Source organism: Streptomyces sp. AC555_RSS877, assembly GCF_019049245.1.
Taxonomy (GTDB): Bacteria; Actinomycetota; Actinomycetes; order Streptomycetales; family Streptomycetaceae; genus Streptomyces.
In genome coordinates, this window is record NZ_JAGMUK010000013.1 from 1 (window position 1) to 56881 (window position 56881).

Sequence of the window (56881 nt, forward strand, 5' to 3'; positions counted from 1 at the left end):
GGGTACCACATCGCTGCGCGATGTGCAAGCGAACACCCGCGCTGCGCGCGGGTGTTGCGCTCCCGCTCCGCGTGAGCGCTGGCGGGTGGCTGCGCCACCCGCACACCCTGCTTGCTGCGCAAGCAGGGTGACGACCCGTCCGCTGCGCTCCCGGGTCGGCGGGACTCCGTCCCGATACCAGGCCTCCGCTCCGCTCCAGCCTGGTCGGCGAGTCCGCTGCGCTCCCCCGCCTGACGGTCCTTCCGGCTACGCCTCCAGAACCGTTGGGCCCGCTAACGCGGGCCGGGCTGGCTACGAGGGGAGGGGGTTACTCGTTCGTGTCGGGTTTCAGTGTAGCGTGTGCATCAGGATGATGCAGAATGTAGCGTTGGAGGAAATACGGGACACCCACCAACCACTCGTATCAGGGCCGGTAACTTAGCGGCCTGCGGACTGGACGGGGAGAAAGGCGTTATGGTTTCCGATGCGCTGAAAGCTGTTGATGACGTGGAGCCGTGGACACCCGCGCATCAGGCCGTGGAGATAAGTGACTACGAGACACTCGCCGTGCTCTTGGACTCCGGGGCCGACCCGAACGAGATGTGCTTCGGGCACACGCTGCTGACTCACGCGATCGACCTTGAGGGGGACAGTCACCTGCAGTCGGGGCATCCACTGAACGCGGCCACCACGGCGATCCTGCTGGCGTACGGTGCCGATCCGCGTCTGCCAGCCGCCGATGGGGAGACTCCTCTACAGATCGCCGGGCACTACGACCACGAGCCGGCGCAGCGGCTGCTTCAGCGCTTCCTGGCGCCCACGGCTGTTGAGGCTCCAGGGAGTGCGCGTGGCGAATGATCGGGAACCTTCGGTGCCTTCCCTCCATAGTTCGGGCTGTTCTTACGTGGATGTCTCGATCTATGTGGATGCGGTGGACGGGGCTCGGGTCGTGGCCTGGCTTCAGGGCTCTCTCAACCTCAAGGACAACGGGCCATGCCTGGCCGTCGGGCCGCTATGTGTGTCCGGCGAGTACAACGGCTACGCCACGGGCCGGCGGGCCCACCCCTTCGCCTTCCTTGAATGGCCGACCGTGCTGGAGTGCGAGGCCTCCGCAGGAGCGCCGGCCGATGTGGTGCAGGCCGTCGCGGCCGTGCTCGAAGCACTGTGGCGTGGCGGCTTCAAAGCCGTGGCCGCCTGTGACTTCGAGGACGAGCTGCCCGCACGCGGCGGGGCGGACAGATACCCCTTCCCTCCTGCCTCTGGCAGGTCACCAGCTTCTACTTGCTCGTGGTGGAGGAACCTGATTTCTCCCGGGAAAAGAAGGAGTGGAATTCTGTGATCAGCCTCCGGGAGCATCAGGTAACACAAAAAGCACAAATTCGGGATTGGGTTAGATTCTTTGCAAGATCGTTTGTGCCTGCTCGGGGAGCGCGGGGCATGCTGGTGTCCGCGACCGGATCCGGGAAAACGATCACCGCTGCTGCGTGTGCGCTGGAGTGCTTCCCGGGCGGCCGGAGCCTCGTCACGGTCCCGACCCTGGATCTGCTCGTGCAGACCGCCCAGGCGTGGCGCCTGGTGGGCCACCGCTCCCCTATGGTCGCGGTGTGCTCACTGGAGAACGACCCCGTGCTGAACGAGCTGGGGGTGCGCACCACCACCAACCCGATCCAGCTCGCCCTGTGGGCCGGGCATGGTCCGGTCATCGTGTTCGCCACGTACGCCTCTCTCGTGGACCGCGAGGACTTCGATGACCCGATGGGTCAGGGGCGCGTTCGCGGGCCGCTGGAGGCCGCTCTGGCGGGTGGAGAGCGCCTGTACGGGCAGCGGATGGACGGTTTTTCGCTCGCCATCATCGATGAGGCCCACTCAACCGCAGGCGATCTTGGCAGGCCATGGGCGGCGATCCACGACAACGCCCGCATCCCCGCCGACTTTCGGCTCTATCTCACTGCCACCCCACGCATCCTGGCTTCCCCCCGGCCGCAGAAAGTCGCGGACAGCGAGGAACTCGAGATCGCGTCAATGGGCCAGGACTCGGAAACCTACGGGCCCTGGCTTGCCGAGCTCGGGCTCTCGGAGGCGATCGAGCGCGAGATCCTTGCCGGGTTCGAGATCGACGTCCTGGAGATCCGCGACCCCTCCCCCGTCCTCGGGGAGTCGGAGGAAGCACAGCGAGGCCGGCGCCTCGCTCTGCTGCAGACGGCGCTCCTGGAGCACGCCGCAAGGTGGAACCTGCGCACCGTCATGACGTTCCACCAGAAGGTGGGGGAGGCTGCCGCGTTCGCGGAGAAGCTGCCGAAGACGGCTGCGGAGCTGTACATCAACGACGCCTCCGACGACGACCTGGCGGCCGCGGACCGGCTCCCCGCATCGTCGATCGACGCGGAGTTCTACGAGCTGGAGGCCGGCCGCCACGTACCCCCGGACCGGGTGTGGTCGGCGTGGTTGTGCGGCGACCACCTCGTCAGCGAGCGGCGCGAGGTGCTGCGGCAGTTCGCCAACGGCATCGACGCGGACGGCCGCCGGATCCACCGCGCGTTCCTCGCCAGCGTTCGCGTCCTCGGGGAAGGCGTCGACATCACCGGCGAACGGGGAGTCGAGGCCATCTGCTTCGCCGACACCCGCGGCTCCCAGGTGGAGATCGTGCAGAACATCGGCCGGGCACTCAGATTGAACCGCGACGGCTCCACGAAGGTCGCGCGGATCATCGTGCCGGTCTTCCTGGAGCCCGGCGAGGACCCGACCGACATGGTCGCCTCCGCCAGTTTTCGCCCCCTTGTAGCGGTCCTCCAAGGCCTCCGCAGTCATGATGAACGACTCGTGGAACAGCTCGCCTCCCGTGCCCTCAGCAGCGGGAAGCGCAAGGTGCACATCCAGCGCGACGAGGACGGGCAGATCGTCGAGGTCGACGGCGAGGACCAGGAGAAGGACAACACCGACGCCGCTGCCGAAGCCGCCCTGCTCCACTTCTCCTCTCCCCGCGACGCCGCCACCATCGCGGCTTTCCTGCGCACCCGGGTCTACCGGCCCGAGTCCCTGGTGTGGCTCGAGGGCTACCAGGCCCTGCTGCGCTGGCGGAAGGAGAACGACATCATCGGCCTGTACGCCGTCCCGTACGACACCGAGACGACGGTGGGCGTCACCAAGGACTTCCCGCTGGGCAGGTGGGTTCACCAGCAGCGCAAGGCGCTGCGGGCCGGGAAACTGGAGGAACGGCGCAAGACCCTGCTCGACTTGCCGGAGGCCGGGATGGTGTGGGAGCCGGGTGAAGAGGCTTGGGAGAACAAGCTCGCCGCGCTCAGGTCCTACCGGCGCGCCATGGGGCACCTCGCGCCGCGTCAGGACGCGGTGTGGGGCGAGGGCGAGGGCGAGGCGATGGTGCCCATCGGGCAGCACATGGCCAACCTCCGGCGGAAGAGCGGTCTCGGGAAGGACCCGAAGCGGGCGGAGGCGCGCGCGCAGCAGCTGGCCGCGATCGATGAGGACTGGAACTGCCCCTGGCCACTTGACTGGCAACGCCACTACCGGGTGCTCGCCGACCTGGTCGACGCCGACGGCGTCCTGCCAGCCATCGAACCCGGAGTGCTGATGGACGGCGACGACCTCGGAAAATGGCTCCAGCAGCAGAAACAGCCCGGCACCTGGACACGACTCCTGCCCGAACAGCAGGAACGGCTCACCACACTGGGCATCGCACCGCTCGTGGCACCGACTGCCGCCCCCGCAGCAGCGGCCGGCCGTACGGCGGCGAAGGGCCCGAGCAAGGCGCAACAGGCGTTCCAGCGCGGCCTGACAGCCCTCGCGCAGTGGGTGGAACGGGAAGGCGTCCACCGGCCCGTACCAAGGAGCCACAGCGAACAGATCACACTCGACGGCGAGGCGGAGCCGGTGACCGTGAAGCTGGGCGTATGGGTCTCCAACATCAAGACCCGGCGGGACAAGCTCACGGCGGAGCAGCTGGACGCGCTGCGAGAGCTGGGCATCCAGTGGGCGTGAGCGCGCCTGCCGACTGGTGAGGCGCGGGATCGGGCAGGACGCCGCGCGGATCGAGGAGCTGGCCGGCTGCGGCCTTGCGGGGTTGGCCTACGAGGTGTTCGAGATCGAGCTGATCCGGGAGGCCGAGCCGCGCCTGCTCGGCATGCTCCGCGAGGGCACTCTCGCCCGGCTCGCCGTGAAGCAGTGCAAGAACCGGGGCTGGCAGTTCTTCGTCACGAGGATGAGCGCCTCCCCCGCCCACCGGATCGAGGTCATCGAGACCGGCTTCGATGCGCAGTTCACCGCGCTGAAGACGGCCGTCGACACCAGGGAGGACGACGCCGACGTCACCGACGCCATCGCCGCGCTCCTTGCCAGGGTGGACACCGGCCTCGCCGCCCGCGACGACCTCGGCGTGACGGAGGCGTTCTCCGCGATGGAGGCCGACCTTGACGTCAAGAAGAACGACGTACGGGCCGCCCGGGGGCGCGTACGCCAAGTCGCCCGCCTGCGCCGCGCCCACCGCCGCCGCCAGCTGCGGGAGAAGGACTCCCGGGTCGCGCCGCGCATCGCCTTCTACATCTTCACCGTCATCGGCACGATCGTCTTCGGCATCGCCATCGTGCTGATCCTGATCGGCAACCTCGCCGCGGCCCTCCCGCTGTTCCCCGCCGCCGGCGCCGCCTGGGGCCTGGCCGGCGTCATGACCTGGGCTCTGCGCCGATAACCCTCCTGGGCGACGGGCGTCTGGATCAAGGGAGGTACGTCATCTGTCGAAGGGCGCTCCCGGACCCGCGCGTGTGCTGGGTCCCTGGGCCGATAGAGGGGCGCGGAAGGGGTGAACGCCGGAGGGCTCCCGCCGCTGGGTGCGGTGGGAGCCCTCCGGCGTGCGAGGTGGTCGGGGTCAGTCCTCTCGTCGTACGACGGTGCGCATGGGGCGCGGCCGGATGACGCGCCGGGTGGCGGAGTGCTGCAGGGACTTGGCGGTGATCTTCTCGCGCCGGCGGCCGGCGTCCAGGACGCGGCGGGCCTCGAGCCACTCGTCGTACTCGGGGTCCCTGGGGTTCATGAGGAGGCCGGCGAGGATGCCCTCGACCGCGTCCTCGGTGGGCAGGATCTTGCCGCTGAGGGCGTCCGAGATCGTGCTCTGGGAGATGGGGACGCCTGCCTCGCGTGCGCGGGAGACCATCAACTTGTAGGGGGGGTTGCCCTCCCACAGGCGCAAGTCGCCCAGCGCGATGGCGTATTCGGCCTGGTTCACGACGTGGGTGGGTCGCAGGCGCTGGTAGCGGGCGCGCTGGGTGCGGTCGGCAGGGACACCGGCGACCTGGCGCTGCCGCTCGTTGGCGTACATCTCCCACATGGGGCGCCACTGGTTGGGGTCCTCGCCGAAGGCGGTGAGGTACTCCACCATGGTCTGCCAGGACGGGCAGCGGTTGGGGTCGGTGGCCCGGGACAGGGTCGCCGTCGACAGGCCGGTGAGCTTGCTGGCCTCCTTGAGGGTGAGGTCTTCGGGGCGCAGGGCGGCGAGTTCTTTGGCGAGCCGGGCGAACTTGCCGGTGATCTTGGTGTGGTCGCGCCTGGGACGTGCCATGGTCGTTCCTCCCTTGAACCGGGAGTGCGGGAGGCAGACGCACCGTAGGGTGCGCCTGCCTCCCGCACGTCTCAGTTCGCCCCTGCGGGCTGGTCGCCGGCCGGGGCCTGGGTGGAAGGGGGGACGCGCTCGTCCGGCGTGAGGACCGGGTGCTGGGCCTCGTGGCGGCGCCGGCGGCGGGCGCGGCGGTCGGCGATCGCGTAGGCGGCGACGGTGGCCGCGGCGCTGGTCTTGCCCGCTGCGACGGTGACGGCCGTGGCCGTGCTCGTGTCGACGCCGGCGTGGATCAGGCCGAGCGCGGAGGCGCCGGCGAGGGCGAAGGAGCCGGCCGCGATGCCGATCTTGGTGATGATGCCGGGGATGCGGTTACCGGTGAATCCGAAACCGGTGTGCGCGGGTGCGTCTATAACGCAGCCCCCGGCGGGGGAAAGGGGGCGGAGCCCGCTCCAGTTGATGATCATTTTCGGTGCCTCCCTTAGGCGCCTTACTCTCTGGTGACCCGGACGCTTCCCGTCCGTTTTCTTGCTGCACGCCGGATTGCCCTCCGGCGCAATAAAAGAATCGCACGGCCGTATACAGGACGACAAGTTCCTCTTGCAGCAGTCCGGAATAATGCGGCGAGTGATCATCGCCAGCGGTATTGATCTTGGTCGGATTCATGGCCAATGCTTTTTTTCTTGACGTCCGTTCAAAACCTGGATCCGGAGATCCTGGTTGACCAGGACTCGAAAGTATGCGCAGGTCAGAGGGTAAGCGGAGTAGTAAAATCCGATTAATCCGCTGCTTCTGAAAGCTGGGTAAAGTTCAGTTCGAGTGGATCGAAATGTGGGAAGTAGGCGACGCATAAAGCCGGGGCGCCGAATCTCCCACACTCGGATCCTGTCAACTCCTGCACCCCTCGCCGGGAAGGCGCCACACTCATTCGGGCGCGGCATTGAGGCCGAACTAATTCCCCTCACCAGCAGAGATTTATTTTCTTGTTTTTCCATGAAAAATGAGCCATGGAAAATCCGAGTTTTCGCAGGTCAAGCCGATTCCCGGAATCAGTTTTTTCACGGCGTTCGAGTTTGTCCGAAATTGAGGTCTCACCTTGCAACGAATCCTTGACTGGCCCAGCCTTGAGACCACGAACTGCCAGGAGCGCCCGCTCCCGAAGGTTCGCCCTCAGGCGCCTTACTCGACCCGGACAGGCGCCCGTCCACCTGGCCATTGCCCTGGCCACGGCCGCGGTGCGCAGCCTCGCTGTGTGCCGCTCCGACTTGAGAACCGTTCAGCAGCAATCCGCCCCGCACAGAGCGCCAGCCGGCGCACCGCGACAGCCGAAGGAGGACAGCGGCATGGAGACACCAACCGCCCTGATCACAGTGGTCGTACTGGCAGCCACCGCTCACAGCGTCCTTCTGCCCGCCGCGCACCCCTCACCGGGCACCCGGCTGTCCCGCGCAGGCGCCACCCGGCGGCCCTTGCCCTCCCCCGGCTGGTCCGGGCCAGGACGAGGACGACGCCGGTGGCCTGAGCAGCTCCACCCCGGGAGCGGCCCCCGCCAACGGCCCAGCCAGCCATAGCGCGCCAGTCCGCGAAGGCCGCTTCCTGCCGCCGGCGGACACTCTGCTGAACCACCCCCGGCTGCCCCCACCACGGACAGCCACCCGCCCGGCCACCACAGCGCCACGCTGCCAGGCCCCGGCCAAGGCCCGTGAAAAGACAGCCGGGCCAGCCCCCGGCTGCGCCGCACGGGCCGCACCACCTGCCTTGCGGGGCAGATTTCCTGGGCGCACCAACACCGGCCGCAATGCCCCCCGCAGGCCACGCCCCCGGCGTCTGCCCGCGCCCGAGCCTCAGGACGCACCTGCGCCAAGGCACCAGCCCACGTCTCCTGCCGCGGCCCTGGCGCGCCGCCCCACCCCCGGCAGCACTCCCGCCGGTTACAAGGGCTCCTGGCGGCCACTGAGGGCCTCTCAGGCCAGTTTCCGGAGCCTTCCTCCGAAGAGAAGCCTCTGCAGGCATCCGCTTCCCCGGCGAGCTCCCTCGCATGCAGCGCCTGGCGCTCAGCCGCCCTCCCCCGGCCGCCGCTTCCTGCCCGGCCGGTTTGCTGCTCAGCACCAAAAAACGGGACCCACCGGGCCTGTTATGACAACGCCCTGGTCCAGCCCCGCTCCCCGCACGCCCTCACACAGCCCAGAAACGGGCTCAGAGCTCACGTCAGCCCGCACCGGCCAAGGCTGCACAAGACGCCTCGCCCACCGTCCCCGCAGCTACCTTCCCACGGGCCGCTGAGCCAGCAGCGCCTCCAGCTGGCGTCCTGCCTGCCCCGCCACCCAGGCCCCGTTCCCGTCACGTGACGCCGCCGGTGTGCCCTCTGCCGCCACCCCGCAGCCCTCTCACATCAGCCTAGAAGCGACTACACGCCTTCAGAGACAGCCCGCATGCTGTCAACGGCCGCCTCGCACACACCCGTTGCCCCGGGCCGGCAATCGTCTCCAACTGGCTACTCGCTTCCTCAGCGACCCATTTCCCTTTCCCCGTCATCCGCTTTCCCGGCCGGGCACCGGACCGCTGCACCGCTCAGTTCTTCCACAACGTTCGGACACCTTCACCCGAAACCGGCAACGCTCTCCCGCCTCCCCTCGACGCCTTCTGCCCGGCAGCCGGCTCTCGCCGAGCCGGCTCGGTACACGGCAGCGGCAGGTACGTCCGGGCGTGGCACGGCCAACGGCCGCTAGAGGCAGGCAAGGGGAAGCCGGAAGTCGATCTCTGCGTGCCGCCCCTTCACTGCGCCGGCTGCGTTTACGAGATCACGTTGCCCTGGGGCGCGGAATCCACGCCGGTCGTCCGGGGACGGCTGGCAGCCTCGTGTTGTCCAGCGGGTCAAGGGCCCGTCCCGCCCGGCCCTCACAGCGGCGCAGCGCTGCCTGGGTGATCGAGGTCGACAGGGTGATCAGCGCCAGATGCGTCCAGGTGGCTTCCCGCTCGGGGTGCTCAGTGAAGTGCTCACGCAGCCGGGCGGCGATGGCCGGGCCCGTGCGGTGGACGCTGCCGACGTACAGGACGGTGCGTGCGGCGGTGCAGGGCAGGTAAATGCCGGTGCGGACGTTCGACCAGTGGCCGTGACGGGTCACCTCAGTGGTCGGCACGATGAGCGGGTTGGCAACGCCGCGCACGATGCCGCCGGTGGCGGACTCGATGCACATCAGCGCATCCAGGTGGTCGGCGATGTCGGATGTGAGTTCGACGGGTCGGCGGGCGATCAGGCTGCTCACAGGTCAGCCCCGGTGGTGTCGGCGTCGCTGTAGGCGAGGTCAGGGCTGGAGCTCTGCCCGAGGATCTCGTGGCGCATCTCCCAGTTGCGCAGAAGCTTGACCGCGTTCTCCAGGTCTTCGGCGATCGTGCTGTGCGGGTCCTTCCAGCCGCGCTGCTGGATGACGGTGGCCGTCGCGCCGTCGTCGCGGCGCTGCTCCATGGTTTCCAGGCGGGTGGTGACGGCGGCCACCTCGCGGCGCAGCTCGTCGCCATCCTCGGTGAGCATCGCGGACGCGGACGGGTCCTCGATCGGGTCGTCCGGGGTGAGCGCGAGCGCCCGAAGGCCCAGGGCGGTCATCGTCTCGGCGGTCGGCGGGGGCGTGGACTGGTCGGTGGCGCTCTGGGTCTTTTCCAGGCGCCGCACTGGGTGGCTGCGGCGCCCGTCGAAGATGGCCTGAGCGAGCTGTTCCAGGCCCTGGCGGGTGGCGGCGAGGGAGGCCAGCAGCTGGCCGGGCTCTTGGCCCTCGCCCTTTCCGGCGCCAAGGGCGCTGCGCTCCAGCAGGACGGTGTCGCCGGTGCCGCAGGTTAGGTAGAACGCGCCGCGCAGCGCAATCTGCTGGGTAGCGGGCCCCATCGGGGGGATCGCCGTGTTGCCCCTCGCGCGGTGGAGCCTGGCGTCGGCGAGCTCGGAGCGGGCGTCCACGAGGATCTCGTCGATGGGCCTGGTGTCGACTCCCATGTCGCGCAGGCCCTTGGCGTTCAGGGCGCGCTCTAGGGCGGACTGACGGCCAGCGTGGCCGGGGACGGCGCGGGCGATGACAGCGGCGGCGAGGAAGCTGCGGGCCCGGGTGCGGTCGCGGCCGAACACGCCACGTGTGCGCAGCGCGGCGGTGATGTGTCGGTCGCCGGTGGTGTCCGGGTCCAAGAGGAGGGTGGCGGCGCCGAGGGCAGCGATGTCGTCGCGGTGCGCAATGTGGGTGGGGATCTCGGTGGGGTTGTCGAGCCAGCGGCGGGTCTCGGCGGCGTCGATGCCGGGGTGGGTCTTCAGGTAGCCCTTGGCCTGGAGGCTGTCGAGGACAGCCTCGGCCCGAATTTGCCAGGCGGTGTCGGAGCTGAAGGGGGTGGGCTGTTCGATGTGATGCTGCGCGACGATGCGACGCCTGGCCTCGACGAGGGAGACGTCCTTGACCTTGAGAACGATCTTGGTGGCGGGCATGACCGCGCGCACGAGCATGAGGCGTTCGCGCTCGTTGATCGGCGAGGGCTTGGGGGCGGTGATCTTCCCGGCAATGGTGAGGAGGCTGGCGCGGTGCTTCTGGAGGGGGTGCTCGCGCAGCTCGGTGGCGTTGGTGGGGACCTTCTCCAGGGCGGAGAGGACCTTGGAGGCGGTCATGCCCTCCTTCTCCTGGACGAAGTAGGTGCGGCCGTAGCAATCGCCTGTCTCCAGGCCGCCGATCGGCACGCGGCCGGGGAAGCGCAGCAGGGCGGGGAACAGCGTGCCACCGATGCGGATGCCGTGCGCGCAGATGTCCGCGCCGTACTTGTTCTTCAGCTCGATCTCCGCGTCGATCAGCTTGATCTGGTCGAAGAAGAAGGCCGCGGCCTTCTCCTTGTCCAGGCCCAGCTGGGGATCGGCCAGGTCGAGCATGCACGCGGCGGTGCCGTTCTCGGTGTACGTGGTGTAGCGGGGCATCTTGAATCCGCCGGCCCAGCGCTGCTCGTCCATGCGCAGGTTCTCCGGGGCGCGCACGAGGCCGGCCACCAGGACGTCGATGTGGATCGACTCGGCGATGACGCCGGGGGCAAGCAGCTCGGGGCGGCGTCGCTTGAGCTGCTCCAGCATGTGCTGGGGGTTCGCGGCCAGCAGCGGGGTGGTTGAGGCCACCTCCGGGGGGAAGCCGGCACTGATCAGGGCCTCGCGCAGGGCCTTGTGCTGTGCCCACGACAGGGGTGTGATCTGCGCGGCGCGAAGGTGGAGTTCGGCGTCGTCGGAGATGGTGTCGTTGACCGTGAGGTCGGGCGTGTGGGTTTGGTTCACCGGTGTCTTCCCGGGGTGGGGGCGTGCAGGTCGAGCACGCCGATGAAGGCGTGCGATCAACGCACGGGCAACGGTGCCCCGGACGTTCCCAACCTCGCGGTCCCGGGGATCGGGCCGGTCGGTCGGAGCGCGCTCAGGCCCGGCCCCAGGGTTCGGCAGCCACGGCAGGACCGTGCTGTTCTCGTCGCTGCGTAAACAGGATTCACGCGGCGGCGCCCTAGGTGTTCCCGACGAACTATCGCCATCTGATAGGACGGTAACAGATCGTCAGTTTCGGTACACACGGTCAACGCAGCAGGCCGGAATCAGCTCTTGGGGACCGTCCACGCCCACCTCAGCGCTGGGGACGGTCCCGACGGGGGCGATGGAATCCTTACTGTGCAGACGAAATGCTTTCTGCTGTCCGGCAGACCAAACCGTGTGGATGGGCGAACCCATGGAGAATCCCACGGGTCGCAGCGCTCACCGTTCCAGTCCGCTGGCTGCACCCCATGGACACGCCCGTCTCCGGCGGTCACCACGGCGCCTCGCCGATTTCGGTGAGGCGATCACCCACCCGCATTATCGTCACAGTGACGAAATTATGGAGTAGAGTGAACTGCGGTACGCGGGCAGTGCTTCCGCCGCTTGGGGGCGGTGTGCCCGCTGAAAGGAGGGGTGACGTGGTGACGAAGCAGGCCGCAGGGCAGAGCAACGCGCCGGTGCCGGGCACCGGCGGTGTTCTCGATCCTCGAATGTCCCTGGCCCTGAACGTCCACACCTGCCCTGGGGTGTACACGGTGCTGCTGGGCGCCGGCATCTCCATGGCGTCCGGCATCAAGACCGGCTGGGGCATCGTCCAGGACCTGGTCAGCAAGGTCGCGGTCCTGCACGCCCCGGACACACCCAATGCCGGCGACGAAGCCGCGGCAGATCCGGAAGGCTGGTGGCAGGAGCAGTTCGGCGAGCAGCTGGGCTACTCGCGACTGCTCGCCGAGACGGCCCCCACTGCTGCGGCACGACAGGCGCTGCTGGCCGGCTATTTCGAACCCGAGGACGGCGAGGACACCGTCAAGCAGCCCACCGCGGCGCACCGGGCGATCGCCCGACTGGTGAAGAAGGGGAACATCAGGGTCATCCTGACGACCAACTTCGACCGCCTCATGGAGCGCGCCTTGGAGGAGGTCGGCATCTCCCCCCAGGTGGTCCGCGACCACCAGATCGACAGCATGAAACCCCTCGTGCACAGCCAGGTCACGGTCATCAAGCTGCACGGCGACTACGCCGACCTGGAACAGCGCAACACCGTGGACGAACTGGAGGAATACCCCAGTGCACAGCAGGGTCTGCTGGAGCGTGTGCTGGACGAGTACGGACTGATCGTGTGCGGCTGGTCAGCAGACTGGGACAGGGCCCTCGTCAGGGCCGTGGAAGGGACCCGGTCCCGGCGTTATCCGATGTACTGGGGACAGTTCGGCCGGATGAGCGAGCCCGCCCGGCGGCTGGTCGCGCAGCACTCTGCCGCCGTCATCGGCGGCGTGACCGCGGACGACCTCTTCACCGACCTCGAGCGCAGGGTGGAGGCGCTGGACCGGATGACCGCCGCTCCGGTAACCCGGGACACGGCCGTCGCCCAACTCAAGCGTTTCCTCCCCGACCCTGTCCGACGTATCGAGATCCACGACCTGATCGAGCAGAGCGTCTCCCTCGTCGCCAACAACGCTGGCCAGGACCGGTATCCGCTGACCGGCAATGTCTTCGCGCAGAGCATCCGCCGCTACCGCGCCGACTGCGACACTCTGCTGCACCTGCTGGCCAACGGCGTTTTCCACGACGACGGCACCTACAACGGCCTGTGGCAGCGCGTTGTCGAGCGACTGAACCGGCTGCGCGACCGCAATATCAACGGCCACACCGAGGATCTCGAGAAGCTACGGCAGTACCCGGCCCTGCTCGCCACCTTCACCATGGGCATCGCTGCGGTCCTCAGCCATCGCGAGGGACTCCTCGCTCGCATCCTCAGTCAGCCACTGTGGACGCCCCCCTTCTCCAGCAACCAACGCCAGGCCCCGGCCGTTTATCTCAACCCGCTGCGCGTCATCTACGGATCGATCACTGAGGTCTGCAGCCCCGAGGGCGGCGGCAGGTACTACTACCCGCAGAGTCACTGGCTCGGCGACGAGTTGCGTGAGCCGTTCCTCCTCGTGGAACCGGACGACGAGGCCTATCAGGCGGCGTTCCACCGCTTCGAGTTCCTCGCCTCCCTGATCGCCATGGACACCGAGCCCGAGTTCTATGCGAACCCGTGGTCCGGCGAGTTCCTTCTGGACTCGTCCTGGGGGCACGAAGACGTCGGCCTGGCCTCGGACATTGCACGGGAGATCAACGAATCCTGGCCGCTCCTCCAGGCCGGCGCCTTCGACGGAGAGGTCGAACGGGCAGAGAAGGCGTTCAAGGCACTCGTGGAGTTCCGCTCCAAGAACCCTCGTTGGTGACTTCGTGCCCGGGTGGGCGTCGCCGTCCCCCGAGGACGTCTGGCAATTTCGAGTCCGAAACCTGTGCGACTGCCGACTCGCTACACGTTGGGGGTCCGGCCGGGGAGTCCCCGGCCGGACCCCCACACTGCGTTCCTGGTGCTTGCGCCCGCCCCGGTCGGCTGCCGGCTCTCGGTAGACATCCGGGAATATGGAGGAAGGCAGTCTTCCGTGTCAGCGGTGTCTATGCCCAGGTGCCGTGGTGTGGGTCCCAGGTTCCTTGGGCTGTGTTGTTGAGCATGGGGTTGATGAATGCGGTGGCGGCCTGTTCCGCTTCGGCGAAGGTGCCGCAGCCCTGGAGGCCGACGACCAGGGCGGCCTGCTTGGGGTAACCGGCGTGCCAGTCGGGGCCCGGTGCCTCGAAGACGGCAGGAAGCACCACGGGGGTGCCGTTCTGTCGTCGGCGTTCGGCTTCACGGTGCAAAGCCTGGGCGACGGCCTGTCCGGGGATGGCCTCCTGCTGGCTGATCAGGAGGAGGTCGGCCAGGTCGCGGTACCGGTTGGAGCCGTGCTGGGCGTTCTCGCCGTGGCGCTCGTACATGGCGCAGATCTTGTCGGCGACATGGTCGATGACGGGATACAGGCGGACATCGGGCCAGTCCACAGGCCATTCGATGTCGACGGCGGACTTCAGGGTGCGTGTCTCCGGGGTGCCGGAGAGGGTGCGGCCCACGACGAGGTCGACCTTGATGTCGGCTACTTCGGCTGTCCCGCAGAAGACCTTGAAGTGCTGTGCGCAGCCGCGGCCTTCGTCACTATGATTTTCGAACTTGGTCGGGGTGTAGCGGAGGTAGTCCCCCAGATCCAGCGAGGCGGCCTCGATCACCAGTTGCCGGGCTTCGTCGGCGCTGCGCTCGGGGTGAGCGCTTTGCAGGTCGATGTCCTGGCTGAGGCGGGCGGCGCCGCGGTAGCGGACCAGCAGGGCCTGGCCGCCTTTGATGAGCCAGCCGTCGGGTTCTTTGGTGAAGACGCGGGCCGCGAGCCGGTTGAAGTAGAAGATCTTCATGAGGTCGGAGACGCTCATGCCGGTCTTTTTGGACATGGTCAGTGCGGCTTGTTTCAAGGCCGCTCGGAACGCTGTCGGGCTCGTGTAGGTCTTGCCCATGGATCGCCCCCTGGCGTGCTGCTTCAAGTCTGCCGACTTTACGCCCGGGTTGATCATCCTTCAGGTCTTTGGGCGGGTCAGTCCGTCTCTTCTGCCTCGGGCCGGCCCTCGGCTGACTCACTGTCCGGCGTGCTCTGCGGAGTGGGGGACGATGCCGACTGCTGGGATGCAGCGACGGAACGGGACGCGCTTTCTAGAGCCTTGTGAATCGAAGGTGGCAGGGCTCCGGCCTGCCGGAGGTCGAGCTGGTTCAGCGCACGCAGTGCCTCGGCCAGGGCCGGGTTTTGCATGTTCAGCTTCGACCGCCGGTCGAAGTCCTGGAGGGGCTTAAGCAGCATGCCGATTCCTGCGAGTGTCTCGGCCAGGGCCGGGTTTTGCATGTTCAGCTTCAGTCGCCGGTCGATGTCCTGGAGGGTCTTACGCAGCCCGGCAAATCCTGTGACGTTGGGATAGGCGTGCGGGAGACCGCTCAGGTCGGCCACGTCGATGTTGCGGAGGAGCGCGGCGGTTTCGTTGTGCAGGTCCTTGACCGGGCGGGAGCGGCTCGGGGTGTGCTGAGCCAGGTAGGTCGCAAGGTCGGGGTGTTCGGCCAAGAGGTGGACGGCCGCATCGAAGCCTTCCCGGCTGGCCCGGTCGACTTCCTGGCGGCGCAGGCTTTCACCCGCCTGTTCCACAAGGTGCTCGATGAGCTCGCGTCCGGTGGCGGTGGCTTTGAGGCCGAACTTGCGGGCGTAGGGCTGCACGCGTTCGGCGAGGTCGTCGAGGGCGACCAGGTCGCGGCGTTCTGCTTCGGCGATGACCCCGCCGATGTGGCCGCCGTCGGCTTTGGCTTGGAGCAGGTCGGTGATGGTGCGGGTGACGGTGGTGACGGGCAGGCCGTCGACCACCGTGACCTCCGAAGACTCCAGCGGCGCGGTGCGCAGACGGACGAACGGCTCGTTCGTGACCCGCCTGCGCGGCACGGTGATCTCCACGTCCGGGGCGGGGATGTCGCCCAGTTCATGGAGCTGACAGGCCGAGGAGTGGGAGACGACGCCGGAGTCCGGGTGGCCTATGGGGCGGTCCCAGGCGAAGGCCTTGGGCTGCAGGCGCAGCCATGCGGCCTTGGTCTCCACGTGGCGGGGCGTGCCGCCGGCAGTCAGTAGGTAGACACCGCGGCTGACGTTCTCCAGCAGGCCAGCTTCGGTCAGCCGCAGCAACTGCACGGCGTTCAGGCCGATCTCTTTGGCCTGGGCGGTGGTGACCAGACCCCATTGGTCCGCCGCGGCCCCGGAGAGCGCAGCAAGCTGTTCAGCACGGTCCATACAAAGACAGTTACACAGTTTGACAGAGATAGTTACTCCTAAGCGTAACTATCTCTGCGCAGACTGCGGGAGAGGGTGTAATTTTCTCTGCTTTTCAGGGAAACGAGTCCAGTGGCAGGGCCGAGACCGCCGCTGGCGGCGGCCGCGGCATCGCGAGGCGGAAGGCATGGCCGGGTTCCGGGGAAGCTGTCATGGGCCCTGTACGGTCCGGCTGCCCCCTGGCGTGCTCACCGTATGGTGCTGTGGGTGCGTGAGGCGTACTCCCTGGGCCCAGCTGCGGGCGTAGGTCACAACGTGGAATCCGCCAGCGTGGTAACCGCTGCTGCGGATCACCACCTCGGTGTCCGTGACCTCCACGGTGAGCCTGCGCCGTGCTCCCCAGATGCCCACCAGGTAGTAGTTGCCCGCGATGGTCACATACCCATCGTCGTCGGGCATCGCCCGACCCTGGGCACGCAGCCCCAGCAGCTCTGACGCCTCGGCGGGTGCCCGCATCGCGAAGCGTTCCCTGGCCCAGCTCTCTGGGGTGGAGGCGGCCGAGGCGTTCGCATCGTCCACCCAGGACTTGAGCTCTGCGGCGAAGGCATACGGGGAGGGCGCGGACGGCCGGACCGGGAACTCGGCCTTGAGGCGTTGGCGGGCGGCATGGAGCGCAGGCATCGCAAAGCTGGTCTGGACAGTGAGGTCCGCCAGCTGGGCTCGTGCCAGGTAGGTGTCCCAGGAGAGGTCCCATCCTTGTGCGGCGAAGAACCAGGGCACCAGGGGCTGAATGTCTTCGGTATCCCAGCACAGGGTGTGCGGGACGGCGTCCCATTCCTGCAGCAGGTGTCGGTGGGCGATCCATGCGTCGCGGAAGGCGGTGCTGGGCAGGAGGCAGGCTGCCAGGTGCCGGGAGGCGCCGGCGACCATGACCAGCACGGGGCAGGTGCTGCACTGCCCGTGACCGACGTCGAACTCTTGCGCAGGCAGCCACAGACCGATTTCCGCCCAGCCCGGGCGGAAATCGTGCAGTACCGGGCCGGGGGACAGCCGCCCTGCCCCCGTCGGCAGTGCCGTCTGCGGTGGGGGCAAGGTTTTACGCAGTCGGGCCACGTGCGAGCGCAGCAGGCTCGCGGAGGCCGGCCATTTGACCCGTCGCGCAATATCGGCGGCTGTCAGGGCAGGGTCGTCCCGGAGCAGCCGCAGGATCACCTGCTCGAACGGGGCGGCCACTGAAGCCCGTTCGGGCCGCTGGTACCGGGGCGGCTGCGGGCTGCGGAGCAGGCGGCGCACGGTGTTGGGGGCGATCTGCTGGCTGCGGGCGATCTGCTTGATCGGCATGCCCTCGGCATGCAGACGGCGTACCTCCTGCCACTGTTCACGGGAGAGCACGCGGCCCCTCCTCCCGTTCGGCGTCGCCCTCCTGGATCCGGCGGGTCTGCTGCCAGGCCGTACGGACCTTGCCCAGCGCGTGAATGACCGGCACCAGAGCAAGCAGCAAGGTCTCCGCCTCCTTGAGCGCTCTGCGAATGACGTAGAACAAGATCGCGATCACTGCGGCCGCGGCCGACGCGAGGGTCACCACCGTCTCGACACTCATGCGGCACCGCCTTGGACGGTGCGCCAGCGATCACGTGTGTGTGCGGGTCCCACTTCTTCTACTCTCCCAACCTCGTTCGCCCTGCGGGACCCTCACGACGAAGGCCCGCTCCCTGCCAGCGCACATGGGTGTCCATTTGCGCTGACAAGAGGCGGGCCACTCGTCTTCAACTACTGTCTCGGCGGGCACTGACAAACGCGCCTCCCCCTGCCAACTGAATCTTGAACCCCGATGCACCCAACGATCCATGTTCCTGCAGGTCAGACTCCCATCGGCGCACCGCACACGTCTCGCGGGCTTTCACCAGCCATGGACACCTTCCTGCCCCACACCTCCCCTGCAGGCACCTTGAAACCGCAGGTCAAAGCCTTCCCGGCGGATTCCTCCTTCCAGAACATGACGGCATGCTCCTCGACGTCGACGATGACGTACTCCGCCTTCCTGACGGCAACGGCAGGCGGCATGACGGTGAGGTGCTCAGGCGAGGCGGCTGAAGGCCCAGCGCAGCCGCTCCTGGTCCGCACAGGGCGGCCGGTGTGGGTGTGGGCGGTCAGCCGGGCCCAGACCGCATCACCTCGGTGATGCAACAACGTCAACATTCCTCCGAGGCTGCGTACGGCTCGCCTTGGATGGCGCACCGGTGCGGGAACGGTGTAGCGGACGGGTGCCGGACCGGACGGCAGTTTGCATCGGTTTGTCGCCCCCACGGTGGTGCTGCTTGGAGGCGCTGGCCGACACACAGAGTTCCGACACGACGAAGCCGGCGCCCGAGTATCGGATGTCAGGGCAGGGGCCGCAGGTGATCGGTCATCGGAGGCCGGGGTGCTCGAGGCTGCCGGTGTAGCGCTGGGCGGCGGCAGATGCTCTAGCCAAACAACTCAGGACATTCAAGGGACCGGGGGCTTCCGGTAGCCGAAGCGCGGAAGTCTGCGGATACCCGAAGCTCTCGAACTCTTGAATGCTGCCTGCCTGTTGGCCAGAGTCAACTCCGCACTGCTGCTTGGACGTACCTCACACGTAATCGTGTGACGAGGAACAAGCCAGCGCTGAAGGTGCAGGTCAAAGCAGGGTTGCGGGGCTAACCCCGGCATCAATGACTCTGGCGCCTGCTGTCGGAGCGTCCTGCCCGAGACACAAGGGCTGAGGAGTCTCCACGCTCCGCACTCCCACCGCACACGGATCCGCCGCGTGCCCACACCTGAGGGGGAACCTCGTGTCCACGCTTGCTCTGCTCGTCGTACTGCTCTGGGTTGTCGTCGGCCTGGCGGTCGTGGTCGGCCTCGGCTATCTCGTCTTCCGCCGCCCGCGGCTAATGGGGCCGATCATGGTCTCCCTGACCGCCGCCACCGTCCTGGTCGCTTTCCTGGCCTGGGCCACTCAGGCCGGCGCGCAGTCTGGTGGAGCCTGGCCCGGCGGCCCGGCGGCCCCGACCGTCCGGACAGGGCGTTAACTGCCGTGTTCAAGGCCAGCGTCCTGCGCGTGGCGGCAGCGGCGAAAGCAGCGGCCTTCATCGCGGGTGGCCTCCTGCGTGGGGCTGGGGTGGGCGGTGCCGTTGGCGGGCATCTTGAACACGCGCGGCAAATGGACGTGGTGGTGCTCGACTTCGACCTCGCGGCCGGGAAGCGTTGCCGCCGGAGGAGAGCAGCTCCTTGGAGGAGAGGATGCGGGAGAGGCTCAGGCCGGCGCCGCAGCCGACTCGGGGATGACTGCGGCACCCGCCCCGCGCAGCCCGTAGCGCAGCAGGAAGAACACGCTCCGGGGCCCACCGTGCCAGTGCCCCGCCCTACGGCCGCCACGCTGCGCCGATCGAGTGGCGCTTGGACCAGGGCGACGCGCGCGGCCCCGCCGTCGCGCGCGCGAGGGCAGAGGCGCACCCCGATCCCCTCGCCCGCTGCCCACGCTCCCGCCCCACCTCCCTTTCCCTTTCTCCTGGTGTTCGAGGCGGGCGCGGGTGGCGTAGAGGGGATGTCGGGCTCGCGACCACGGCCGGAATGGCGTGGTGACCTGCCTGTATGCAGACCGGGCCCGAGAACGGACGGGCCGCTGTCGGAAGGGTTGCCAGCGGGGTTGTCGGCCCGGTCGGGGGCGGTGTTGTCGCACCGTGACCATGGTCGGGCCTTCATGGTCGGTCCCCCGGTCGGGGCCGGCTGCTGCGCTTCGTCGTACGCGCGGCGCCGACCAAACGGCGCCGCACCGTACGAAGCGGGAGCAGACACGATGCCCGACGTGGACGTGGGCAGCGGGGACCGGCTGGCGCTGGCGGTGCTGGTGCAGTACCGGATGGCCACCACGGAACAGATGCACCTGGTGATCGCGCCGGGGGTGCGGATCGAGCAGACGAGGCGGCGGCTGGCCAAGCTGCGCAGTGAGGGGCTGGTCGACCGGATCACCCTGCCGCGGGCCGGACGGACCCGGGTGTGGTTTCCCACCCAGTACGGGGTGCAGGTCGCCGGTGAGTGGCCGGAGCTGCGGGGGCGGCGGCCGCCGAAGACGGTGGCCGATCCGACCGCCGTGCGGCTGCGGGTCGGTCATGGGCTGACGGTGACCGAGACCGCGCTCGCCTTCCTCCAGGACGCCCGCCGCCAAGGTGACCTGTGCCGGCCGCTGGACTGGCTCCCCGAGGTCTACCACCCCCGCGGCAGCGGCGAGGCCGTCATCCCCGACGCACTGCTGTACTACCGGCGCGGCAGCGGTGACGACTGGTCGATGCTGCGGGCGTTCGTGGAAGTCGACCGGGCCACCATGGGCCCCGAACGCCTGGCCGCCAAGGTCACCGCCTACTCCCGCCTCTACCACTACACGCCCGCGCCCGCCTCGCGGCGCCGGCCGGCCTTTGGCCAGGAGCCGCCGCAGGAGGAGTGGCGGCGGCACTACCCGCTCTTCCCCCGGGTGTTGTTCGTCCTGGACGGCACCGGTCCGGCCGGGATCGACACCCGCATCAGGGCCCTGCACGCGGCAGCCCGGGATCTGGCGCCGTCCGGCTTCCTGCGCGACGTCGTCGTCCTCGTGGCGCCGCTGATCGACCTGCTCCGCAGCGCCCGTGTGGCGGCCCGTCGACAACCCCGACCCGAGAGTCAGCTGGAGCGGCCCGCGGCATCCGTAGACACTCAACCCGGCCTGCGCAATGGGCATTGCACAGGCCCGACCATGGCTGGGTGCCAAGGAAGCCCCTGCGGCGATGCGTGCAGTGCCACGGACCTCGCGGCTGACTGCCCCTGGGCCACCGACACGAAACCGAGAGATCGCACGTCACTGCTTGATGTTGAGTTCGAACCAGATCACCTTGCCGGTGCTTAGGCGGGTCGCGCCCCACCGCCGAGACAGCTGGTTGACTACAAAGAGCCCGCGCCCGGACTCCCCAGTAGTGCGCGCATGCCTGACCCGTGGCAGCTGAGGTACATCGTCCCCGACCTCGCAGCGCAGTACGTCCGTGCGCAGCAGCCGTAGCGTGATGGGCCGGGATGCGTACCGCACAGCGTTGGTTACGACTTCGCTGACCAGAAGCTCGACGGAGTCACTTAACTCTGCCAGGTCCCAGCGCTCCAGCGCCTGCCGGGCGAGACGCCGGGCTCGGCGTGGGGCCGTGTCCTCCGGCTCCAGGAACCAGTACGCCGCGTCGCTCGGCGCGATCCCGTCGAAGCGGGCGGCGAGCAGCGCTATGTCGTCGTCCCGGTCACCCGGGCCGAGCATGTCCAGCACCTCGTCGCACAGGAGTTCGAGGGGCGGCGGATGATCGGGGCCCGTCAGCTGCGCCGTCGCGGCGAGCTTCTCCCGCAGCTGCTCTATGCCGGTCCACACGTCCCGTAGACGCGACTCCACGAGCCCGTCGGTGTATAGGAGCAGGGTCGCTCCGGCGGGCGCGTCCAGCTCCACGGCCTCGAAGTCGACACCGCCGACCCCGATCGGCGCCCCCGGCGGCACCCGCAGCACCTCGGCCCGGCCGCCCAGATGCAGCAGAAGCGGCGGGGGATGGCCCGCGTTGGCGAGGGTGATCCGCTGCGAGACCGGGTCGTACACGGCGTACAGGCAGGTCGCCATGCGGTCGGTGCCCAGGCGCTGCGCCTGCTCGTCGAGATGGTGCAACACCTCCTGCGGCGGCAGATCGAGCCCGGCGAGGGTCTGCGTGGTAGTTCGCAGTTGGCCCATGAGTGCCGCCGACGTCATGGAGTGGCCCATGACGTCACCGACGACCAGGGCGACCCGGCTGCCGGGCAGCGGGATCGCGTCGTACCAGTCGCCGCCCACCCGCGTGGTCTCGGCAGCGGGCAGATAGCGGGAGGCCAGCCGTACGCCCGTTGTGCGGGGGAGTGTCTCTGGCAGCATGGTGCGCTGCAACTCGTCGGCGAGGTATGCCTCACGGCCGTACAGCAGCGTCCTGTCTACGCCGAGCGCGCTGTGCGTGGCGAGCTGGGCCGCCACAAGCAGGTCGTCGTCCTGGAAGGCAATGCGCTCCGGGCCGCGCAGGAAGAGCGCGGCACCGATCACCCGGCGCTGCCCGCGCAGCGGTGCGAGGATCCCGCGCTGCCCGGCGGGGAGGCCGAAGACACCACTGCCACCAAGGAGTTCGGGCAGGGCGGCGCGGGCCGCAGGGGCGTCCGCGAAGACGGGCCGTACCCCGCGCAGCACCTCAGCGAGGGCGCTGCCTGGGTGCACCTCGCACAGCTCCGCAGCGAGCACCGGTGGTTCGGCCGGCTCGACACGGCGCAGCCGCAGCACCAACGGACCGGTGGGCCGCTCGTCGCCGACCGGCAGCGGCTCACGGAGATAAACGAGGATGGTATCTGCGAACGTCGGCACGGTGGCCCGGCACAACCCCAGCACGACCTCGTCAAGGCCCATGGCTCGGGCGATCCGCCGGGTCGCCGCACCTATGTAACGCAAGCGATCAGCAGACAAACGCGGTGCTTCGGTGACAGGAGAAAGGGCCGTAGAGCTGGTCAGCCCATTTTCCGGGGTTGTCCGGGACAATCCCGAGGTTACCTCCGATGCCCGAGGAAGAGACTGTGATTCGGGTATGCGCTGCACCTGCCCAGGCACGATCTTCGTCGCAAGAGCCTCATCGGAAGCAGAGGCCGGCGGTGTCCTGTAGCCCATGTCGTGGGCGGCCTGCTGAACGGCATCGTGCTCCTCATCAAGCACGGCACGTGTCTTTTGCAGGGCGAGGTCTACGTCGTCGAGAGCCGCGTCATCGTCAGGGATCGCCTGCAATCCGGGCTGAGGAATTTGCAGGGTCAGATCCGGCGAGAGGTCGTAACCCTCATCTCCCATCCCTTCATGCAGCGCAGCGAGTTCGGCTTCGAGGCCATGAATGCGGCGGGCCGCATGGTCGGCGACCTGCTGGGCGGTGTCCCGTTCCTGCTCGGCGCGAGCCAGTTGCCGGCTCAGGTCGGTCTGCTGCCGCTGCGCGCGGGATAGGCGCAGCTCCAAGGTTGTGTGCACCTCAAGATCTTCGGGTGGCAGTGTCTGCAGCTCATCGACCCGGCGCTTTAGTTCCACCACCTTTGCCTGGGCCTGGCCGAGCATGGCGAACAGAAGCGTAGCGATTTGCAGTGCCTGGTTCCTGCTGCGCTCGCTGGCCTCGTATGCATGCCGAACGACCTGCAGTTCCTGGTAGACCTCGATGGTCCGGTCCTTGGCCGCCAGCAATTCGTGGGTGAGTGCCAGCTCCTGTGTACCTCCCACAAGCGGTGTCGGGCTGGCCTGCGCTCGGTCCCATAACTCTCGTGCCGTCTGCAGACGCTGCTCAGCACAGTCAACTGGTTCATCAGGGAAGCAGACGTCAGCCACAGCTTCGACCAGGTCCCACGCCAGCGCCTCACCGGTCAACAGGTCACGTAGTCGGCGCAGCTCGGGCACGGCCCCGGCCACGAAGTGGTCCGACGTGAGTAGCTGGTGGAGCTGCCTCACCGATATTGCGGCCTCAACCAGCCAGGAACGCACGAGCTCAACCAACTGATTGATCTCAGCACACGATCCTCGCGGTGGTGCCCATGGCCGACCCGGTCGCTTCCCCTTGGCGCCCACGCGCCCCCCGCTCAGTTGTTCGCCGGACAACCCCCTGTTGTCACCGGAGAACATTCAACCGGCTCACCAGCGGGTTTTACTCGGGTTCGTCGTAATCCCTCCTAGGCACAACATCATCAAGGCGGCGCACTCGTGAACTACGGCTCCACAGCGTTCCTGCTTCTCGTCCTGGCGGTGGCGGTCCTGTTCGCCATCGTTGCTGCGGTGATCGCCTTCGGCCTAGCGCGCTGGGAGGGAGTTGGCATTCCGGCGGCCCTCTCCCGCAGTGGGGTCGCCTTCGCTGCAGCCCTCACCTTGTGCCTTGCCGTCTTGGCAGCAGTAGGCCGGTAAGCCCTGGCTGACGAGGAAGTCGTCCTCGCCGTCAAAGCGCACCGAGCGGTCCTCGAGCGCTTGGGCCTTGAGCCGCCGCAGCTGCCGTTCCGTCATCACAGCGGCTTCTACGACTACTGGCGCAAGAACGACATGTCCGGGGGCGGCGGCTGGCAGGCGCGCCGCGAGTGCATAGAAGAGCTGCTGGAGCCGACCAGGCAGGCCCTGGAGGACCTGCAGGAGGCCGAGTACGAGCAGCGGTTCAAGAACGGCCCCCCGTGGCACCTTCAAGAACCTCATCTTCGCGGCCGTCGGCCCGAAGCCGCAGATCCTGCTGCGGGACGCGGTGAGCAACGAGGTGGAGATCGTCCGGAACGCCGAGGACTGCCTCGTGTATAAGGACCCTCTGCTGGCGCAGGGCCTGACCTGGCGACAGATGGTCACCTGGTGGCAGGCGCACCACATGCCGGGCGCCGAAGAGCCGGAGGCCGCCGATGCCCTGTACCGGCGGCTGTACCACTCACTGGATTCCCTGCCGGAGCAGACGGTCCTGCGTCACAACCCCGGCTCACTCGGAACGGAGCCGATGGACCCTGCCCCGCCCGAGGCCACCCCCGAACACCCCGTCGTCGTCGACAGCGGCTGGAGCGGCGGCTTCCTCAACGAGGAGGCGTACCAGTGGGTGCGCGACGTCAGCCTGCTGACGGATGAGGAGTGCACGCTGCCGTACGCGGTCGGCCTGGACCTGAACACCGCCTTCCTCGCCGCCGCGGCCCGCCTCATCGTCGGGCTCTCGGAGCCCGACCACTTCCACGCCCCGACGTTCAACCCGAAGATTCCCGGCTCCTGGCTGGTGGATCTGTCCCACGTCGAGGTGGACCCGCGCCTGCCCTCGCCGTTCACCCCGGACGGCACCCGGCCCACGGGTCCGGCCTGGTACCAGACGCACACCGTCGCCTACGCCCAGGAACTCGGCTACAACGTCGCTCCGCTGGAGGCGTACCTGCGCCGCGAGACCGGCGCCTACCTGGACCCGTGGCACGACCGATTGAAGAACGCCTACGCCGACACCCTCGCCGACCTCGGCGTCACCAAGGACCTCGACGACCGTGCCTTCCTCGCGGCGATGGAGCGGCACAAGGACGTCGACCCCGCCATGGCGGCCGTCCTCGCCGCCATCAAGGCCACCGTCAAGGGCGGCATCGGCAAGCTGCGCGAGCGCCCGCAGGGCAGGAAGTACCAGGAGGGCGAGCGGTGGCCGGCCCTCCAGCGGCCGACCTGGCGCCCCGACATCCGCGCCGCCGTCATCTCCAAAGCGCGGATCAACATGCACCGCAAACTGCGCAACATGGCGGCCATGACGGGCCTGTACCCGCTCGCCGTGCTCTCCGACTGCGTCGTCTACCCCTCACCGGGGGAGAGCCCGCTGGACTTCCTTCCGTACGCGGCGTCCGGCAAGCCCCAGCCCGGTGGCTTCCGCCTCGGCCCCACCCCGGGCCTGGCGAAGCTGGAGGGCGTCCAGTCGATGCTGTGGGCGGTCGACCTCATGGAACAGGGCTACAACCCCGCCCGCCACATCAAGGGCGGCGACGCCGTCCTCGACGAAGGAGAGTAGGCGCTGTGGGAGAGATCGAGGACGCCATCGAGCGCGCCGATCGGGAAGCCTTCACCCGCCAGCCGCCCAAGACCCTCCAGGCCCGCATCAACTTCCTGATCAAGCAGCTCAAGACGACCAAGGCCGTCGCGGCGGAACTCGGGGTCAGCCAACGGTCGGTGGAGCGATACCGCAAAGGCGAGCGCAAGCACCCCCCGAAGAACATCACCGCGAAGATCGACGACGCCGTACGGCAGCGCTGGCAGCCGCAGGTGCGCAAGCGCCGACGCAAGCAGGCCGCCACCGCGACCGGGATCACCGTGGAAACCAGGGCCCGATTCGGGTACACCGCACCGATCGGCACCACCGACGACGGACGCTTCCGCCGCCTCACCGTCCACCTCCCCCCGGCCTACGCACAACGCCTGTTCGACGCCCGCAACACAGGCGCCAGCGACCAGCAGATGCGAGGGATCATCGCCGAGGGATTCAGAGAGATCTACTTCCAAGACGGCGGCAGCCGCGCTTTGGGACTCTCCGACGTCACCCTCAACGACATCGACTACCTCGACCTCGACTACTGACGCCGCTCCCCCGTCGCTGGTTCGGCGTTCGAGGTCGCTGAGGCGGTCACAGCGTGGTGGTGGGCGCAGAAGTGGCCGGAAGAAGTCCCCGCACACCAGGAGCACGACGATCACGCCCCACCCACACCGAAAGCCAGCCGTACGTCCGCGGTGGCAGGCCTCTTCCACGGAGCCGCCACCACCATCGGCAATATGGCCATCATCGCCTGGCTCACCGACCACCTGTAACCCGCACCACACCACCGGCCCGGGGATCTCCACCGGGACCACGGGCCGGCTTCCAGGGGAGTGCGCAGCCGCTGAGCGCCAAGCAATGCCCACCCTTGCTGGGATCAACGGATGAGCGATCGCAGTACCGGGATGCTGAGACCGGCAGCGCCCAGCCCCGCCAGGACCGCCCCGGGGGCGGAGAAGTCGGAGAGGAAGGTCAGCCCGCCGAAGATCAGCCCGATGATTGCTGCGGTCACCAGGACGACAGCCGTGTGCATGCTGATGAAGGGGGGCTCAGGCGGCGAACTCACGTGCGCTCCAGCGGTTGTTGGCGGTGATGACGTCGCTCATATGTCGTGGTCGGCCTGGCATCCCACGGTTGAATTCTGTGCAGCAGCACTAGGAAAAAGATCTTGGAAAAGTCCGTGGGGTGTCCTCCGGCGGGCGACTTACAAGGGGTCGTCTCCGTGCTGTTCGGGGGCGGTGACGATGACCGGAGGGGGAGGCGATGAGGGGCGACGCCGAGGAGGCGGGCCGGGGGGCCGCCGCCGCGCGCGCCCGGCACCTACAACCTGTCGTAGGCAAGCAGGGGCAGTTCCTCGGAGCGCCCGTGCCTCTCGAAGCCCAGCGTGAGATGAAGGCGGTCGACGCCCGTCAGGCCAAGAAGCTGCAGGAGAACCTGGACCGGCGGATGGCGGATCAGCAGATGGTCCGGCTGCTGTCCGAGAGCGGTTTCGCGGGTGGTCACTACGTCCGCTTCCAAGACGTGCTCGCCCGGTACGGGATCTCGGTGCTGCGGGGCTGGCTGTACTCCGGTTACGTGTTCAAGCTCGTCGCCCTGCGCGGCTTCGACCTGAAGCCGCACGAGTTGGAGCTCGAGGAGCTGGTCCGAGACAGCGATCTGAGGGAGGAGCTGGCGATGATGACCGTCGCCCGGGCCCTCCCGGTGTTCCGGCAGCGGGCTCTGGTCGAGGCCGGATGGCGGTCCGATGGCGGTGCCAGTATCGCGACGTACTTCATGGGGGCGTGCGCCTACGAGTTTCCCAACGAGTACCGGCGCCACCGTGTGCAGCAGAAGCGGTGGCACCGCGGCCAGGCCACGGAAGAGATCACCACCGAGGGCAGGTTCGCGATGCGGGGCGTGGCCGAGGATGTCCTGGGCAACCTGCGGGTGCTCCAGGATCTCCGGGACATCGAGGACCCGCGGACCCGGGCCGCCGTCGCCCTGACGATCGATGGCTACACCCAGGAAGAGATCCAGCAGCTTGTGGACGCCACGTCGATCCGCGCGATCGAAGGTCTGTTGTACCGGTGGCGGACAAAGGCACGGCAGCGCGAAGAAGGAGGTTTCCATGGCTGATCTGGACGACGACTTCGAGGCGCTGTTGGAGGGAACATCTCTGGGAAGCCGGGGGGCCCGCCAGCTCCGCGCACGCACACCGGCCTTCCGAGCCCGCGCCGTACGCGAGACGGCCGGCTGGTGGCACCGCTACTCGGACGTGCTGCCCAGCTGGTTCCCGACGTATGTCGCTCTGGAGAGCGCGGCCTTGCGGATCCGCACGTATGAGGTGCACTACGTGCCCGGTTTGCTTCAGACCGAGGCGTACGCCCGCGCGCTCATCCAGCACGGCCTGACGGGTGCGGTTAAGACCGACGTCGACCGGCACGTCGCCGTGCGCATGGAGCGGCAGAAGCGCTTCGTTCGCGAGGAAAGCCCGGAACTTCATGTCGTCTTGGACGAGGCCGCAGTCCGCCGCCCGCGGGGTGATCGCGAGGTGATGCGGAGCCAGATCCAGCATTTGATCGAGGTGTCCGAGTGGGAGCATGTGCGGCTGCAGATCGTTCCGCTTGGCTACGGCGGGCACTCCGGCGAGAGCGGCGCCTTCAGCATCCTCAGCTTTCCAGAGCCCGACCTGTCCGATGTGGTCTACGTGGAGCAGCTCACCAGCGCCCTCTTCCTGGACAAGCGATGGGACGTGGCCCAGTACGACAAGGCGATGAACTCGTTGCGGCAAGACAGCCTCGGTACCGACGAGAGCCGCGACCTGCTGAGAGGGCTGCTGCAGCGGTTCTAGCTGTGCCGGCCCTGGGCTGGCCAACGGCCCCGGAAGGTGATCGTGTGCGTGGAGTGTTGCGGGTGGTGCCGGTGGCCGGTGAGACGACGTGGTCGTTCCTGCACCGGGTCGCGGCCGCCTACGGGCTGCAGGCCAGCGACCTGACGGCGTGGTGGCGGTGGCTGAATCCCGTGCATCGAGGGCGCGGTGTGCGCCCGGACGGCGAGGTACTTCTCGATGAGGTGGCGCAGGAGCAGCTGGCCGGCTGGTGCCGGGTGCCGGGCGGGCATCTGGCGTGGGCGTTGCCGTCGTGGTCGGCCGGGCCTGCAGCGCTGGCCGGCCGGGGAGGTCTGGGGCAGGGGTGGGCGCGGTGGCGGGTGGGGTCAGCGGAATGGGGGCCGGTGGTGTCCGGCTGCCGGCTGTGTGCGGCTAGGCGCGACCCGGGTGCTGGGCGGGTGTGGGTGTACCGGGCGCGGTGGCAGCGGTTGTGTGTGCGCCATGGGCGGTGGCTGCTGGATGTGGGTGAGGGGCATCCGTGGGAGTTCGCCGATGTCGACTTCCTGGTGCGGGAGTTGGACGGTGCGCAGCGGTGTTTTGGCCGGCTGGTGCGGGCTCGGGCGGGCGTGGGTGTGGTGGGCGGGGAGGTGTTCGCGCTGGCGCGGGCGGTGGTGTGCGGGTGGTGGGAGCGGGAGGAGTTCTGGGCGCGGGAGCGGGTGTGGGGGCCGCGTCTGGAGCAGGTGGTGGCGGCCACCTGCCGGCGGTATCCGGGGCCGCCGGGCTGGGGGGAGCGGCAGTGGCGGCTGCTGGTGCGGGACGCGGTGGTCTTTCCCGAGGTGGTGACGGTGGCGGCGGCGTTGAGCGATCCGGTGTTGCGGCGGCTGGCCGCCGGGAGCGCGGCGCCGGCTCTGGTGCGCAGGCCCGGTGGTGAGGGGTTCATCGCGGCGTTGGGTGCCCGACTGGGACGCCACTGGCTGAGGGAGGTCGAACAGCCTGATCAGGCAGGGCCGTTGTCGATGTGGGTGCAGGCGGTGGCCCGCGAGCAGCGCCGGCCCGCGGGGGTGCTGCCGCCGCCCGAGCGCGGGATGTGGTGGGTACGCAGCGCGCACCGGCCCATGGAGGTGGGCCCAGGCCTGCGTCTGCTGGCACCCGCCCTCGATACCGGCGCGGGTCCAGGCGGGGCAGCCGCGGGGGCGGGGGCGGGAGGGTGGCGGGCGGAGCCGGCTGTGCCGCGGCGTACCGGGCACGGTCAGGGCCTTGCCCGGCGGAACGAGGAGCTGTTCGCCGAGGGGCTCGAGCACGCGCGGGCCCACGCGGCACGCGTGGGACACCTGGCGCTCCCCCACACCGGTGGCCGGGCCGGTGCCGGTTTCGATCTGGGCCGGTGGCTGGCCAACCGGCGTGCCGACGCAGGATCGCTGACCCGCCGGCAGGCGGAGCAGCTCGGCGCGCTGGATGCCTGGTGGAATCCGCCGTGGCCGGTCGACTGGCAGCGTGCCTGGCACCGCGCCCGCACCCACGTGACAGAGTGCGGGCCGGTGCACGGCGGGGACAACCTGCAGGGGCTGCCGCGCTGGCTCGAGCGGTGGCTGCGCCACCAGATCACCCACTACCCGCAGCTGCACGACGGCCAGCAGCAGCTGCTCGCCGAGCTCGGGCTGACCGCGGCCGAGGCCGAGCGGTTTAACGCCTGGCCCGGCCGGCGCCGCCCCGCCGCCGACGGCCTGGCCCGGGCCCGCGCGTATGCGGTCCGCCACGGCCACCTCGCCGTCTCCAAGCCCACCCGCACCGACGACGGGTTCGCCCTGGGAACCTGGCTCAACCAGGTACGCCAGCGTCAGCATCCCCACGGTCGGCCAACTCGCCTGGGCCGGCACCTGACCGCCCTGGACGCGTGGTGGAACCCTCCGTGGCCGGTTGCCTGGCAGCGAATGTGGTGGGCCTGCCGCTACCACCTGGCCGGCCTCCCCGACGGCCTCGCCTGGTGGCCGGGCGCACCGGATGCCGAGCAGGCCACCGCCTGGCTGGGCGAGCAGCAGGCCCGGCGGCCACTGCTGCACCCACAACAGCAGGACCTGGTCGGCCAGCTGGGGGCACTGGCCGGCACGGTGCCGGTGTGGCAGCCGCGGATCAGCGACACCGCCTGGCACACCCTGTCCGCCCTGCTGCCCCCGCCCTCGCGCACCGGCGGCCGCTGCCGCAGCGAACGGCAGATCCTGGAAGCCATCGTCCACATCGCCTGCACCCGGCAGGCCTGGCGACGCCTCCCCCAGGCTCTGGGCCCCTTCCGGGCCTGCCGGCTCCGCTATCTGCACTGGCTGGCCGACGGCACCCTCACGCGTATCACCACCACCCCCCTACCGGCCACCGACCAGGCATGGCAGCAAACCCTTGCCCACCGGCTGCGGGAAGCAGCAAGGCCGAGGCAGAACCGTCCGCCGGCCCCGGATTGGGGCGGCACCTCGACAAACCACATCAGGCGAGGGCAACAGTGAGGGTGCGCCGGTCGAGGTCGAGTTGGACGGTGCCGCCGTTCTACTCGCGGAGCTGGCGCCAGACGGTGTAGCCGGTGAGGATGGCGTGTTCCCAGTCCGCGGCGCGGCAGACGCTGACCTCGAGGTGGGCGGTCATGTGGCCGATGGTGGTGAGCAGTTCGTTGTCGTATCGGCGAAGTAGCGGTGGCGTGCGGCGTAGGAGAAGACGAGGGCGGAGATGCCTTACCAGAACACTTCGTGAACAAGGTGCTCTGCTGCACAGCCCAGCTGGCCTGTGGCCCCGGGCTGGGCAGTAGAAACCTCAGGTTGGGCTCCATCCTGGACAACCCGGAGGAGAGCCCACGTAGTCGGCCACCGTCGGGCCCGGGGCGGTTCTGACAGCCGTCCCGGTCTCGGGGCGGCCACCACTTCAACGAAGCCCTAAACGTCGTCGAAGCTTGGCTGGCTCCATGGCTGGTCGGGAGGCGGGCCTTGGGCTCCGAGGAGCTGCGTGATCTTCTCGGCTTCATCGCTCGAGAGATCAGAGAGCAGGCGCGTCGTCGTGCCGAGGAGGGCGTCCAGCGGTACCTGGGTACGTGCGCCGCGGGCGCTGGCGATTCCGGTGCCGAACAGGCACTGGAGAGTCTCGCCGGAGGGGATGCGGGCATCGGCCTCGATGACTCCCTCGGCCTGTCCCAGCGCGTCGCTGATGCCATCGAGTTGGACGTCGTGGGAGATGTCGTCGCCGGGGCCGCCGTATCCGACGTGGCGGTCCGTTACGACCATGCGAAGAGAGGTCAACGGAATGCCGAAGCGGTCGGCCCTGTTCCTCACCTCGTCCAGGCGGGGCAGGTCGTGCTCCTGCCCGAGCGCGAGCTGGCGCCGGGACTGGGCAACCAGCACATGGAAACGCGGGGTCTGCAGGATCAGCTGTCCGGCCTTCACCGCCCAGCGCCACGGGCTGAGGTCCGCATCGGCCGTACCGGGCACGATCATGCAGACGCGGCTGGTCCAGAGCCGGATCGCCTCACTCATCAGGTGCTGAAGGTTGCCGGTGCCGGCGGCCGGGGTGCGCAGCAGGACGGGGAGGCTGATCATGCGGACGACCCGGTTCCAGAACGCGGCGTCGGCGATGTCCTCAGATTCCAGCAGGTACATCAGGGCCGTCTCGTCGAGATGGGCGACGCCTCGCTGGGGTGCGGGAAAGCTAGCGAGTGTGGAGCCGCCGCCTTGCCAGAGCGCGGCGAGGAAGGCTGACATCCGGTCGGCGACGTCGGTGGTCATCCGCGCGGTGAGGGCGTTGACGGCGTCGCGGGTGGGAACGCGTTCTCCCGCACGGGCGGCCTCGGCTCCCTGAACGACCGTGTTCAGGAACTCCTCGGTCGCCGCTTTGTCGAGGGTGCCGCGGCCGCCTTCGAGGACGGAGCGGGACACCAGATGGGGGATGCCGGGAGAGTCATCGGCCGGCTGGAGTGTGCCGAGCGCGGAAGCGTCGAGGAGGAGCGCGGTGCTGCTTCCGGGAAGCGGGGGGAGATCTCCCTGTTGCCGGGCGGAGGGCAGCTGGCCGAGAGCCACCAGCACCGGCCGGTCCGCACGGGGAAGGCGCTGCAGGTCGTCCTCGAGCTCACGCTGGTCCGATGTGGTGCGCAGATAGATGAACCGGCGTGGTGTGCGGGGCCTGTCGGGCCATTCGAGGACCATGTCGGGGACATGGGTGTGGTTGAAGAACTCGGTCTTGGTGACGATGGCTCGGGGGTCCATGCGGCGCAGGTGCCGGGCGACGATGTCTTTGACCTGGGTGAACATCATCCGGTCGTCGGGCTCGTCCATGGCCTGGGAGATCGACTGTTCGACGATGTTCACCACGAGCCCTCTCTGCGGGTGAGTTCGGCGGCGACGATGGCTGCCCAGTCCTTGAGCGGCAGGAGGGTTTCCTGCTTGTCCGAGAGCACGATCAGCCACAGGCGTGCGGCGACCGACCGGGCGAGTTCGCTGTCCAGGAGTTTTCGGGCTTCCTCGGTGTCGCTGGTGCCGAAAACACGGCTGCTGTGCTGAAGGACTGCGGTCTCCACCTGGTCAGGTGAGTTGAGGGTGGACCAGGAGTTCGCCCGGAACGGTGCCCAGGTGATCCACATGAAGTGGTCGCTGAGATGGTGCTGGATCTGGGCTGCCACGTAGCACTTGGCGAGGAACTCGTCGAACTGGGTTCCCTGATCGCTGGGTTGCGCGTAGTTCTTGACCTCCGCGCAGAACATGTCGTTCTGGTAGGGGTCACCGCGCATGGCACCCCCCAGATCAAAGGAGAACGTCCGGCCCCCGTACGGCCAGGCCAGAGTCAGCCGGCGGCCGCAGGACTCCGAGTCCGTGTTCGCGTACGCGCCGAAGATGCGCATCGTGCCCTCGAGCCACTGCTTGGCTCTGCGGGCCCCCGAGAAGCCCTTCACCTGAGCATCTTCGCCAACCACCACAGGCGTAGCTTAGTGCGATCGGATCATCACGATGCGCTCGAACGGGCCAATCCCTTGCCACACCGACGCCTGCCGGCTCCGGGTAAGGGAGACCACGGCCTGGGGAAGTAATCAGACGACAGGCCGAGGACCGGACGGCTGCTGCGAAAACGCCCGCCCGGATCGGCGAACACGAGACCGTGGTGGAGTGACCCATCATCCCGGCCTTTTGCGGACAGCTCCCCTGCAGGGGGAGACGACCTCGTCGCTGATCTGCCGCATCGCAGGCAGCTACGGGATGGAAGCGAAAGCGTTGCGGTCGTACTGGCAGTGGCGCAACTACCCGCCTGGGCACGAGGGCGGAGGCGCGCGGGCCGACGCCGAGGTGCTGCTGAACGCAGCCGGACGGCAGCTCCTGGCAGGCCTGTGCGGCGTCGAGGAAGACGTGCTGGCGCGGGCGTTGCCGTCCTGGGGACAGGAGGACTCCAAGCTGTCGGCCGGAAAGCACGGGGTGCCGGCGGCGGCGTGGCGGATCGGGGGCGCGGTCGCCGGTCCGGTCGCCTTCGGCTGCCGCCTCTGCGCGGCCCGGCGTACGGGGACGGCCGTGCGGGTGGTGCGGTACGCGCCGCGATGGGAGCGGGTGTGTGTCCTGCACGGGCGGTGGCTCCTGGACGCGGACGCCGACCAGTCTCTTGAGTATCTGGACGTGCGGTGTGTGCCGGAAGTGACCGCGGCGCAGCAGCGGTGGGCCAGGGTGGGGCGGCGGGCGGTGCGGGCCGGAGCGGAGCTGGAGAGGGTGTTCGCTCTGGCGCACGCGGTGGTGGCCCGGTGGTGGGAGCAGGCCCTGCACTGGGAGCGCGAGGCGGTCTGGCCGCGGCGGCTGCACCAGGTCGCGGGCGGCAACGCCGGGACGGAGCTGGAGCGGTGGCGGATCGTGGGGCGGGACGCGGTCGTCTTCCCCGAGGTGGTGGCTGTCGCCGACGCGCTGCTGGACCCTGCCATGGCCGAGCTGGCCTGGCGCGACAGCGGTGCCGGGCGGCCACGGCCGCTGCCCGCCGACGGGGCGTTCTGCCGCCGGCTCGGCGAACGGGTCGGGCGCGGGTGGCTGGGGCCGCTGGCTGCCACCGACTACGGCGGACCGCTGACCTCGTGGATGGGCGCTGTCATCCGCCTGCGCCGCGAGGTCGGCGGGCCGCCCGGTTACGACAACGATCCGTGGTGGCTGCGCCAGGAGCACCAGCCGGCGACGATGGCCGGGCAGCTGCGGGTGCTGGGCAAGGAGAAGAAGGCGCCCGGCTCGGGCAGGATGTGGCGGGCCGTGGTGCCGCCCGAGCAGCGGGCACTGATCACCAGTGCCGTGCAGAGCGCCGAGGAACAGCTGCAACAGCTGCGCAGGGTGCAGACCGGGCCGGCCGCCGACGTCGCCCGCCGACTCCTGCGCAGCCTGCGTCACAGCGCCGACCTGATCGACAATGCCTGGAAGCGGACCGCCTTGGCCGCGGTGAACGCCGGGATGTCCCTGGAAGAGATCGCCCAGTGGGCGGAAATGTCTCCTGACGCCTTGATGACCATGCTCGCGGCCGGCCAGGAAGACGGCGGCTGAGAATCGTGTTCGTAGCGGGCGCGTTGACTGTTGGCCGATAACAGCACTCGTCGGTGGCAGAAATACTGAAAACGCGGGCGCGCGCGGCCGGGCAGGAGTTGGCTGGCGCAAGTGATCAACGCAGCAGAAACCCGGCCCGGGGGCCGGCCAGGGCGGGCCGCACCGTGTGGGAGCGGCTTCGAGGCGGTCTTCCTCGACCCTCTCGGGCAGATGGTCCAGCAGCGATGGGCGGACGCTGCTTTGGCAGTGGCCTTCGAGGGCCTACCGCCCGTCTCCGCGTTCCCGGCGATCCCGGGGCGGCGGTGGGGGCCGGGCCTGTGGTGGTCGGCCACGACCGGACGGCACGTGGCGGCCGGGTCGAACGCGATGCGCCTCCAGCTGATGGTCCTGGACCGCGCCCCGGAGGTGACCGGGCTGGCGGGCCGGCCGGTGCGACTGCTGTGGCGCAACCACCGCGGACAGGTCCGCTCCTGGGTTCCGCAGCTGTTCGCCCGCTATACCGATGGCACCGCCCTGCTCGCCGACTGCCCCAGCCACCCCGACGCCGGCGGCGAACGCGCCCTGAACGCCGCGGAGGCTGTAGCGGAAGCCTGCGCGCACCTCGGCTGGACCTACCGGCGCCTCGCCCCGCTCGACGACATCCTCGCCGCCAATCTGAAATGGCTGGCCGGGTACCGTCACCCTCGCAACGCTGGCCGCCCCGGCCTCATGCCCGCCGTCCTCGACGCATTCGCCCAGCCCCGGCCCCTGTTCCAAGGCGCGGAAGCGGCCGGCGACCCGATCGAGGTTCTCCCTGCTCTCTTCCATGCTTTGTGGCACAGACAACTGACAACCGACCTGGACGTCCCCCTCCACGAGCAGGTCCTGGTCGGCCCGGCCCAGAGCCGAAACGGCCTGGACAGGACGGGAGGCCGCAGGTGAGCGCCCGGCGCAACGCCCGACCGGCGCTCAGGGTCGGGGCTCACGTCCGCTTCCGCGGCGTGAAGTGGCAGGTGGTCGCCCTGGCCGGGCAGGACATCCACCTCATCGGCCCGGACGGCGGCGGTGAGGCCGTACTCGCCGGGCACCTGTTCGCCGACCCCAGCTTCACCGTCATCGGGGCCGAAGTGCCCCAGCCGGCCCCGCAGTGGGGGCTGTTCGAGACCGCCCCCGCCGCCGCGCGCGAGAAGGCGCTGGCCTGGCAGCGGCACGTGAGAGAGGTTGAATGCGGCCTTGCCGGCGGGCCCGGCAGTGACGGGGCGGTGCGGCCGCAGTACGACCCCGAGCAGCACACGCTGGCCCAGCGCGAGCAGGCCAAGGCCCAGGAGCTGACCGCGCTCGGTTTCGGCCGGGTCTCGCGCACCACGGTGCAGCGCATGCGGCTCGCCTACCGCAAACAAGGCCTGTGGGGGCTCCTCGACCACCGCAGCACGCGCGCCCCCAGCCCCACCGGGCGGGCCGACGAACGGGTCGTCGCCGCCGTCCGCGAGGCGCTGCGCCGCCGGCGCGGCCGCTCCAAGGGCACCATCAACGGCCTCTTCCCCCTGATCAACCACATCCTGGAAGACCGGCACGGCCCCGGCACGGTGCCCTCACCGTCCCAGGCCACGCTGTACCGGCTCGTCACCACCCTCGCCCGCCCCGGCGAACTACCCAGTGGCCCCGTCCGGCAGACCCCCGCGAGCTTCGACGGGCGCGCCTTTACACCCACCACGGCACTGCGGCCCGGCGAGCAGGTCCAGGTCGACACCACCCGCTTGGACGTCCTCGCCCTCTTCGACGACGGCCGCCTCGCCCGCCCCGAACTCACCATCGCCATCGACGTCGCCACCCGCGCCATCCTCGCCGCCGTCCTGTGCCCCAGCGCGACCAAGGCCGTCGACGCGGCCCTGCTCCTGGCGGAGATGGCCGTCCCGCACCCCGCCCGCCCCACCTGGCCCGACATCCTGCGCATGGACCACGCTCCGGCACTCCCCCACCAGCGGCTGACCACACTTGACGCACGCCTGGCCGGCGCTGCGGCCAGGCCGGTCGTCCTGCCCGAGACGATCGTCGTCGACCGGGGCAAGGTCTTCGTCTCCCGGGCGTTCACCGCCGCCTGCGAAACCCTCGGCATCAGCGTCCAGCCCGCCCCGCCGTTCGCTCCCACCGCCAAAGGCATCGTCGAGCGCGCCTTCGGCACCATCAACCACCTGTTCTGCCAGCACCTGCCCGGCTACACCGGATCCGACGTCACCCGCCGCGGCCCCGACGCCGAACAAGAAGCCTGCTACAGCGTCCCCCACCTGCAAGACCTCCTCGACGAATGGCTGGTGCACTACCACCACCGCCCCCACGAAGGCCTGCGCCACCCGATGATGCCCCGCAAGGCCCTCACACCGAACCAGATGTGGGCCGCGCTGATCGCCGTCGCCGGACACGTGCCCGTCCCGTTGACCGGCCACGACTACCTCGAACTGCTGCCCGTGCGCTGGCAGGCCATCACCGCCTCCGGCATCCGCATCCACCACCGCACCTACGACCACGACCTCCTCGCCCCCTACCGCGGCCAGCCCTCCCCCCACACCGGCCGAGGCGGGAAATGGGAGATCCACTACAACCCCCACGACGTCCGCCTGATCTGGATCCGCCTGCCCGACGGTCTACTGACCGAGATCCCGTGGATCCACCGCGACCACGTCCACCAGCCGTTCAACGACCGCACCTGGCAGCACATCAGAACACTCGCCCTGCACGGCAACCACCACGACGCCGAACAGCACGAAGCCGACCTCGCCGACGCTCTCGACCAGCTCATGCGCCGCGTCCACAGCGGCCACGCCACCAAAACTGAACAGACCCTCCTGGCCCGCACCGCCGCCATCCCGCTCCCCGCAGCCCGCCATCCGCAAGACGACACCGGCCCAAGCGCCGACAGGCCGGCACAGCAGGACGAGGACGACAGCATCGACGACCTCCCCGACGACGACACCCACCCCGCCACGGCCACCGGATTCGGGCTCTACGACGCATACGAGGAAGCCGACAAGTGGTAAGCCCACACCCACAGAGCCCGAGCAGCACAGCAGCCACCGCCGGCGGCGCGGCCGAACCGTCCTGGCCCCTGACCACCTGGCAGGGCTGGCACCGCTTCGCCACCGCCGACGCCGTCACCCCGCCCCAGCCCGACGACCCGCCCCGCAGCATAGAAGAACGCCTCGCCTACCACTCCAGCTTCGTCACCATCCGCACCCCCGCCATCAGCACCCTCGCCACCCAGGTCCGCACCCTGATGATCCTCGGCCGCCACCAACAGGCCACCGCACGGCCCTCACTGATCGTCACCGGACCCGCCGCCGCCGGCAAAACCACCGCTCTCCTCCACGTCGGCCGCGCCTGCCACCTCGCCCACACCCGCAAAAACCCCACCACGCCCGGGACTGCCCACGCCGCGGTACCCGTCGCGTACGTCCTGGTCCCGCCCGGCGCCACCGCGAAAACCCTCATCACCGAATTCGCCCGCTACCTCGGCATCCCCACCACCACCCGCATGACCCAGACCCAGATCACCGACGCCGTCTGCCACACCTACACCCAGGCCGGCATCCAACTCGTCCTCATCGACGAAATCCACCGCCTCAACCCCCGCACCACCACCGGCGCCCAAACCGCCGACCTGATCAAAGACCTCACCGAACGCCTCCCCGCCACGTTCGTCTACGCCGGCATCAACGTCACCGACACCCCCCTGTTCACCGGCACCCGTGGCGCCCAACTCGCCGGACGCGCCACCCTCATCGACTGCGGCCCCCTCCCCGCCCGCCACGGATCACGTGAACCATTCCGCGACGTCATCACCGACATCGAAAACAACCTCGACCTCCAACAGCACAAACCCGGCACCCTCCCCCGCCACGCCCCATACCTCCACCAACGCACCGCAGGCCGCATCGGATCCCTCACCCGACTCATCCGCCAAGCCGCCATCACCGCCATCAGCGACGGCACCGAACGCATCACCAAGCAATCACTCGACGCCATCCGCCTCGACCACCTCGCCGAGCAACACAACCGCCCCACACGAACCCGTTAACCCCACCCGCCGAGCACGCAGAACAGCCCTCACCAGCACAAACACACGCCGAGCCTTTTCACGCTAGAACTACCTCCAACGAACCCAGCCACACTCAGCACACAAGACACAACCCCAGCTCACACACCCCGGCCTCCCCACCAAAGCCGCCCACCTCACCTCTCAGCGAACCAGCAACACACCAGACCAGCCGCCACCCCGCACACCAACAAGCCCCCCTCCGAGCGTCACGATGTGCGTTCTCATGCGAAAGGGACTCTGAGCCCGCGTCCAGCGGCGCTTGCGCAACGGGGGCAGCCAGGTGGTCGTCGCTCAGCGGCCTGTCCCAGGCGCCGTTGAGTACCCGGCGGGTCGGTGCGGGTGCTGTCGAAACTGGTGAACGTTCGATTCGCACCCACCGCCGTCTGCTGCCCGAAGCGGTGAACAAATGCTGTCCGCTGGTGAAGAAGGACCCGAGCGCGATGGAGAAGTGGGCCACCGGCAGCAGCAGCTGACCCTTTGCAGCGGCGCCGTGCAGCAGACCGACGACAGGTCGCTGCGCGGCGCCGTCGTGTTGCAGCACGCGACCTGCTGCACAAGCAGCACCCGTGTGCCGCCTGGGCGCCGGCCTCGCAGTCCACCACCGTGCAGCGCCGCCCACCGCCCTCGCGCTGCACCATGCAGCAGGATGCAGCAGCGCCCCGGACCACCTGGCGGTCCGGGGCGCTGCACGGGTGCTCGGGAGGCTTCTACGCCTCAACGTACGCAACGATGGTGATCTGCCGAAGGGCCGTGACGTAGTAGATGACGCGGACCCCGTCGACGTCGTCGACGTAGTCGCGCAGCAGGGTGTCGGGCACCGGGGTGCCCAGCTCGGGGTTGACGCTGATCGCGACGATCGCGCGGTCCAGGCGGTGCGTCTCGCTCGCCGTGAGCTTCGCCAGCTGGCTCAGCGCGGGCTCCACCAGGACGACCTGGGACCGGCGCGGTGCGTGCTCAGGCGACACGGGGCTGCTCACCGGCAAGGCGCTCCAGGTGGGCGTCGCGGGCGTCCTCCCACAGCACGCCCGTCTCCGGGGACGGGTAGCCGTTCTCCGCGATGTCCTCCAGCACTGAGGCGAGGACGTCGACCTTTGCGCGCTGGTCGGCCGCGTACGCGCGGACGGACGCGGCGGCGTGCTCATCGAGGGGCTGACGGTCGGGCACGGGCGCGGGGGCCGGCTGCTCGCTCATCCGGGGCTCCTGGGCTGTCATCTGGCGTGTGTCACCACGGTATCGCCGGGCCGGGGCGCTCCGGGACGGTACGGGAGAAACCCACCCGATGACACAGATGAACAGTGACACAGATGGTCACGACGACCTGGGGAAACTGGTGGTCGATGACACAGGTCGGACTGTTCACGGCTGGCTGTTCAGGCGCCGGGACCATGGCCGGGAGCACGCTGGAGGCATGCGCACCAAGGACGTCCGGGTGGGGCAGACGTACCGCTGCGAGGTGCCGTTCGCGCTGCCGTACCGGCGGTACCGGCCGGAGACGATGAGCGACTCCTGGTGGGCGCTGAGCTGGCTGCGCGGGACGTACCTTCCCACTGTCCGTCACGGACGTCGACACCGAGGCCCGTACCGCCCAGGGCCTGCGGATGGTCTCCACGACCCACGTCACGGTGGAGCTCACCGAGGACCAGGTGGAGGCCGTCGGCCTGCCGCCCGGTCACGGCTACCAGATCACCGGCATGCTGCCCGATACCGAGGGCGAGCCCGTGGAGCTCCCCCGGGTCGGCACGCTCACCGTTCCGCTCCGCTGGCTGCACCCGATGGACACGCCCGTCTCCGGCGGCCACCACGACGCCTCGCTCCGGGGCTTCTGACCTGCCGGAGCAATGGTCGGACTTCGGTGAGACGACTACTGTCCCGTCTCAAAGATCAGGTCTACGAGCGGAGCTGTGACCGGTGGCGATTTTCACCGGTCCCGTTGACAGCACCACCACCATCCCGGTGTTCGGCGCCGGGGACCCGCGTGCGCTGCCCTCGGAATTCGCCATGTATTGCTTCAGTGGTGCCACCAGCGGCGAATCCTGCAATCACTCTGTGGTCTCCACTGGTGAGGCACAGAACTGCCATGCGACATGCCAGGAGGGCCTCACCACCCTCGTGGGCCCTCGCGGGTCACGCAAGGGAGACTCGGGCGCCCCGCTGTACGTCAAGGGCAACGGCGGCGCCTTCATCCGCGGTCACATCATCGCCAGCAGCGCCGCACCCATTAGCGTCCCCGTCATTGGTGAAATCCCAGTTGTGAGCGTCGCCGTGCCGTGGAGCAAGGTGTCCGACGAGTACGGCGTCGACATCGTGACCGGATTCGAGGGCGTCGACATGGTGCCCGACCCCGCCGGCGCGACCGGATGAGTCGTCGGCCCTCTCACAGCGACGAAGTCAGCTGACCCTTCCAGTTCGGCGGGTTCGGTGAACCCGGGCCCGCCCACATACGGTTACGGCTGGGCCAGCCGTCGGTTCGGCTTCGAAGCCCCTTCGGAAAACACGAACCCATGGCCCTCGGCCATCGCTCGCAGGCAGTCGACTACCGCATGGCAGTTCCCGAGCGCCCGGTGGCCGCAGTGGGCTCGCGCCAGCGCTTGTTGCCCGCCCGAATAGCACACCTTCGGAATACTGCCTCTCCACCAGTTAAACGCGAGGTGACGGTTTAAAAGTCTGATCAGCCCTGTGAACTCATCCTTATTGGATGAGGTCCAGGTCCAGTCCAACACATCCGCTGAGTAGCAGATTCGCCGGAGTAATCAGCACCTGCTTCACCGGAGGAAGAGCAACCGCTCGGTTAGTTCGTCTGCAAGCCCCTCAGGCAGGTTGGCGTAGACCTCGAGTTCCTCGACGAAAGTAAAACCACGGTGCTCGTCGCGAACCCGGGCCACCCGGTCAGCCAATTCCGGCGTAAAGCCGGGCAGTGTGGCGAGAATCGGGGCCGGTACGTGATTGACGTCGACGAGACCTCCGTCATCGAACTTGCGTGGAAGATCCGGTCGGCCGATCCGCAGCTCCCGTGCAAGGGCGGGATCGCGTTCCAGGATCCGTCGTGCTTCAGCCCGTCGCTGCCGACGTTCGAGGGCTTCATCGATCGCCGGGTCCACACCGCCTCGGCGTGGTACTGCCCGGCCGGGGGATGGCCACGCAGTGTCAGCCTTGGCTTCGGTGCGGTCTCCGTAGCCTGGCTTAATAAACTGCCGCCGAACCGTGAACGTCGTTGTAAGACCGCCGCCGATCAGCAGGATGATCAATACACCACTCGCTGGGCTGTCCTTGTCATCCGACGCGCCGATCAAGGTGAAGGCGAGGACAGTCATGATCAACGCAATGACGGCGGAAAAGCATAGCGCGCGTGATCGAAGCCGGTAGGCCGCCCACGCAAGGACAAAAATCGTTCCCAGCCCGAGCGTGAAGAGAGGGATTAGAGCCCACATGACACTTCCCGCGGGACTCATCCTCCCGACCGGGATGTCAGCGCCGCCCATCCGTGCCACAGCCTCAGGTTAACTCCGAGTGCGCTCGGAATTCCGACCTCGAACATCGGGAGGCGCTTCCTCCCTGACGAGTAGGGCTGGGCAAGGAGTCCCCAAGGCCCATCGGAAGGCGGCCGGGCAGGGCCGGTGCTGTACTGGTAAGCAGCATTCGCCACCTCTGGAGGGCGCCATGTGCCCTTCTCCGCCGCCTGACGCGAACGCCTGGCGCGACCAGCCCTGGCGACGTCGTCCCCGAAGCCCGCGTGGCCCCAGAGGGCCCAAGCGCCTCAAGCATCCCTGGATTACCGCAGTCCTCGTGATTTTCGTTCTTCTTGTGGGCCTGGGCGGCCTCGGGGCGCTGCTTGATGGGGGCCAAAAGGGCACCTCCGGCACGACTGCGCCGACGGAGACCTCCGCGACTCAGCCGTCCGAGAACCCTCATCCCGACTCGCCCGCAGGTACGACGAAGCCGCCTGCCGAGCCCTCCGACGACCCCGCGGCGACGCCGACCACGAAGCCCAAGCCACCCTCGACAGCTCCGCCGGGCGTGGTGGTGCTCCGCGTTATCGACGGTGACACCCTCGAGGTGCGCGGCGACGGCGGGGTCCTGCCGAGGGACACCGTGGCCCGGGTCCGGCTTCTGGAGATCGATACCCCGGAGCGGGGTGCCTGTTTCGCTGACGAGGCCACCGCCCGCACCGCCACTCTCCTGCCGCCGGGCAGCCATATCCGCGCCGAACGGGACGTCGAACTCACAGACCGCTATGACCGGTACCTGCTGTACGTGTGGAACGCGCAGGGCACCTTCGTCAACGAGTCCCTCGTCCGCAGCGGTCACGCCGAGGCGGTCCTCTACCCGCCCAACGACAAGTACTGGACCAGGATCTCTGACGCCGAAAACGCCGCCCAGCAGGCCGGAGCCGGCCTGTGGACCGCCTGCCCCGAGCAGCCGGAGACCTCCACGTCTCCCCCGGACTCACCTGATTCCGCCCCGGACACCCCGGGACGCCCAGACCTCCCGGACGGGCCTCCCGCCGGTGCGCCCGATGTGGACTGCTCGGACCTGCCAGGCCCCGTCTGGGTCGGCCCCGACGACCCGCACCGCCTTGACCGAGACGGTGACGGCATCGGCTGCGAGGCCGACTGATCCGCTGACAGACCCGCGGTGCCAATAGCGCATGCTGCGAATACTGCCCATCCACCAGTTGGAGGGCGGCGTGGAGCCAGCCGAGTACCGCGTGTGGGTGCGCGCACCCGAGCACGTACGCCCCGTTGGCGGCGTCTCGTACGACGCCGTGCCCACCGAGCCCCTGGAGCAGCCCTCACCGGTACGTGAGGCCCTGGGACCGCGCCGACCCTCCGGGTGGGTCCTGCAGAAGCTGAGCGGCGGCCACGGGCCCGGCCAGGCTGTTCTGCACGCTCGGGACTGTGACGAGGCGCCAGAAGGCGCGCCGGTGCTGGAGCTGGAGCGCGCCCTGGACGCTGCCGAGAAGGCCGGCGTCCGGCTGTGTGCGCTGTGCGGCGCGGCGGCCGAACTGGACCCCGTGCTGCGGGGCTTCGACCACATCGGCGACGACAGCTGACCTGACGTTCACTCTCCGGGATGACCTGGGGCAACAGCCGCGTACGGGTTGTGCGTCAGATACGCAACGAGCCGCACGCGGGGGCAGGTGCACGATCAGCCTGCGGGGATGGACAAGTTGATCGAGTTGGCGAGCACGCTCGTTTCGGGGGCGTTCATCGCCGTCCTCGCGACGTGGCTGACCAACCGCTCCCGCAACCGCCAGGAGCAGCAGGCCGAGATCGGCGCCCTGCGGGTGCAGGCCGACGCGATGACGGTGGCGGTGGCGGAACTGCAGGGCGCGGCCGCCGCCAACCGACTGCTGTGGGAAGGCCCGGCTGAACGGGCACGGTCGTTCCTGCTGGCCGTCCTCGCCTTCGCCGGGGGCGCCGCCCGGGCCCGGATCGCCGGCGGCACAGACAATTTGAGCGGCCTGGTGGGTCTCGGGCAGGCGGCGGAACTGCTGAGCTGGGACCGACGGGCGACCAAGCAGACCGTGGCCGCCGTGCGGGAGCCGCTCGCCCGGGCTGCCGCCGCGGCGGCCCCGCTGATGCGCTACCCCGATCCGGCCGTCGCCGCCACCACCGAGCAGCTGCTGGGCGCTTGCGGGGACGTGGAGAACACGGCGCAACTGGAGGCGGCACTGGAAGCGTTCGGGCAGGCCGTCCGCGCGGCCACCGCACCGCGCCCGTCCTGGTGGGCCCGGCGGCGCGGCGTCCCGGCGGAATGACGGCCGACCCCTGGCTGCCCACGGTGCCGGGCTGCGGACCCGCAGGTGAGTGCGGGCCCGCAGCGAGATCAGCGGCGGGTCTCCCACCACAGGATCAGCAGCGTCACCGCGCCGCTGCCCAGCTTGTAGGCGACACCCTGCAGGAATTCGCGCGGGATGTTCTGTCCCTGTTGACTGATCCATTTCCGCAGGCGGCGCACGATGCCGGTGCGTCGCCTGACCCAGCGGAACGGGTGCTTGGGCTGGTCTTTCGCGTTACTCTCGTCCATACGGAGTTCCTCTCGTTACAGGCGTGCTGGAACACCGCGCAAGGAGCCCTCCCAACTCAGAGGCCTAGGAAACCTGTTGGGACGTAGGGGCTCCTTTTGCGCGTTCAGGAAGTCTATCGACGGCCGCCTGAATCGAATGTCGACTTGGCGTCATGGTTCGGCTGGAACCGTACGAATGCTCAGCGGCGGGTGAAGTCATGCAGTAGGTCGGCGAGGCGCTGGTCGGGGCGCTGGACGATGATGCAGGAGTCGTCCTTCGCGGTGGCCAGGCGGTCCACCTCCATCTCGAGTCCCCCGGTGGGGGCGTTGGCGAGGCTGGTGCCGGTCCTGCGTACGTACATCGCGACGGCCTCCAGCGTGTCGAGGAAGGTGCCGTCGGGGGCCTCGGAGTCGAGGACGTCGTCGGTGACCACGTGCAGCCAGTGCCGCGCCTCGCGGGACTCGCCCAGGGCGAGGTGGTGCAGGTGCAGGCAGTACGCGGCGGCGCGGTGGCCGGCCCCGGCGGCGAGCTGCCACCAGAACTGGGCGCTCTCTCGGTGGTCGGTCAGGTGGAGCAGGCACGCGAAGACGAGGGCTCCGTCGACGTCCAACTGGTCCACGGTCACCGCGTCGGGTTCCTGGGCGAGGCGGTCCACGTGGTCGGCGGCGTCGGGCTTGTTGAGGATCCAGCGGCACACCACGGACAGCCGCTGTCCTGCCTGGGTGGCGCGGACGGTGTCCGGGTGCGGCTTGGCCGCGACGGCGGCCGCGTCGGCGGCGAGGCGGCGCAGAGCAGCGCCGACATCGAAGCCGTCACGCGGTGCGGTGGGGATGCGGGCGTCGGCCAGAAGTTCGTCGATGGCGGTCACTGTCCTGTCCCCTTTTTGTTCTTGGCGGGAGCCGCCGGCAGGTCAAGGCGGATGCGCAGGCGTTCCTTGCCCTTGCGGCCGTGGTAGTCGACGGTGCGGGTGTCCAGGCCCATGTAGCGGGCGATCCGCTTGGTGGGGTAGCCGAGCAGGTGGCGCAGGACGATTACGGTGAACTGGCGGGTGGGCAGCTCCAGGATCGCCTCGTACAGGCCGCCGGCACTGCTGTTGAGCTCCAGCTGGCTGCGGACCGCCTCGAGGTTCTGCGCTATCGGGCCGTTGATGAGGAACGCCGGCGGGCGTCCGTCCTCTTCGAGGCGGCGGGTGACGCCGCGGTGCAGTACAGCGAGCGTCTGCTGTTCGAGGTCGCCCTGCTGCAGCAGCTCGTTCCAGCCTCCGAGGATCTCCAGGAACACCTGGTGGACCACGTGTTCGGCGGTGCGACGGCTGCCGAGGTGGATCTCCGCGAAGTCGTGGAAGAACTCCTGGTGCCCCAGGTAGAAGCCCTCGAAGTCGAGGGGCAGATCGGGCGGGGCCTGGACGGGCTGGCCGTGGCCGCCGTCCTGAGGCGATGCGTCAGTGGTGACGTCGCCGTTGCCCATGCAGTCCTCCAGGCGGTGAACACCGGTCCTCTTCGTTGAGGCCGGCGGGATCGGACGCGGGCCAACTCACCCGCGTGAGCGCCCCGTTGGATCGGGCTCTCACGCTCCACCCTGGCGTTTTTCGGGTCCTGAAACTCATACGACCCTCGGAAATCGTGACTCTGCGATCTTCTCCATAAACGGAACGTGATTACGATGTTAGCTCATGGGTTCGAGAACGGGCCTTGAGCTGCGACGACAGCTCGGGCGCGGAAGTTCGCATTTCAAGCACCGTCGGACTCGTGGCACAGCTCACACTGCGCTCGGTACTGCGTGGACATCCCGTGAAGCGCAAGCCGTCACAGACGGCCGTGTGCGCACAGAACCGATCTGCCGTCACCCGATCGAGGGGGGCGTCGCTGCTGACCCCCGGTGCCTGCGAGCCTCGCCGAAAGGCCCCTGGCGACGGGTGACTTACCGCCAGGCGGGTGAGCCAACGGCCAAATCCCGCACGGGAGGAGACCGTGCCCGGTACGAAGATCGCGGATCTGTTGGTTCTCTTCGAGAGGAACCCTGCCTGTGCGTCTCCCCCACGCCGTTGGCGCCGCGGTCGCCGTCGTTTCCACGCTCGCCGTTCTGCTCACCCCGGGTGCCGCGCACGCCGCGCCCGGCGACACGATCGCTCTGCCCGTCCGCGACGCCCTCACCGCACTCGCCGTCCAAGCCGAGGACCGCACCGGCTACGAGCGCACCAAGTTCCGCCACTGGATCGACGCCGACCGCGACGGCTGCAGCACACGCTTGGAGGTCCTGATCGAGGAGGCCATCACCGCCCCCGAACAGGGCGCGAACTGCGCACTGACCGGCGGTTCCTGGTATTCGCCGTACGACGACACTTACTTCGCCCAGGCCCGCGCTCTCGACATCGACCACCTGGTCCCGCTTGCCGAAGCATGGGACTCCGGCGCCTCTGCCTGGACCAGCGTCGAACGCCAGGCGTACGCCAACGACCTCTACGACGCCCGCGCGCTGATCGCAGTGTCCGCGGCCAGCAACCGCTCCAAGGCCGACCAGGACCCCACCGCCTGGCAGCCCCCGGCCACCGGCTACCGCTGCTCCTACGCGACCGACTGGGTCGCAATCAAGACCAGGTGGAGCCTCGCCGTCGACCCCGCCGAACAGACAGCGATCTCCGACATCCTCGACACCTGCCCCAACGCGCCCATCAAGGTCACCCTCGCCCGCTGACCTGCGCATAGGCCTGTGAAGGGTCCCCGAAAACCATGGTTCGTGGACCCATTTGGCGTCTGACGGCTCCGGCACGGCCGGCCGGATATGCGGCCCATGAGACGGCTGGTCGGCCTGTAGACAGCAGGTGGGCGCTCTTTCGCTGTTGCCTTGCTGGGACTGATCCTGGTGTCGGGCACATAGAGGGGGAGCTATGGAGGCCGAACGCATCCGGGTCATGGTGACGGTGAAGGCGTACCCGACTCTGTCGCGGCAGTACAACGAGACGGTCTGCGTCGCCGGGGTCCGGATGGACACCGAGCGGCCGGAGCATGTGCGGCTGTTCCCGGTCCCGTTCCGGGACATGGAGCAATCCAAGCAGTTCAAGAAGTACGACATCATCGAGATCGACGTCACCGGTCACTCCCGGGATGACCGGCCTGAGAGCCGGCGACCGGTGCTGGATTCGCTGGAGGTCGTCGGCCACGTATCCAGCGACAGGTCCTGGGAACGGCGGGCCGAGTGGGTACGTCCGCTCGTCGCGGCCTCGCTGTGCCAGATCAAGCGGGAGCAGGAGGCGAACGGCACATCCTTAGGGGTGTTCCGGCCCGCTGAGATCAAGAGCTTTCGGCTGGTCAAGGCCGATGACCGATCCGCCTGGCAGGACATGATGGCCTCGCAGATGAACATCTTCGACCAGGAGCGCAAGGCGTTGGAGGCATTGCCTTACCGGTTCGTCTACAGCTTCCGCTGTGATGACGAACGCTGCAGAGGACACGATATCGGGCTGCTGGACTGGGAGGCGGGGGCGGCGTACTTGAAGTGGCGTCGCCTGTATGCACCGGGGGTGCTGGAGGACAAAATTCGGCAGCGGTGGTTCACCGAGATCGCCGGGCCGCAGCGGGACCTGCACTTCTTCGTCGGCAACCTGCACAAACGACCCCACCAGTTCATGCTGCTGGGAGCGTTCTACCCGCCGCACGGGGTGATGGACCGCTTCCAGCTCTTCTAGCCCAGGGCGGCCACTTGCAGGCCGTGATCGGCCCGGGCCATGTCACAGATGACCTTGCGATGGCAGCGGTCCTCGTCCTGCTCGAAGCACAGCACGGCCACCGTCTCCTTCGCCGCCAGGGCGAAGAGCTCATCCAGAGCCTGCGGTGCGGGGTCCTTGTCGAGCAGTCTCCGGAAGACGGCTCGACCCTCCGTGGCCCGTCCCTCCCAGAACGGCGGGCGGTTCTCCTTGGGGTTGCCCAGCGCCCGCAGATGTCGGTAGTCGATGCCGGCCTCCGCCAGCGTGCCGGTCAGCTTGGTCTTGCTGAAGCCCGGCTTGCGGCTGAGGGGCGTGAGCCGCACATCGGCCACTGTCCTCACGTTGCGGGCCAGCAGCTGCTCAACGAACTGCTCAATGTTTCGCCCTTCGTACCCCGCCGACACGATCCCGGCGCCTTCGGCGCCCCGCGCTTCCCGCACCAGTTCGTCGACCGACACGCCGAAGGCGTCGGCCAAGGCCGCCACGGTGAACAGTCCCGGATTGGACGTGGTCTCAGCCTCGATACGCTCGAGCGTCCGCGGAGAGATTCCCGCGAGATCCGCCAAATGTGCGCGGCTCCAGTCTCGCTGCGACCTGAGTCGGCGCAGGTGCATAGCCAGCCGCTTGCCTTGTGCTCGCTGCAGCGCATCCGTCGTGGGTCGTCCCGCCATGGCCACCGATCCTAGGGCCCATTGAAATAGGTGGGCACACCGGGTGTTCGCTGACTGCAACGAGAACGCCACCGTCCGATTCCGCTCACTTCCAGCACTGTGACTGACCTCCACTCCTTCGGGTGAGGCGCCCTGGCGGTGCTGGGGCAGGGTCAGTACGTTCCCCTGGACTTGATGATCGAGGGGGAGGACCAACGGATGAGCGAGCGCGGCGCGTTACGGGGTCTGCGCGTCCTGATGTGGGTGGTGATCGCCGTCGAGGTGCCGGTGTACCTGGTGTGGCTGGTCCAGGTCGGCTACCTGACGGGGCAGGAGCTGCCCCGCGGTGACGTCGCGCGGTGGGCGCCGCCCGTGCTGCTGCCGCCGGCGGCCGTGCTGTTTTGCGTGATGGCGGGCTGGACGTGGTGGCTGAGCGTGGTGGCCGGCACCCGTTCGTCGCTGCGGGAGGGGTGGATCGTCGCGTCGCTGGTGTTCGTAGCGGTCAGCTCGGTGTTTTGCGGGGTGGCCTCGGTCGACGACCCGTCGGTGTCGGTGGGCCTGCTGAGCGCCGCCGTGACCGGGCTCGGCATGATCGGGCTGTTCTTCATCCCGGCCGCCGCCTCCCGCCAGATGCCGGACGTCATCCGTCGGCGCGTAGCGGAGCGGCGTGCCGGGTACGACGAAGAGGCTGCTGGCAAAGCGCTCAGGAAGGCTGCTGAGCTGTGTTCAAGCAGAAGATGGCCGACGGGGAGCAGGACGACCCCGGCAGCCCGTGACCGTACAGCGGTTCGCCGCGTTGGACACGGCAGCGCGTGTATGAACACCCCCCGCGGATACGCGTGTGAGGCCCCGCACCGGCGCAGCAGCGCATGGCGGGGCCTCACAGGTATCACCGGCTATCAACGCCCGAGACTCGCATTTGACGTCAGGACAGGCGGTTGGGGAGGGGATGCGGAATGGACTTGGCCATGGTGATGGCGCTGATCGTGCTGAGGCCGCGTTCTTCGTAGCAGAAAGTCATGTTCCAGCGATGATGTTGAAGTCGCTCGCGTTCGCGGCGGAGGGCATTGTCGAGGGTGGTCATGCCGGGGTCGAGGATCCAGGTGCCGTCGTTGTACGGCGTGAAGCCGATGCGTGACCATGCGCGCCCCAGGCTGGCGCAGGCTTGTTGGTGGTTGGTGTTGTCGTCGCGTTCCAGTGGGCCGGGAAAGAGCGCGATGACGCCGGCTCCGTGGTTGAGGTAGTCCAGGGCCATCCCTGTCAGGTAGACGCCGAGGCCATGTCCGCGCAGGCGCCGGTCGATGGTGACCTTATCCACGATGGTCGCCTTGCCGGGCAAGGCGAGGAGCTCGTGGAGGTCGTCGCGCAGGTCGCCCGTCTTCTCGTCGTAGAGGGTCTTGCCGATCCGGTAAAGGTCGGAGCTGAGGGTGTCAAAGCTGTGCACGATGTTGGCGACCCGGTATTCATCGGCCACGCAGAACCGGGCTGACCCGAAGCTGGTGCCTGGCCCGGCGTCCTCTTTGACGTGCATGCCGACGTCCCAATACTGCACGCCGTCTTCGCCCAGGGGGTCGATCCAGTGTTCGCTGCTATAGGTGAGGATCATGTCGTCGACGCCGAGGCATTCGACGATAGGTGGATGGTGCATGTGGGCCTGTACCTGGGCTTGCGTGGGTACGGCGGGTGGGCTGCTGCCGAGGTCGGTCACCGTTCGTCGCTCTCAGGGCGGGCATGCGGGATCAGCGGCTTGGTGCTGTCGTGCTTGGTGGTGCGCAGGCCCTGCGGGCGGGCGGGGAGCGCCTGGGGAGTGGTGAGGATGAGCTGGGCATCGGCACCGGCGATCTCCGCGCAAACGGTAAGGACGGCGTTGGCGAGGCGTTCGCCTTCGGGGCCGCCGCCCAGTCCGTCGAGGGGCGCATCGAGCCACTGGCAGCGGGGCAGCAGGACAAGCGGCATGCTGCGAGCAGCTTCGAGGGCCATGAGGTGGTAGGCGGTGTGGGCGATGCTCACCAGTCCGGCCGATCGGGCCAGTTGCTTCAGGGACCGATTGTTGATCTTGGGCGCCAAGGTCTTGGGATCGATCACCGCATTGCGGATCTTGTCGGGAGCCATGGGGATGGCGATATCCGCGAAGATCTGCGACAGCTGCTTCGCGGTCTGCTGCCGATGCTCCTGCGCGTCCCCTTCGGCGGCGGTCCACGCCTTCTCCGCGTCGTCAGCCCTTAGGGACGACGCTGCCGCGTTCTTCTCCAGTTCGGCGATCTGAGCAAGTTCCTGACGCCGGGCCTTGACTGCTTCCAGCCTCGCCCGCGCATCGCTCTCGGCCGCACGGGCTCGGGCGCGTGCGGCCTCGCGAGGGGCGATTTCCTCTGCCCTGTACGCGGCGGCCCGGCCGGCCATCCGCTGCGCGTCCTGCTCGGTCTTGCGCCGGGCGTCGACCGCCTTGTGCGCGATGCGCTGGGCATCGCGCAGCTCTGCGTCCGCCGCCAATGCGGCCTCCCCGGCCCGGGCCAGTTCCTGGGCACGCTGCGCTTGGCGTGCGGGTAGGCCCGGGTCGGGTTGGCGGCACACCGGGCACAGAGGGCCTTCACCTGATCGGGCCTCCAAAGATTGCGCGCACTCCGGGCAGTGCGTGCGGGGCCGCGCAGCTTCCTCCGCGGCTGCAAGGCGCTGGCGGGCCAGTCCCCGGCGCTCATACATCGAGGCGAGCGCCTGGTGGGCCCGGTCTGCTGCCGTGGCAGCGCTCGATACGGCTTGCAGCCCGCGTGCCGCTTCAGCGTCCCTTCCCGTTAGCACACCCTGATGTTGTTCGATCTCCTGTGCGAGGCGCAGCAGCTCGGCAGCATGCTCGTCGACGGCCTTGGCGTATCGCTCTTGCTCCATGTCGAGGTCGAACGAGGTGGGCAGCCCGTACTTCTGGCGTTGCTCGACTGCCTTGCGCACTGCCGTCGCGTCTCTGGTCGCCCGGCTACGGGCGGCCCGTGCCTGAGCCTTGAGACGTGCAGTCTCCTCGCTGAGAACGCCGAAACAGACCTCCAGGGTGAGGTTCATGTCCGCGACGCTGACTGAGCCGAAGGTGTCCCGTCCCGCGTGGTGCTGCTGCAGATACACGAGGACCAGCACCGTGTCGATCGTGACATTCCCACGCGGGGTCTCCATGGCGGGGATGCCCATGCGCGCCAGCGAGAAGCAGCCTGCTGCCCGTTCGCCGGCTTCAGGGCGTACGGGCAGCTCTTCGACTTCGCCGGTGGACTTGTTAAGGAAGGCGACCTGCTGGGCGGCGAGCTCTAAGGTGGCCGTCCAGAGGCCCTCTTCCGTCTCGAATTCGACCCGGATGGCGTCGCACTGCTCCGCGATCACAGGCGTGAGGATCACGCTGGTGGCCCCCAGGGCAGCGAAGGCCGCCTCCGAGATGGTGCTCCCCCCGGACCCGATGCCGGCTTGCAGGTGCCGCATCGACGCGTCGAGGTCGATGCCACCCCACTTCCCGTCGATCAGGAATTCTTCCTTCAAGAAGGCGAACTTGCCCGCCATGCCGTCCCTACTGTTCACGCGCTCCCTGGCAGGGTGCGTCGAACCGCACCAACGATCACTGCACTGTGCGGGTTCTTCGTGTGCTGTGTGTTCAACCCAACGAGCGATCCAGGCGACGCCGGTGCCGAGCGCGGGGTCTGATCTCGGAGATTCCTGATCATTACGGCAGCCGCCCATCACGCAGAAGAGGGCAGGGCACACTGAAGTCATGGTCGAGATGAGCCCGGGGCAGGCGCGCGAGTTCTGGAAAGTGCTGATGGACAACGCCTCTTCACTGATCGCCGATGCCCACACGCTGCTGTCTGCAGAGTCCTACGGGCGGGCTCGCTCCCTCACCGTTTTGGCACAAGAGGAGCTCGGAAAGGCGCTCTGGATCTATGACACCTTCCAAGCTGAATGGAGCCGCGGAGGTGAGGCGCCCCGGGTCGTGGGCTCTCTGACCCAGCACGGGCGGAACCACACCAAGAAGTACCTCGAGGCCATCGTCTTCGGCGACGAACTCGCAGAGTTCTGGGGTGACTACAGCGCTCTGCCGGCCTCGGGGACCGGCTACGAGGCTTGGGAACAGGCCCACAAGAAGCGGCAGGCGGAAGCCGAGGCCGCGGCCAGGGAGGCCAATTTGGCGAAGCAGCGAGGGTTCTACGTCGACCGCGACGCAAACGGCGCTGTCCTGTCTCCCACAGCCATTGCGGCCGGAACGACGGCGGAGGACCTGCAGACCGCTGCACGTGTGATCGAGATGCTGCTGATCAAGGATCACAGTCGAATGAAGACGTCTGCCACGCCGTATGACAGCACGCACCCCCAGCAGTTTCGGCTGTTGCCTGTCTCGCACCCCGAAGACTGGGCAGCCGCTACGGACGCGCTCAGCCCGAGTGCTGAGGACGACGGCCAGGGGACCCAGGAACGATGACGTTGTGAACTCGCCTCGCTCGTAGAATGCAGGACACCTCGCCCCCGGCAGCTGCAAGACACTGTTGGCGAATCAGGCGGTTGTGTCCAAGGCGCCCGCGGGGGCAAGAGGAATGCTGTGTCGGTTTAGCACTCGTCGGCGAGGGGGCCAGCTTGCGCAGTCTGCTGGTCCGGTGGTTCTCGTGAGCAAGTCAGGGGTTGCCCTGTGCCGGTAGGTGCCGTGGGCGGTATATCAACGCGGGCGGGAGGTTCGGGCCTTGTTCGAGGGCTTTGAGACCAGGCGGGTTCAGGTCGATGAGGCATCGATTTTCGTTCGCCACGGCGGGGAAGGGCCGCCGGTGGTGCTGCTGCACGGCCACCCCCGGACTTCCGCGACCTGGCATCGCGTCGCCCCGCTCCTCGTCCGGCGCGGTTTCACTGTAGTCTGTCCCGATCTGCGGGGGTACGGCCGGTCCACCGGCCCGGCGCCTACCGCAGACCACGCCGGGTACTCCAAGCGGGCCGTCGCCGGTGACATGATCGAGGTGATGCGCTCCCTCGGCCATGCCCGGTTCGCGCTCGCCGGGCACGACCGCGGAGGCAGTGTCGCGCTGCGTCTCGCGCTCGATCATCCCGACGCAGTCTCGCGGGTGGCGCTGATCGACTGTCTACCCCTCACGGAGCACCTGTCCCGCATCACGACCGAGTTCGCCACGCAGTGGTGGCACTGGTTCTTCTTCGCCCAACCGGACATACCTGAGCGGGTCATCAACGCCGATCCGGACCGCTGGTACCGCGGCGATCCGCAGAGCATGGGACGGGAGAACCACGACGAGTGGCGCGCGGCCATGAGGAACCCCGACGTGGTGCGGGCGATGCTGGAGGACTACCGGGCCGGCCTCACCGTCGACCGGCGGCACGAGGAGGACGACCGCGCCGCCGGGGTACAGATCCGGTGCCCGGCACTGATCCTGTGGTCACTCCGGGACGACCTCGAGGACCTGTACGGAGACCCGGTGAAGATCTGGCGGCAGTGGGCACCGGACGTACGGGGCCACGGCATCGACTCCGGGCACCACGTGGCCGAAGAGGCTCCAGAAGAGCTCGCGTCCTCCCTTGCGGGCTTCTTCGCTGATGGCGATATCTGAATCTCCTCACCAGGTGCTCGGGTCGGCTCCTCCAAGGGAGAGGCCGCCCGGTGGCCAGCTGCATCGCGGGCGCGCGATTCGACCGTACGGGCCTCAGCAGTCGTAGCGGTGGGTGTACGGGGTGTCGGGGCAGCCGCGACATACGAAGAAGTACATGCCGCCGAGGTCGCCCAGGGCCATGTCGTGCCCGAACGCGTCGAGAGCGGCGGGATCGGCCTCGGCCATCCAGCACGGAGTCGCGGTCTCATCCTGGCCGGAGGCCCAGTCATTCAGAGGAAGCCACCGGCCCATGCCCGGCTCCGTCGCGGTGACGCTGAGCAGGTGTTCCATGCGGGTGCCGCAACCTGCGCAGTCGGGCCAGTCGGGCGGCTGAGTCCACCCCGGGTAGCCCCCGACCTTGCTCTGTTGCGTGGTGGCAACTTCGAAGTAGTCGTAGCCCTTTTCCTTCTTCAGGTCCTCGAACCGCTGGTCGAGCAACTCGCTGAGTCCCTCCGGCAGGTCCCAGTTGGGGTACTCCACGGCCGGCGTGGGGGACACGGTGCACGGGCGAGGCAGGTAGTCCTCGTCCGCGGTATGCGGGCAAGGCGGCTCCCCGGCCATGGCACCGGCGGCCGTCAGCGCCGCGTTGCGCCAATGGAGCCGGGGGTTGGCCGCGTACCGGCCGTCCTCATGAACGAGTGGGCACCACAGGATTTGCAACAGATCGGTACTGGCGGGGAAGACAAGGCCGGGCACATCCCGTGCGTACAGCTGGACTACCGGGACCATCGCGACCGGCTCCGGCCCGAGGGGCGGGTCGAGCGGCTTGTAGTGGTCCGGTTCGGCGCACATCGGCCAGGGCTCGTCGGCCGGCCACAGCAATGGCCCGCCGATGGAACTGTCCCCCGGTCCCGGCTGCCCGGCCCGGGGGTAGAGGTAGGGCTTCGGCGTAGTCGGCGAGCGTCCCTTTCGCGATCACTTGAGATGAGGAGAGGGCGAGCGGGCGGTTCCTGCTCACGTCCGTTGCGCCTCGGAGCCCTTGCGGTGTCGCCCGCACTGTCTGGTGGAGCGAGCCGACCGCGCTGGGAGATGATCCGTGCGTGGCTGAAGAGGCAGGTACAGATGCGGACGACGCTTGCGCATGGGCTGAGCGACTGGGTTGGGCGTTCGGGCTTATAGCGGAGGATCCGGCTGCGAGAGGTGCAGCGCTCGTCCATCTGGCGGAGGCCCAGAGGCAGGTCACGGACGCGCTCGCCCGGGCCAACGGGATGTGGCTGCTGACGCGGCCTTTGGGAGCGGACGAGCAGTACCGAGAGCCGGCCTTTCTGCAGGCGCGCCGGAGGCATCAGCAAGCCCAGAGGCGTTCGCTGCCTGATGGGGTGTGGGGTGGTCCTGTGAACGGGGATCTGGCGACGTGGCCGGGGCTGCCCTATGTGTTGCTCTTCCTGGAGTGGGAGGCGAGGTACCCGCTGGAGTGGACGCTGCATGCGAAGGCGTGGGGTACGAAGCAGAGCCTGATCCGGGAGGTGGCCCGTGCTCGCCAGGACGAGGCGATCAAGGCGAAGCTCACCGACCTGGTCGAGATCGTCGTCCACCGGGCGTATCGCTGCAAGGATCGCGAATACGTGCGGGTTGCCCGGGCTGTCGACAGCGCTGACCTACGGGGCAGGCTCGATCGGGCAGCCGATTCGGACAGTCCGTGGGCCCGGTGCCACGCCGGGTACGTGCTCTGGCTCCTGGACCGCCCTGACCTGCCGAACACCCGTCATGTCTGGCAGACCTGGGTGGCCGGCGAGGCTGCGGCGTTGCTGTGACCCGGGGGACGATACAGGGAGGGTTCCCGTGATCATGGAGTGCTCTGCGCCCCGTGACCTGCCTGGAAGACCGTGCCTGCCGACGCATCATCTCTGATTCCGCCTGCCCTTGGCCGGCTCCGCGATCAGTCCGACGTCGGGCCTGGTGAGGTGCCCGGCCTGCTGGAGCGGCTGGCTCAGGTGCCGGATCCGCGCGATCCGCGCGGCGTGCGCCATGACCTGGCCGTCGTGCTCACGCTGACCGCGTGCGCGGTGCTGACCGGTGCCACGTCGCTGCTGGCGGTCGGCGAGTGGATCGCGGATGCGCCGCCGCACGTGCTGGAGCGACTCGGCGTGCGCCCCGATCCAGTACTGCCCCAGAGGCTGGTGCCCTCGGAGGCGACGATCCGCCGACTGCTCGCCCGCATCGACGGTGATGCCCTGGACCGGGCGGTGGGCGGATGGCTTGCCGACCGCCGGC

53 protein-coding genes and 1 pseudogene (1 of these 54 cut by a window edge) are annotated in these 56881 nt (G+C 68.7%); 29 read left to right on the plus strand and 25 right to left on the minus strand.

Features of this window, described 5'->3' with window-relative positions; all coding sequences use genetic code 11:
* The first annotated feature begins 453 nt into the window (after positions 1-453).
* The 4 genes from KUM49_RS05355 to KUM49_RS05370 are packed head-to-tail and all read left to right on the plus strand — an operon-like array spanning position 454 to position 4681.
* Positions 454-837 (plus strand): ankyrin repeat domain-containing protein, encoded by a 384-nt coding sequence (locus KUM49_RS05355; protein WP_217235527.1) that lies wholly within the window; start codon positions 454-456, stop codon positions 835-837.
* Between the two features lie 46 nt (positions 838-883).
* Positions 884-1318 carry a hypothetical protein gene (locus KUM49_RS05360; RefSeq protein ID WP_217235528.1) on the plus strand — a complete coding sequence of 145 codons (435 nt, stop codon included), beginning with the start codon at positions 884-886 and terminating at the stop codon, positions 1316-1318.
* On the plus strand, positions 1315-3975 hold the full coding sequence (locus tag KUM49_RS05365) for a DEAD/DEAH box helicase (RefSeq protein WP_217235529.1): 2661 nt from the start codon (positions 1315-1317) through the stop codon (positions 3973-3975). Before KUM49_RS05360 ends, KUM49_RS05365 begins: the two co-directional genes overlap by 4 nt.
* Before the next feature lie 16 nt (positions 3976-3991).
* Positions 3992-4681 (plus strand): hypothetical protein, encoded by a 690-nt coding sequence (locus KUM49_RS05370; protein WP_217235530.1) that lies wholly within the window; start codon positions 3992-3994, stop codon positions 4679-4681.
* A 177-nt stretch (positions 4682-4858) separates the two neighbouring features.
* Here KUM49_RS05370 and KUM49_RS05375 read toward each other — a convergent pair whose 3' ends face one another.
* The 4 genes from KUM49_RS05375 to KUM49_RS05390 form a co-directional block, all read right to left on the minus strand.
* Complete coding sequence (locus KUM49_RS05375) at positions 4859-5548, minus strand: hypothetical protein (RefSeq protein ID WP_217235531.1); 690 nt, start codon at positions 5546-5548, stop codon at positions 4859-4861.
* Positions 5549-5619: 71 nt separating this feature from the next.
* Positions 5620-6009 carry a hypothetical protein gene (locus KUM49_RS05380; protein ID WP_217235532.1) on the minus strand — a complete coding sequence of 130 codons (390 nt, stop codon included), beginning with the start codon at positions 6007-6009 and terminating at the stop codon, positions 5620-5622.
* A gap of 2334 nt (positions 6010-8343) precedes the next feature.
* Entirely contained in the window at positions 8344-8808 is a 465-nt protein-coding gene (locus KUM49_RS05385) for a hypothetical protein (protein WP_217235533.1), read from the minus strand.
* Positions 8805-10826 (minus strand): hypothetical protein, encoded by a 2022-nt coding sequence (locus tag KUM49_RS05390; protein WP_217235534.1) that lies wholly within the window; start codon positions 10824-10826, stop codon positions 8805-8807. The genes KUM49_RS05385 and KUM49_RS05390 overlap by 4 nt, the downstream gene beginning before the upstream one ends.
* A 662-nt stretch (positions 10827-11488) precedes the next feature.
* Here KUM49_RS05390 and KUM49_RS05395 point away from each other — a divergent pair.
* On the plus strand, positions 11489-13300 hold the full coding sequence (locus KUM49_RS05395) for an SIR2 family protein (protein WP_217235535.1): 1812 nt from the start codon (positions 11489-11491) through the stop codon (positions 13298-13300).
* Positions 13301-13523: 223 nt separating this feature from the next.
* Here KUM49_RS05395 and KUM49_RS05400 read toward each other — a convergent pair whose 3' ends face one another.
* The 5 genes from KUM49_RS05400 to KUM49_RS05420 all read right to left on the minus strand — a co-directional run bounded on the left by KUM49_RS05400 (position 13524) and on the right by KUM49_RS05420 (position 17791).
* Entirely contained in the window at positions 13524-14363 is an 840-nt protein-coding gene (locus tag KUM49_RS05400) for a nucleotidyl transferase AbiEii/AbiGii toxin family protein (protein ID WP_254400770.1), read from the minus strand.
* A 158-nt stretch (positions 14364-14521) separates the two neighbouring features.
* The gene (locus KUM49_RS05405; RefSeq protein WP_217235537.1) at positions 14522-15748 is read right to left on the minus strand and encodes a type IV toxin-antitoxin system AbiEi family antitoxin domain-containing protein; all 1227 of its coding nucleotides are present in this window, start codon (positions 15746-15748) and stop codon (positions 14522-14524) included.
* Positions 15749-15937: 189 nt separating this feature from the next.
* A complete protein-coding gene (locus KUM49_RS05410) occupies positions 15938-17068 on the minus strand; it encodes a hypothetical protein (RefSeq protein WP_254400771.1) in 1131 nt (376 codons plus the stop codon).
* A 37-nt stretch (positions 17069-17105) separates the two neighbouring features.
* A complete protein-coding gene (locus KUM49_RS05415) occupies positions 17106-17327 on the minus strand; it encodes a hypothetical protein (protein WP_217235539.1) in 222 nt (73 codons plus the stop codon).
* Between the two features lie 260 nt (positions 17328-17587).
* Positions 17588-17791 (minus strand): hypothetical protein, encoded by a 204-nt coding sequence (locus KUM49_RS05420; protein WP_217235540.1) that lies wholly within the window; start codon positions 17789-17791, stop codon positions 17588-17590.
* Between the two features lie 749 nt (positions 17792-18540).
* Between KUM49_RS05420 and KUM49_RS05425 the strand changes: the two genes are divergently transcribed.
* Complete coding sequence (locus KUM49_RS05425; RefSeq protein WP_217235541.1) at positions 18541-18777, plus strand: hypothetical protein; 237 nt, start codon at positions 18541-18543, stop codon at positions 18775-18777.
* Positions 18778-19544: 767 nt separating this feature from the next.
* A complete protein-coding gene (locus tag KUM49_RS05430) occupies positions 19545-20624 on the plus strand; it encodes a replication-relaxation family protein (RefSeq protein ID WP_254400772.1) in 1080 nt (359 codons plus the stop codon).
* On the opposite strand, the gene KUM49_RS05435 is transcribed toward KUM49_RS05430, so the two are convergent.
* Positions 20577-22421, minus strand: coding sequence for an ATP-binding SpoIIE family protein phosphatase (locus KUM49_RS05435; protein ID WP_254400779.1), 1845 nt, complete (start codon positions 22419-22421; stop codon positions 20577-20579). The genes KUM49_RS05430 and KUM49_RS05435 overlap by 48 nt on opposite strands.
* Positions 22422-22424: 3 nt before the next feature.
* On the opposite strand from KUM49_RS05435, the gene KUM49_RS48035 reads away from it, so the two are divergent.
* Complete coding sequence (locus KUM49_RS48035; RefSeq protein WP_254400788.1) at positions 22425-22742, plus strand: hypothetical protein; 318 nt, start codon at positions 22425-22427, stop codon at positions 22740-22742.
* 828 nt (positions 22743-23570) lie between these two features.
* On the opposite strand, the gene KUM49_RS05440 is transcribed toward KUM49_RS48035, so the two are convergent.
* Entirely contained in the window at positions 23571-23777 is a 207-nt protein-coding gene (locus tag KUM49_RS05440; RefSeq protein ID WP_217235542.1) for a hypothetical protein, read from the minus strand.
* Positions 23778-24216: 439 nt separating this feature from the next.
* On the opposite strand from KUM49_RS05440, the pseudogene KUM49_RS05445 reads away from it, so the two are divergent.
* A pseudogene (locus KUM49_RS05445) lies at positions 24217-25275 on the plus strand (transcriptional regulator); the annotation flags it as partial.
* A 5-nt stretch (positions 25276-25280) separates the two neighbouring features.
* The gene (locus KUM49_RS05450) at positions 25281-25838 is read left to right on the plus strand and encodes an XRE family transcriptional regulator (RefSeq protein WP_217235543.1); all 558 of its coding nucleotides are present in this window, start codon (positions 25281-25283) and stop codon (positions 25836-25838) included.
* 332 nt (positions 25839-26170) lie between these two features.
* On the opposite strand, the gene KUM49_RS05455 is transcribed toward KUM49_RS05450, so the two are convergent.
* Positions 26171-26359, minus strand: a complete 189-nt coding sequence (locus tag KUM49_RS05455; protein WP_217235544.1) for a hypothetical protein — start codon at positions 26357-26359, stop codon at positions 26171-26173.
* Between the two features lie 197 nt (positions 26360-26556).
* Between KUM49_RS05455 and KUM49_RS05460 the strand changes: the two genes are divergently transcribed.
* The 3 genes from KUM49_RS05460 to KUM49_RS50155 are packed head-to-tail and all read left to right on the plus strand — an operon-like array spanning position 26557 to position 30594.
* A complete protein-coding gene (locus KUM49_RS05460; RefSeq protein WP_217235545.1) occupies positions 26557-27408 on the plus strand; it encodes a hypothetical protein in 852 nt (283 codons plus the stop codon).
* Positions 27401-28123: a DUF5753 domain-containing protein gene (locus KUM49_RS05465; RefSeq protein ID WP_254400773.1), complete on the plus strand. Its 723-nt coding sequence runs from the start codon at positions 27401-27403 to the stop codon at positions 28121-28123. The genes KUM49_RS05460 and KUM49_RS05465 overlap by 8 nt, the downstream gene beginning before the upstream one ends.
* Positions 28124-28167: 44 nt before the next feature.
* Complete coding sequence (locus KUM49_RS50155) at positions 28168-30594, plus strand: Helicase associated domain protein (protein WP_217235546.1); 2427 nt, start codon at positions 28168-28170, stop codon at positions 30592-30594.
* 40 nt (positions 30595-30634) lie between these two features.
* On the opposite strand, the gene KUM49_RS48045 is transcribed toward KUM49_RS50155, so the two are convergent.
* From KUM49_RS48045 to KUM49_RS05485, 3 genes are all read right to left on the minus strand, one after another.
* Positions 30635-30730 carry a hypothetical protein gene (locus tag KUM49_RS48045; protein WP_254400774.1) on the minus strand — a complete coding sequence of 32 codons (96 nt, stop codon included), beginning with the start codon at positions 30728-30730 and terminating at the stop codon, positions 30635-30637.
* 284 nt (positions 30731-31014) lie between these two features.
* The gene (locus tag KUM49_RS05480) at positions 31015-32436 is read right to left on the minus strand and encodes a hypothetical protein (RefSeq protein ID WP_217235547.1); all 1422 of its coding nucleotides are present in this window, start codon (positions 32434-32436) and stop codon (positions 31015-31017) included.
* Positions 32433-33041, minus strand: coding sequence for a hypothetical protein (locus tag KUM49_RS05485; RefSeq protein ID WP_217235548.1), 609 nt, complete (start codon positions 33039-33041; stop codon positions 32433-32435). Before KUM49_RS05485 ends, KUM49_RS05480 begins: the two co-directional genes overlap by 4 nt.
* A 187-nt stretch (positions 33042-33228) precedes the next feature.
* Here KUM49_RS05485 and KUM49_RS05490 point away from each other — a divergent pair, with 187 nt between their 5' ends.
* The 4 genes from KUM49_RS05490 (at position 33229) to KUM49_RS05505 (ending at position 38674) form a co-directional block, all read left to right on the plus strand.
* Positions 33229-34623, plus strand: coding sequence for a DNA-binding protein (locus KUM49_RS05490; protein WP_217235549.1), 1395 nt, complete (start codon positions 33229-33231; stop codon positions 34621-34623).
* A 210-nt stretch (positions 34624-34833) separates the two neighbouring features.
* Positions 34834-35544, plus strand: coding sequence for a TnsA-like heteromeric transposase endonuclease subunit (locus KUM49_RS05495; protein WP_217235573.1), 711 nt, complete (start codon positions 34834-34836; stop codon positions 35542-35544).
* Positions 35541-37637 (plus strand): Mu transposase C-terminal domain-containing protein, encoded by a 2097-nt coding sequence (locus KUM49_RS05500; protein WP_217235550.1) that lies wholly within the window; start codon positions 35541-35543, stop codon positions 37635-37637. The genes KUM49_RS05495 and KUM49_RS05500 overlap by 4 nt, the downstream gene beginning before the upstream one ends.
* 68 nt (positions 37638-37705) lie before the next feature.
* Positions 37706-38674, plus strand: a complete 969-nt coding sequence (locus KUM49_RS05505) for an ATP-binding protein (RefSeq protein ID WP_217235574.1) — start codon at positions 37706-37708, stop codon at positions 38672-38674.
* 728 nt (positions 38675-39402) lie between these two features.
* On the opposite strand, the gene KUM49_RS05510 is transcribed toward KUM49_RS05505, so the two are convergent.
* Both KUM49_RS05510 and KUM49_RS05515 read right to left on the minus strand, forming a co-directional pair.
* Positions 39403-39660 (minus strand): hypothetical protein, encoded by a 258-nt coding sequence (locus KUM49_RS05510; protein ID WP_217235551.1) that lies wholly within the window; start codon positions 39658-39660, stop codon positions 39403-39405.
* Positions 39650-39886 (minus strand): hypothetical protein, encoded by a 237-nt coding sequence (locus KUM49_RS05515; protein WP_217235552.1) that lies wholly within the window; start codon positions 39884-39886, stop codon positions 39650-39652. Before KUM49_RS05515 ends, KUM49_RS05510 begins: the two co-directional genes overlap by 11 nt.
* A gap of 407 nt (positions 39887-40293) precedes the next feature.
* On the opposite strand from KUM49_RS05515, the gene KUM49_RS05520 reads away from it, so the two are divergent.
* Positions 40294-40521, plus strand: a complete 228-nt coding sequence (locus tag KUM49_RS05520; RefSeq protein WP_217235553.1) for a hypothetical protein — start codon at positions 40294-40296, stop codon at positions 40519-40521.
* An 82-nt stretch (positions 40522-40603) separates the two neighbouring features.
* A complete protein-coding gene (locus KUM49_RS05525) occupies positions 40604-41056 on the plus strand; it encodes a hypothetical protein (RefSeq protein WP_217235554.1) in 453 nt (150 codons plus the stop codon).
* Between the two features lie 401 nt (positions 41057-41457).
* On the opposite strand, the gene KUM49_RS05530 is transcribed toward KUM49_RS05525, so the two are convergent.
* Positions 41458-42174: a helix-hairpin-helix domain-containing protein gene (locus KUM49_RS05530; RefSeq protein WP_254400783.1), complete on the minus strand. Its 717-nt coding sequence runs from the start codon at positions 42172-42174 to the stop codon at positions 41458-41460.
* Between the two features lie 304 nt (positions 42175-42478).
* On the opposite strand from KUM49_RS05530, the gene KUM49_RS05535 reads away from it, so the two are divergent.
* The 3 genes from KUM49_RS05535 to KUM49_RS05545 all read left to right on the plus strand — a co-directional run bounded on the left by KUM49_RS05535 (position 42479) and on the right by KUM49_RS05545 (position 44453).
* Entirely contained in the window at positions 42479-43309 is an 831-nt protein-coding gene (locus tag KUM49_RS05535) for a thermonuclease family protein (RefSeq protein ID WP_308406553.1), read from the plus strand.
* 31 nt (positions 43310-43340) lie between these two features.
* A complete protein-coding gene (locus tag KUM49_RS05540; protein WP_254400775.1) occupies positions 43341-43745 on the plus strand; it encodes a DUF6233 domain-containing protein in 405 nt (134 codons plus the stop codon).
* A gap of 108 nt (positions 43746-43853) precedes the next feature.
* Positions 43854-44453 (plus strand): hypothetical protein, encoded by a 600-nt coding sequence (locus tag KUM49_RS05545; protein WP_217235556.1) that lies wholly within the window; start codon positions 43854-43856, stop codon positions 44451-44453.
* Positions 44454-44521: 68 nt separating this feature from the next.
* On the opposite strand, the gene KUM49_RS05550 is transcribed toward KUM49_RS05545, so the two are convergent.
* The 3 genes from KUM49_RS05550 to KUM49_RS05560 all read right to left on the minus strand — a co-directional run bounded on the left by KUM49_RS05550 (position 44522) and on the right by KUM49_RS05560 (position 46169).
* Positions 44522-44722: a hypothetical protein gene (locus tag KUM49_RS05550; protein ID WP_145872443.1), complete on the minus strand. Its 201-nt coding sequence runs from the start codon at positions 44720-44722 to the stop codon at positions 44522-44524.
* Positions 44723-44901: 179 nt separating this feature from the next.
* Positions 44902-45570: a hypothetical protein gene (locus KUM49_RS05555; RefSeq protein WP_145872444.1), complete on the minus strand. Its 669-nt coding sequence runs from the start codon at positions 45568-45570 to the stop codon at positions 44902-44904.
* A complete protein-coding gene (locus KUM49_RS05560) occupies positions 45567-46169 on the minus strand; it encodes a sigma-70 family RNA polymerase sigma factor (RefSeq protein WP_217235557.1) in 603 nt (200 codons plus the stop codon). The genes KUM49_RS05555 and KUM49_RS05560 overlap by 4 nt, the downstream gene beginning before the upstream one ends.
* A gap of 558 nt (positions 46170-46727) precedes the next feature.
* On the opposite strand from KUM49_RS05560, the gene KUM49_RS05565 reads away from it, so the two are divergent.
* Positions 46728-47396: an HNH endonuclease family protein gene (locus KUM49_RS05565; protein ID WP_217235558.1), complete on the plus strand. Its 669-nt coding sequence runs from the start codon at positions 46728-46730 to the stop codon at positions 47394-47396.
* 193 nt (positions 47397-47589) lie between these two features.
* On the plus strand, positions 47590-48387 hold the full coding sequence (locus KUM49_RS05570; protein WP_254400776.1) for a hypothetical protein: 798 nt from the start codon (positions 47590-47592) through the stop codon (positions 48385-48387).
* On the opposite strand, the gene KUM49_RS05575 is transcribed toward KUM49_RS05570, so the two are convergent.
* The gene (locus KUM49_RS05575) at positions 48384-49076 is read right to left on the minus strand and encodes a DUF488 family protein (RefSeq protein ID WP_217235559.1); all 693 of its coding nucleotides are present in this window, start codon (positions 49074-49076) and stop codon (positions 48384-48386) included. The genes KUM49_RS05570 and KUM49_RS05575 overlap by 4 nt on opposite strands.
* Positions 49077-49274: 198 nt before the next feature.
* Here KUM49_RS05575 and KUM49_RS05580 point away from each other — a divergent pair, with 198 nt between their 5' ends.
* Entirely contained in the window at positions 49275-50030 is a 756-nt protein-coding gene (locus tag KUM49_RS05580) for a hypothetical protein (protein ID WP_217235560.1), read from the plus strand.
* Here the strand turns inward: KUM49_RS05580 and KUM49_RS05585 are convergent.
* Together KUM49_RS05585 and KUM49_RS05590 are read right to left on the minus strand one after the other, a co-directional pair.
* Positions 49981-50763, minus strand: a complete 783-nt coding sequence (locus KUM49_RS05585) for a hypothetical protein (RefSeq protein WP_217235561.1) — start codon at positions 50761-50763, stop codon at positions 49981-49983. The two genes, KUM49_RS05580 and KUM49_RS05585, sit on opposite strands and share 50 nt — an antisense overlap.
* Complete coding sequence (locus KUM49_RS05590) at positions 50760-52589, minus strand: hypothetical protein (RefSeq protein ID WP_217235562.1); 1830 nt, start codon at positions 52587-52589, stop codon at positions 50760-50762. The genes KUM49_RS05585 and KUM49_RS05590 overlap by 4 nt, the downstream gene beginning before the upstream one ends.
* Before the next feature lie 208 nt (positions 52590-52797).
* Between KUM49_RS05590 and KUM49_RS05595 the strand changes: the two genes are divergently transcribed.
* Positions 52798-53502 carry an AbiV family abortive infection protein gene (locus KUM49_RS05595; protein WP_217235563.1) on the plus strand — a complete coding sequence of 235 codons (705 nt, stop codon included), beginning with the start codon at positions 52798-52800 and terminating at the stop codon, positions 53500-53502.
* A gap of 256 nt (positions 53503-53758) precedes the next feature.
* Positions 53759-54628: an alpha/beta fold hydrolase gene (locus tag KUM49_RS05600; RefSeq protein ID WP_217235564.1), complete on the plus strand. Its 870-nt coding sequence runs from the start codon at positions 53759-53761 to the stop codon at positions 54626-54628.
* A gap of 93 nt (positions 54629-54721) precedes the next feature.
* On the opposite strand, the gene KUM49_RS05605 is transcribed toward KUM49_RS05600, so the two are convergent.
* Positions 54722-55459: a hypothetical protein gene (locus KUM49_RS05605; RefSeq protein WP_217235565.1), complete on the minus strand. Its 738-nt coding sequence runs from the start codon at positions 55457-55459 to the stop codon at positions 54722-54724.
* Between the two features lie 542 nt (positions 55460-56001).
* On the opposite strand from KUM49_RS05605, the gene KUM49_RS48050 reads away from it, so the two are divergent.
* Both KUM49_RS48050 and KUM49_RS05615 read left to right on the plus strand, forming a co-directional pair.
* Positions 56002-56421, plus strand: coding sequence for a hypothetical protein (locus tag KUM49_RS48050; protein WP_254400777.1), 420 nt, complete (start codon positions 56002-56004; stop codon positions 56419-56421).
* Positions 56422-56571: 150 nt separating this feature from the next.
* A protein-coding gene (locus tag KUM49_RS05615; RefSeq protein WP_374200131.1) for an ISAs1 family transposase crosses the window boundary here: on the plus strand, positions 56572-56881 show its 5' end (the start). The gene runs 794 nt beyond the window's last position; only the first 310 of its 1104 coding nucleotides appear in the window; it begins with the start codon at positions 56572-56574; its stop codon lies beyond the right edge, outside the window.

Bases quoted from the DNA above. Each gene is read 5' to 3' on its own strand.
- KUM49_RS05355 (WP_217235527.1), top strand. From the start codon at position 454: ATGGTTTCCGATGCGCTGAAAGCTGTTGATGACGTGGAGCCGTGGACA.
- KUM49_RS05375 (WP_217235531.1), bottom strand. From the start codon at position 5,548: ATGGCACGTCCCAGGCGCGACCACACCAAGATCACCGGCAAGTTCGCC.
- KUM49_RS05380 (WP_217235532.1), bottom strand. From the start codon at position 6,009: ATGATCATCAACTGGAGCGGGCTCCGCCCCCTTTCCCCCGCCGGGGGC.
- KUM49_RS05400 (WP_254400770.1), bottom strand. From the start codon at position 14,363: ATGAGCGTCTCCGACCTCATGAAGATCTTCTACTTCAACCGGCTCGCG.
- KUM49_RS05405 (WP_217235537.1), bottom strand. From the start codon at position 15,748: ATGGACCGTGCTGAACAGCTTGCTGCGCTCTCCGGGGCCGCGGCGGAC.
- KUM49_RS05410 (WP_254400771.1), bottom strand. From the start codon at position 17,068: ATGCCGATCAAGCAGATCGCCCGCAGCCAGCAGATCGCCCCCAACACC.
- KUM49_RS05415 (WP_217235539.1), bottom strand. From the start codon at position 17,327: ATGAGTGTCGAGACGGTGGTGACCCTCGCGTCGGCCGCGGCCGCAGTG.
- KUM49_RS05420 (WP_217235540.1), bottom strand. From the start codon at position 17,791: ATGCCGCCTGCCGTTGCCGTCAGGAAGGCGGAGTACGTCATCGTCGAC.
- KUM49_RS05430 (WP_254400772.1), top strand. From the start codon at position 19,545: ATGCCCGACGTGGACGTGGGCAGCGGGGACCGGCTGGCGCTGGCGGTG.
- KUM49_RS05435 (WP_254400779.1), bottom strand. From the start codon at position 22,421: ATGGGCTACAGGACACCGCCGGCCTCTGCTTCCGATGAGGCTCTTGCG.
- KUM49_RS05440 (WP_217235542.1), bottom strand. From the start codon at position 23,777: ATGACGGAACGGCAGCTGCGGCGGCTCAAGGCCCAAGCGCTCGAGGAC.
- KUM49_RS05460 (WP_217235545.1), top strand. From the start codon at position 26,557: ATGAGGGGCGACGCCGAGGAGGCGGGCCGGGGGGCCGCCGCCGCGCGC.
- KUM49_RS05465 (WP_254400773.1), top strand. From the start codon at position 27,401: ATGGCTGATCTGGACGACGACTTCGAGGCGCTGTTGGAGGGAACATCT.
- KUM49_RS48045 (WP_254400774.1), bottom strand. From the start codon at position 30,730: ATGACCGCCCACCTCGAGGTCAGCGTCTGCCGCGCCGCGGACTGGGAA.
- KUM49_RS05495 (WP_217235573.1), top strand. From the start codon at position 34,834: ATGGTCCAGCAGCGATGGGCGGACGCTGCTTTGGCAGTGGCCTTCGAG.
- KUM49_RS05515 (WP_217235552.1), bottom strand. From the start codon at position 39,886: ATGAGCGAGCAGCCGGCCCCCGCGCCCGTGCCCGACCGTCAGCCCCTC.
- KUM49_RS05520 (WP_217235553.1), top strand. From the start codon at position 40,294: ATGGTCTCCACGACCCACGTCACGGTGGAGCTCACCGAGGACCAGGTG.
- KUM49_RS05530 (WP_254400783.1), bottom strand. From the start codon at position 42,174: ATGGGCGGCGCTGACATCCCGGTCGGGAGGATGAGTCCCGCGGGAAGT.
- KUM49_RS05540 (WP_254400775.1), top strand. From the start codon at position 43,341: ATGCTGCGAATACTGCCCATCCACCAGTTGGAGGGCGGCGTGGAGCCA.
- KUM49_RS05545 (WP_217235556.1), top strand. From the start codon at position 43,854: ATGGACAAGTTGATCGAGTTGGCGAGCACGCTCGTTTCGGGGGCGTTC.
- KUM49_RS05550 (WP_145872443.1), bottom strand. From the start codon at position 44,722: ATGGACGAGAGTAACGCGAAAGACCAGCCCAAGCACCCGTTCCGCTGG.
- KUM49_RS05560 (WP_217235557.1), bottom strand. From the start codon at position 46,169: ATGGGCAACGGCGACGTCACCACTGACGCATCGCCTCAGGACGGCGGC.
- KUM49_RS05570 (WP_254400776.1), top strand. From the start codon at position 47,590: ATGGAGGCCGAACGCATCCGGGTCATGGTGACGGTGAAGGCGTACCCG.
- KUM49_RS05575 (WP_217235559.1), bottom strand. From the start codon at position 49,076: ATGGCGGGACGACCCACGACGGATGCGCTGCAGCGAGCACAAGGCAAG.
- KUM49_RS05580 (WP_217235560.1), top strand. From the start codon at position 49,275: ATGAGCGAGCGCGGCGCGTTACGGGGTCTGCGCGTCCTGATGTGGGTG.
- KUM49_RS05590 (WP_217235562.1), bottom strand. From the start codon at position 52,589: ATGGCGGGCAAGTTCGCCTTCTTGAAGGAAGAATTCCTGATCGACGGG.
- KUM49_RS05595 (WP_217235563.1), top strand. From the start codon at position 52,798: ATGGTCGAGATGAGCCCGGGGCAGGCGCGCGAGTTCTGGAAAGTGCTG.
- KUM49_RS05605 (WP_217235565.1), bottom strand. From the start codon at position 55,459: ATGTGCGCCGAACCGGACCACTACAAGCCGCTCGACCCGCCCCTCGGG.